Raw genomic sequence first — 57,088 nt, 5'->3', positions numbered from 1 at the left:
CCAGACCGAAGTGACCGATAATGCCTTTGTCGCCCTCGCCTTTGTCCTTATATTTTTCTACAAACTCGGTAGCACCTGAAAAGGCAATCTGGTTAATGTATTTTTTGATCTCGTCGGCTGTCATACCGATACCATTGTCGCTGATTGTGATCGTTTTGGCATCTTTGTCAAGCTTCACAACCACTTTCAGATCGCCCAGCTCGCCATTGTATTCGCCGTAGGAAGCCAGCTTTTTGATCTTTTGTGACGCGTCTACCGCATTGGAAACGAGTTCTCTCAAAAAGATTTCGTGGTCCGAATAAAGGAATTTCTTGATAATCGGAAAGATATTCTCGGTGTGAATGCTCAAATTCCCTTTTTCCTGAATCACTGATTCCATAGTTATGCTATCGTTTGTTTTATATTTTAAGAATGTAATTTCGCTTTGCAATACGCGCCAGAAATATGCGTTCCAATAACAATCAAAATGCATACTGGCTGACACATTGTCATGTACTACCCTAGCCAGCGGTACGAAAGCTCAATCGGCTGGTATGTGAAAGGCTTTTTTACTAATATTGCGACCGGTAAACAACTCAACTAAAATCACCAAACCAGTTCCGCCGAACACCAATTTCTGACATGAATCTGATTAAAAAATTTTTTGCAGGAGTATTCTTTATCAGCGGGTTCTCTGCCTGTACCACCATGAACTCCGTTCCTCTTTCGAATTACACTGTTTTTACCGAAGACCTTCGTCGCGACCTGGAAGCTGCCAATATTTCTCTCACGAAAGTTCAGTTTTTCAACGACAAGTCGATCAACATCCGTCGTGAAGTGACCGACCCGAACGATATTAAGGTTAATCCCGAAGGACAGATTACGATGAGTAATGGAAAAAGTATTCAGACGATCAACGTACTGCCTTTCACCCCGGGCGTTGCTTTGAGCACCGGCGATGGCACGATCAACGTTTCGTGGGACGATACCCAGCAGGATACCAAGGGGATGAAATTTAATCTGAGCGGCCAGAATTACTTCCTCGACGTGCTTCCCAATAACAAATTCGAATATAAAGAGCGCACATTCGACCTGCAAGGCGGCAATGGCGCCCGTCTTTTTGTAAAGAAGGATTTGTTGAAACAGGTGAAAAATCAGAGAGAGACATTGAAGGGACGCAAAGTAAACCAGTAATTCACTGTCATTCATGAAAAAATAAAAGGTCGGGAAATCCCGACCTTTTATTTTTTGAGTGTTCCTTTATCAGTTTAGGTTAAAATATTGGCTTTTATTGCTGTTCGTCCTGGGCTTCTGGATGATCTGCGAGTTGCGAATCAGCACAATCACCACCAGGCCGGTAATAATCGCAAGGGAGATTTGTAAAAAAGAGATTATACCAAAACTCGCTACATTCACTTTCGACGCTTTCACCAGGTCCTTCCCGATCGTCGATTGAATGCCCGCCAGCTCATTCAGATTCAAAATCGTACTTTCAAATGTGGAACTTCCGGGTGCCGAAAAAAGCTGTCGTGCCTCCGGAAACGATCCGGCCGTGCATAATGCCAGCACCTGGCCTTCCAACTTCGCATAATCTACGATCTGACTTTTGAAACCCTGCAAGCTTTTCACTTCTTCATCTACCAGGTATGTGTTTTCAAACAACCGGATCAGCGAATCGATGCTCCGATCGTGCGCGCGCAGCAACGCCTTCACATTGGCGGGCGACTGCTGTGCTTCTGAATAAAGGTAATTTTCAAGCGACAGGCGCTTACGGTAAAGATTTTCTGTGAGATACAAAATCGTGGTCGCCGGAACGAGGCGATCCTTGTAAATGGATGAAAACGACTCGTCGATTCCTTCCACGTTATAGCGGGAAATTAACGTTCCGCCAACGATCAATGCCATGATCCCTCCCAACAAAATCGCAGCTTTAACCTTCTGCTGAATAACAAATGACCACTTCATGGCAACCACTTCATGAATTGATGATTAACTTTCCCAAGGTATCAATGTATTTAGAAAATACAAAAATATCTTTTTATATTAACGAAAAAGTGCGCTGTGTAATATCTGTTTCGCAATGTACACACAAAAAAAGCGCAGAGGCAAAGGCCCCTGCGCTGCGGCAACAGCGTCGCAAAGTTAGTTTTGCTGGCCGCCGCCTCCTACAACATCCGTGTTGTTTACCGACTTCGTTTTCTTCTTGGGTGCATTGAAGCTCATTTTTCCGATCGAATAGCTGAATGTTACCTTGAAGTTGCGGTTATAAAGCTGCGTAGCGCCGGTCTGTACAAATTGGGGCGAAGTCAGATCGGAAGTGAACCGCACTCCTTTGGTGAGGAAGTTCTCCGCTCCAAAACCGATGCTGCCTTTCTTATTAGCAATATCTTTTTTGAACCCCAGCGAATACATGTAGAAGCCTGTACGCGTTCCCTGCAACTGAATCTCCTTGCCCCGGTAAAACCCGAATGCCTGCAATCCCCAGCCGTTTCGCAGTGAAATCTGCGACATCAACCGTCCGCCATAGTTGAAACCAGAGTTACTGATTCCCAACGAAGTACCGTCCAGGCCGGTCGTTTGGCCTTCCAGGTACGAATGCAGAATGTCGATACTACCGTTCAGTGTCCATTTAGGGGTAAGGTACACGTTCGCGAAGATATTTGCACCGTAGGCTCTCTGTTTGCCAATGTTCTCGTAGGTTGTTACAATGGCGCCTTGCAATGTATCAACGGCCATGCGCACCTGTGTGATCGAGTTGTTGGTTTGCCGGGCAAAAACCGATGCATTAATGTAGGTTTTCTTAATATTAGTGCTTAGTCCGAGTTCAAAGTTGTCGGTCAATTCAGGGCTCAATGCCGGGTTTCCGGTGCTGATGCTCTGCGGGTTCGACAGGTTCACGTTCGGGTTCAGCTGCTGGATACCCGGGCGTTGGATGCGGCGGTTATAGGCCGCTTTCAAAGTGGTACTACCTGAGAGCGCCTTGGAAACGTTGATGCTCGGCACAAGGTTTCCGTAAGCCGGAATGTCGATAGGCTTGTTATCCCCCATATCGGCGGTAATGCCGGTGTATTCGTAGCGCGTTCCGAGTTTGAAGATATATTTGTTTTTGGTTGAAAGCGTGTAGGAGAAATACCCTGCTGCCACATTCTGTTTGTAATTCAAAGCACCTGACGGGTTAGTAGCACTCAATACGAAATTCCCTGACTCTCCGGCGGTAAGGTATTTAAAATCGCTATCCACAGCTCTGAAAATCCCTTTCGCACCGAATTCAAGCAACTGGTTTTTGCCCAGTGGCGTCTGGTAATCCGTTTGAAGCGTCAATTCCGAGTTCTGATTTTTATTCTCGTTTTTCAGTTTGCTGCCTACCGCACCTGACTCATTGAGAATATCGGTATTGAAATTGTTGGTCAGGCCCGTACGGCTGTACAACGTAGAAATGCTCCACTCCTGCTGCGGCTTGAAAGTACGGATATAGTCGATATTGAAATCAACGGTTCCGGAAAGATCCTTGCGATCCACCTTACGCAGCGAACTGTTGTCGAGAATGCTGTTTTCGTATTGGTTAATGGTCAAATCCTGTTTCTGGATGAAATTCCGCGTTCCATAGCGCAAACCGGCAGATAATGCCTGATTTTTGCCCAAATCATAATCCCAGCCCAACGAATACTGCCCGAACAAACCGCGGTCCTTTGCGGTCGAACTCTGATTGGTCAGGAATGAATTTCTGCCGGAATATGTCGTCTGATCGAGCACCGAAGTAGCCTTGTTATAGAATGCCCGCCCGAAACCACCGAGCGTGAAACCCATTTTACCTTTGCGGTAGCTTCCGTTCAAGCCCAGGTTTGAACCACGGTTACCCATCCCTGAATCGATATTCAGCGTCAGGCCTTGCAGGTTGTTCTTTTTGGTAATGATATTAATGATGCCACCTGAGCCCTCCGCATCATATTTGGCCGATGGCGATGTAATTACTTCCACTGATTTGATCATATCCGCCGGAATCTGCTTCAAAGCATCCGCCACATTGGCGGCGATAATCGTCGAAGGTTTGTTGTTGATCAACACCTTGATATTTGCACTTCCCCGAAGCGAGACATTACCATCCAGATCGACGGAAAGCATGGGCACCTTACGTAGCAAGTCCGAAGCGTCGCCGCCTTTGGAAGTAATATCCTTCTCCGCATTGAATACCATCCTGTCGACCTTCTCTTCGATCAGCGATTTTTCGCCGGTAATGGTCACTTCCTGCAAATTCTGCACACTCGAAGCAAGCTGGATCGATCCCAGTTCCACGTCCTTGCCTTTTTCCACTTTTACATTTATGGCCTTGTCTTTGTAGCCAATGAAGGAGATCATCAGCTTGTAAGATCCCGGAGCTACTTTCGAAATGGCGAACTTACCGTTCTCGTCGGCAGTGGTACCATCAATCGCCTTGTTGTCAGTGACATTGAATAATGCAATACTGGCAAACTCCACGCCCCTCGCAGCAGCTGAATCGAGTACAATTCCGGAAATTTTGGAGTTACCCTGCGCAGGAGCTTGCGCAAAAGAATGATTGGCTGCAATGGCCGGAAACAGGATCAAAACGACAAATCTGACGGCTGATAGTAAGGGATTCTTCATGGTTCTCATAAGTTTTCAAAGAGGGTGCTTTCGCTGCTATCCTACTTAAATACAATTCTCAATACAAAGGAAAAACATACTTTGTATTTATTATTTGATAATAGATAGCTCCCCCGTTTTCATCTGCGAATCGGCACTTTCGGGATACCAAACTGAAAACGCGGAACAATTCGCGCGACCTGAACAGGCGGGCGCAGTTTGTGGTACAATTTTGGTGGAGGAGGCATTCAATGCGGCAATTATGCAGATTGCTGCCCCATTTGTGCGTACTTTTGAAACTCGAATGCAAACCATACCGAGGTTCGGTATGCGCTAACTTACTCTTCTGTTCATGAATGATGTCGTCATAGATTTTAGCAAAGTCCACCAGATAAAACTATTCGGAATAACCATTATGGAGCCCTCGACCGTACTGTCGAGCCTTGTAATGACTGCTGTCTGTATCTACGCTTTTTTCCATCTCAACAAACTCGGGCGTGCGCACCGCATGTACAAGCAAATCCAGTATTTCTTCCTTTTCATGGCCATTGCCACGGCTATCGGAGGGATCCTGGGCCATGGCTTTTTGTACATGACCGGCAAAGTCGGTAAAATACCAGGTTGGTTCGCGAGCATGATTGCCGTAGCCTTATTCGAACGTGCGGCTATATGGCATATCAAACCACTCCTTCACCGTCGGAATGGGCTCATTCTGGGTTGGCTGAACTATCTCGAACTCGTCATATTTTTCGTATTGACGTTTATTACCCTTGATTTCAGGATTGTGGAAGTGCACGCATTTTACGGACTGTTCCTGATGCTCTTCATGATCGAGATTTATGTATATAAAAAGAAAAAGGACCCGGGCAGCAAGAATATCTTCCTCGCGACGCTCATGGGCGCAATAGCTGCCGGCTTCCACGCATTGAAATTCAGTTTCGGCGATTGGTTCAACTATAATGACATTGCCCACATCCCGATGTCGCTCTCTATTTGGTTCTACTACCAGGGCGCACGGCACATGATCTATTATGGAGAGGAGATGATCGTACCCGAGGAAGTGATCGAGAGCGAAAGCAACAGTTAATAAAAAAGCGGATGTCCCGAAAGAGGCATCCGCTTTTCTATTCAACCGAAAAAACTTACTTATTCGGCTGCGGTGTGTAGCGAAGGTATGGCTTCACGATGTTCAAACCCTTTGTAAACTTCTTCTGCGCGTCTTCGGTGCTTACCGCAGGTACAACAATCACGTCTTCACCATCTTTCCAGTCGGCCGGTGTGGCTACGGAATAGTTGGCAGTCAGTTGGAGTGAATCCACTACACGGAGGATTTCATTAAAGTTACGGCCTGTCGACGCAGGGTAAGTAAGCGTCAATTTGATTTTCTTGTCCGGACCAATCACGAATACCGAGCGCACAGTTGCTTTTTCGCTGGCGTTCGGGTGGATCATGTCGTACAGCTGCGCTACCTGGCGGCCTTCGTCAGCAATGATCGGGAAGTTCACCTCGGTATTATTTACTTCATTAATATCCGGAATCCAGCGGTGATGTGAATCCAGGTCGTCGACGCTCACAGCCAGTACTTTCACATTGCGTTTCTCAAACTCACCTTTCAAAAGCGCCGTTTTACCCAATTCGGTTGTACAAACGGGAGTAAAGTCGGCAGGGTGAGAGAACAACAATCCCCAGCTATCTCCCAGCCATTCGTGGAATTTGATGGGCCCTTGCGTGGTATTTGCTTCAAAGTCCGGTGCGATATCTCCTAATCGAAGTGACATAATGGTGAAGGTTTAAAGAATGAAACATTAATCTACTAACATTGTAGAGTAAAACACAAAATTAAAGAAATAGTTTCATTTAACGCCCCATTTCTTCCATTAATAATCCAGCGGCAACCCGCTTTTACGGAAATAGCATTACCATCTGATAATCTTCATTTTAACCAATTTTAACCGCATTTTAAGGCTTGTTTAATTGCGTTTTAATTGCTGTTTGGCTCCTTTGAGCAACGAAAACCGGGGATGGCTTCTGCCCCGACCGGTCGGCAAAAAGACTTTGTAAAACGCTACCAGTTTCTGCACATGACAGCCCGGAACAACTCTTTCGACGAACACGCGGTACTGCATGAATTGAAGCGATTTTTGCCGGCATTGTCACCAGGCAGGGTACTTACCCACCGGAATCCGTTGGGGGCATTTCAGGGCCTTCACTTTCACGACGCGCTGCGGCACGCGTCCGAAATGCTGGGTTACCAAACCTGGCTTTCCCTGGAAGAATATCGTTCGCTTTACAACTCCAAAAGAGTAAAAGCCGATGTCCTGGAAAAAGTGCTGGTCGAGAAAAAAGGGGATGCAAAGACCTTTGAATGGCAGAACAAGATATTAATGAAGAAATTTCCGGTTGCGAGCGAAACGGTCGACACTACTCCCCGGATAGGCCGGTTGAGGGCCAACTGGCAAAAGCAATATAACGCTGATTTGGATGCCCTTGTCCATCCGAGATTGTTCCGGATTTTGGGCAGCTTTCTCGACCACGGCGTTTCGGACTGGTCATTCCCGGTACACGGACAAGGCTTTCTCGATTCCATGCGCGAAGTGGAGTCGAACAGCTTTATCAGCGCATTCAATACGCCCCGGGCACGTAAGCTGCTTTTGCAGACCCCGTCGATCAGCGACTTGCTCGCTATCATTGTGGGTGAAGAGGCACTTTTCAAACAGTATCTTTTCGATCAGCAATTTGCCCACAAGGGCTGGTCGGGACTGGTAGCAACGTTCGAAAATAGCCATAACAGGCTGCCCAACGGCGGCCATATTACGCTCCGGGAGTTGATCGTATTTGAATTGCTCCTGGAAATAGACGTATTGGACGACCGCCTTGGCAAGCATTGGAAGCCGCTGGCTTCGCACCTGGCGAGCCAGCCGACTGATTTATTTGCGCCGGTTCCCGCCAGCGAAAAGAGCGAAGTGCTCGCGATCTGGCAGGAAGCTGTGGAATGGAGTTATTACGAGGACATACTGACAGGATTATGCAGGAAGTCGCCAAATCAGCACAGCGGGCACGTTTCGGGAACAGGACGCATAAGCGTACCAAACTCCCTTTGCATTATCGGTAGGCTATCGGTAGCACGGGACACCCCGCCCGGCTACCGGGCCTGTCTGGACAGTTACGACTTTTCGCTCGATCGGGACGGGCAGGAACTGGAAAGGATACTCGAAACCGTTGTACCCTCGCTGGGTGCCGACAATCTTGAATACTTTTTCTCGCGTACGGGCGCTACGGGCATGAATGCCGACAATGCGTTGAGTGACCGGATAATAGGCCTATTCGGAATGGCTGATGGTGCCCGCGGAGATTTACGGATTGGTCTGCCTAGTGAACTAATCGAAGGATTGGAACCGATACGCCTGTTGTGCATTGTGGAGCATTTCCATGAAACGGTGGTGAAAGTGATCGACCGGCTGAATGCGGTGCATTCTCCAAAACCTGCCGCGCAATGGATAATGAATGAATGGGTGCACCTGGTAGTGATCGACCCGGTCACCCGTGAGCTCAGGGTCTTAAAAAACGGTCAAATGACGGGCTATAAATCCGATCCATTAAAATATTCGCTATCGGTGGCTGGTGATTGGTGAAGCCGCATTGCTGATTAATACCGGTCGTCGATAGCTTTTTTGAATGAGTGTATGTTTTGGAGTGATTTCCATTTTGACGGTTTGACGCTGGCCTATCTTGCCATCGGATTGGCTATGGTGCTTCTGGCCGTCTGGAATGGCCACGAAACACTGCGTGGACATAGGCACTGGCTCCGTTTTGTATGCACGGTTGTGCTTTTTTGTGCGGGTTACGGGTTCACTATTTTTTCTGGTGGTTTAAAAACGTTGCTGCTCGGCTGGGAGATCATGGGCATCGCTTCATTTCTGCTCATTATCTTCCACCGAGATTTTAAAAACACTGGTGGCCCGACACTCGGTGGCCCGACGCTCGGCATTCCGGCGAAAGCCTTCTTTATATATCGCTTAGGTGATGTGGGCTTGCTCCTTGCCATGTGGGCAAGCCACCACCTCGGGCGGGAAAGCGCGGCGATGGTCTCACTGCTGTTACTGGTGACGGCTTCCATGCAAGCGTCGCAGTTGCCGATTTCCTCTTGGCTGCCGCAAACGATAGAGAATTCCGCAACAGCAAGCGCGATTCTGCTGGCTACACTTACGGTACAAATGGGTACGTTTTTGTTGCTGCGTTCTTACCCGTTTTGGGAGCATCAGCTTTTCATCCGCGTGCTCATTGGATTGCTCGGGCTAAGTGCAGCTGCGATGGCGGCAGGGTTTGCAAGGGTTCAATCGTCGGTGAAACGGCGCATTGCCTACGTTTCGATAGCCAACACGGGACTCATTTTTATCGAAGTAGCTGCGGGATTTAAAAGCCTGGCGCTCATACATATCGCAGGAAATGCATTCCTGAGTGCGTACCGGCTATTGGTTCCGCCTGCACTTGTGGCCGAGGACGGGGAAGAAAGGTTTCATTTGAATAAAAAGACCTGGGAGGACCGGCTGCCTAAAAAGCTGAAATACACCATTTACATGTTCTATACCAAGGAATGGGGCTTGTATGCCCGCCTTTCGAAGTACCTCAGACCATGACACCATTATATGTTAACCCACTCATTAAATCATCAAACTGAATACCGATTTTCATAATTATAGTTAACCTGTTCGTTTAAGTTTTGGAAACCATCTCATGTTTAAAATGAGATGGTTTTTTGTTTAATTTGAACTAAGCCCGCGTGTTTTGCTTTTTTAAATAAAAACCAGCCTTTACCCTTGAAATTACCTGCTTACCTGGATAATAACGCTACCACCCCTGTGGACCCGAGGGTTTTACAGGAGATGCTTCCCTATTTCTCGGACAGGTTCGGAAATGCGGCCAGCCGCACGCATTCCTATGGCTGGGAAGCCGAAGAATCAGTGGACATCGCGCGGGAGCAGATCGCCAACCTCATAGGCGCGCATCCGCAGGAGATTGTTTTTACATCCGGCGCTACAGAGGCTGTGAACCTGGCCATTAAAGGTGTTTTTGAAAATTCCCCACGGCCGGAAAAGCACATGGTCACGGTATGCACCGAACACAAGGCTGTGCTCGATACATGCAAACACATCGAGCGCCTCGGCGGCAATGTTACCTACCTGCCTGTCGATGCAAATGGGCTCATCAGCCTCGCAGAGCTTGAAAATGCCATTACCGACCACACTATTCTCATTGCCGTGATGTATGCTAATAACGAGACAGGCGTAATCCAGCCCGTTCGTGAAATAGCTGCCATCGCGAAAAAGCATCATATTCCATTCCTGTCAGACGCCACGCAGGCTGTCGGTAAGATCCCGGTAAATGTCCAGAACGACGGGATCGACCTGCTGGCATTGAGTGCGCACAAAATCTACGGCCCCAAAGGCGTAGGTGCATTATATGTCCGCAAGAAGAACCCTGCTATTACCTTAACCGCGCAAATCGACGGTGGCGGCCACGAGCGGAATATGCGCAGCGGCACACTGAATGTCCCTGGCATTGTCGGGCTTGGCTGGGCCTGTGAGATAGCCGGTGCGGAAATGGCCCGTGAGAGCAAGCGCGTTGCTGCGCTCAGGAACGCATTTGAAGTGGAATTACTCGTACTGCAAGACATTGAGATCAACGCAGATGAGGCACGAAGGCTTCCGCATTGTACCAACATTTCATTCGGGCAGGTGGATGGTGAAAAGCTGATATTCGAAGCGGGAAGCGACCTGGCGTTTTCGCGCAGCTCGGCGTGTACCTCCGCCACTTTGGAGCCGAGTTATGTACTGAAAGCGATGGGGTTTTCCGACGAGCGCATCCATAACTCGTTCCGTTTCAGTTTCGGGAGATTTTCTACGGAGGAGCATGTAAACCACGCCGTTTCCGTTATTTCAAAGATTGTAAAACAACACCGCCATGAAAGAGATCACGGACATCATCCGGTCGTATGAGCAGGCATTGATTTCGGGGAAGCGCATGGCGCTCGCGACGGTCGTGCATGTGGAGGGCTCCTCGTACAGGCGCCCTGGTGCACGGATGCTCGTGACCGACGACGGCCAACTTACCGGCGCTATCAGCGGCGGATGCCTCGAAGGCGATGCACTGCGGAAGGCATTACTGGCCATTTCACAGCAGAAAAACAAGCTGGTAACCTACGATACCACCGACGAAAACGATACCACGCTGGGCGTCCAGCTCGGCTGTAATGGTATTGTGCATATCCTTTTTGAACCTATTCAGACAGCCGACGCCGAGAATCCGGTAGAGCTACTGAAAAAGGTTTTGGCCAAACGGCAAAATGCGGTCCTGGTAACATTGTTCTCCCTGCACTCCCGCACGGGCGCGCAACCCGGTACCTGCTTCCTGCATTTGCAGACGGACGACCAGGTAACGTGCACCTGCACTGAGGCTGAAATGTACGACCAACTGCTCTCCGAAACACAGGCAGCCTACAAGCGGGGCGATTCATTTTTTAAGGCATTTGAGAATAAATCGCTGACCGGATTCATTGAATATTTCAACATCCCTCCTTCCCTCGTTATCGCCGGCGCGGGCAACGATACGGTACCGCTCACCGAAATGGCGAGTGTTCTGGGCTGGGATGTTACGGTAGTCGATGGCCGGAGCGGGCATGCCACGCGGCAACGGTTTCCCACGGCCGGGAAAGTACTGGTATCGCGTGCTGAGGATGTTTTGAAGCACATTACCGTCGATGAGCGGACGTTTGTCGTGCTCATGACGCACAATTACAATTACGACCTCGCATTACTGAAACAGCTGCTAACCGTGGATGCTTGCCGGTATGTAGGCGCATTAGGCCCGAAGAAAAAGCTGGAACGAATGTATGCAGAGTTGGAAAGTGAAGGAACGGTGATTACCGACGAACAAAAGGCCAAGGTATACGGGCCGGTAGGGCTGGATATTGGTGCGGAAACCTCCGAAGAGATCGCATTGGCCATACTGGCAGAAATCAAGGCCGTGCTGGGCAGGCGGGTTGGGTTTTCGCTTCGTGAAAAGCTGGAACCGATCCACAGCCGCTCCGATCAGCGCGTCGATTACACCCGCGAAGAGAAAGAGGATTTTCTCTGTGCAGTACAAACCGTAACACCCTGACCCGCCATGCCGCACAACCAATATGGCATTGTAGTCCTTGCTGCGGGCAATTCTTCCCGGCTCGGCGAGCCCAAGCAGTTGCTGCAATTTCAAGGCAAAAGTCTGATCCGGCACATTGCAGAAGCGGCACTGGCAACGGTCGGCAGTAACGTGATCGTTGTTACTGGCTCCAATGCGGAGGCAATTGAAACAGAATTGAAAAACTTGCCCTGCAAGCTGGCATTCAACGCCGACTGGCAGGAAGGGATGTCGGCTTCCATTAAAACCGGCATTAATACGCTGCAATTAGGTAATCAATTTGTCAAAGGCGCGATTCTGACGGTAAGCGACCAGCCGTTTGTTTCGACGGAAGTGTTTAATGCATTAATTATCAATTTCGAAGAAACTGCAAAAGGTATCGTAGCCTCCCGATACAGCGATTCGCTCGGCACACCTGCATTTTTTGCAGCCTCCTACTTCCCTGCCCTGCTCCAACTCACCGGCGCCGAGGGCGCAAAAAAGCTCTTCAAACGCTACGCCGACGACGTTTCTGCCTACGCATTTTCACAAGGCAGCATCGATATCGACACCCGGGAAGATTATAATCGACTGATCTCCGGCATTTAAACAGCTTTTTTTTTCAGTATTTATCCAAAAATAAATTTTCGCTCAATGGTTGCGAATGTAGAATCAATATTTACATTTGCAGTGTACTATTTAACTAGAACACTAAAACAATCATGAAATGATCCGACTCAATCAGGTGTCATTCGGGTACAGCAAGCGCAAGATGCTTTTTGAAAATCTTGACCTGCACCTCGAACCCGGCCACATTTACGGGCTGCTGGGCAAGAACGGCGCAGGCAAATCCAGTTTGTTGCGGAATATGGCCGGGCTGCTCTTTCCGCTCGCGGGTAAAATCGATGTAGTAGGTTATGAACCTAAAAAGCGGCTTCCGGCATTTTTGCAGGATATTTTCTTCATTCCAGAGGAAATCTATCTTCCGTCGGTTACGGTTGACAAGTACCTGAGCCTTATGGCGCCTTTTTATCCCAAATTCGACGAAACGCAATTTCGCAACTACATCGCCGAGCTCGATATTCCGGTCGCCAACAAGCTCACAGGCATGTCGTACGGGCAGAAAAAGAAGGTACTGATCGCATTCGCATTATCGACCAATACGCGGGTGCTGATAATGGACGAGCCTACCAATGGCCTCGATATTCCATCCAAAAGCCAGTTCCGCCGATTGGTATCCTCGGCGCTGGACAAAGACCGGCTGATCCTGATTTCCACCCACCAGGTCCGCGACCTCGATAACCTGATCGACGCCATTGTCATACTCGAAGACAGCAAGATCATGATCAAACACAGCCTCGATATCGTCGCCGAACGTCTTTGCTTCCGCGAACTGTCGAGTATCGAGTTGGACGAGCGCGTGTTGTATTCCGAACCTTCTTTGCGTGGTTACCGGGCTGTTTTCGAAAATTCTACTCAGGAAGAAAGCCGCGTGGACCTGGAACATCTGTTCAACGCAGTACTCGAAAATCCAGCCCGTATCCGCAAAATCTTCGCCTGACCATGCGCCTGTTCATCCTATTCCTGCTTGCGGCCATGAGCTTGCTCGCGCGTTACGTGCTCCCGTTCCTGATCCCTGTGCATTCTTCCCCCATTTATTAGCCATGAACCAGATCTTTAACATTCACCGTTTCACATTGGCCTTTCGACTGGAAATCGCTGAAAGAGGCCGGAATTACTTACTTATGGCAGCGCTGATGGCCTTCGCGATGACCGTTCTGATGGTTCCCGTTACGATGTCGCGCGAATTCAGCGGATTCAGGGAGGTGTTACATTTTTTTTCATTATTCCTGATTCTTCTTTTCGGGGGCAGCTTGTTTACGAGCGGCGCGCTGTCTCAATATACAAGCTCCGCCACCGGCATTTCCGGATTAATGATCCCGGCTTCGACTACTGAAAAGTTTTTGAGCTCGCTGCTATTTACCCTACTTTTCCTCGTTCCGCTGTTTTGCTTTTACTGGTGGCTGCACTACTACACATTGGAAATAGCCAACGCAAAGCTTACCAACCAGGCCTTCAAATACCACCCAATACCCGTCGATATTGTGAATTACACCACATTCGGGTATTTCGGTATTCACGCTTGTGTGTTTTTCGGGTCAATTTTTTTCAAAAAGAATGCTTACATCAAAACTGCGGTCGTCGTGATAGGCATCGCCTTCGTGGTCAGCGTCGTCAACACGATGATTGCCATCAATTTCACAGATAATCCCACCAGAGTGACCGCATTGCCGTTGAGCGGCTGGAAATTGTGGTATTATAATGAAGACGGTAATGCAACAAAATGGCGATTTGCCTCAATTTTCTACTACCTCCCGCTGTCCGATAATCTTTTGCTGATGGCGCAACTCGTTACGGGGGCATTTATCATACTGCTCTGGATGTGCGCATTTTATCAGCTGAAAGAGCGGGAGATTTAACATTTGAAAACAATGGAATTTAAAGACAAACAGGCCATTTACCTTCAAATCGCGGATTATATCTGTGAGCAGATCCTGCTGGGCAAATGGCCGCCGGGCGAGCGCATTCCCTCGGTTCGCGACCTCGCTGCAATGATAGAAGTTAATCCAAACACGGTCATGAGAACATACGACTTTCTGCAAGGCAAGGAGATCATTTTCAATAAAAGGGGCATTGGTTACTCTGCCGACGAAAAGGCGGCTGAAAAAATCCTCGATTACAAAAAGGAGCGCTTTCTCGCTACCGAACTGCCGGAGTTCTTCAAAAATATCTACCTACTGGGCATAGATATCAATGAGCTACGCGCGCGGTACGAGAAGTTTGTGGAAGAAATGTACCCTTTAACCAAATAGATCATGAAGACCAGCCATATACTTTTCCTCTCGACCCTCTCACTTTTTATAGCATTCACGCTGGGTATCAATTGGATACTAAAAGGCGAGTTCGAAAAAATCGACAAGACTGATCCTTATGTAGGTTTTTCCAGTCATCCGCTGAAACCATTTAAATATGTCAAACTTCACGGCACCGGTTTCGGGCTGACGGAAATCCGGACGGATAAAGCGCCTGAACTGAAAATGACCATCGAGCCAAAATTCCTCGATTGGAAAGTCTCCAACGACACGCTGACGATCTTCTATAAAGACGATTGGAAACGTAATAACATGGTCATCGGCGCGGATTACGAGTCGCGGCCGTCGATTTATGTGTTCACGCCGGAATTAGCAGGTATCACTTCCGACCAGATTCGATCGAGGGTTATGGGTGCTAAAACTCCTCATTTGGACATTCACCAGAATGGCGACGGCATGCTGATCATGCGTTCCCAAATCCCGGAAATCAAGGCTGACATTAAGCATAACGGTTACCTGCGCCTTCACGCTTCCAACAATCCTATGAATGTGGACATTCAGGTGGCGGACACCAGTTCTTTCCAAAGCGATAGGGACATATTCAAACGCTTCAATGCCTCGATCGACAGCACGGCCCATTTGACTGTGCCGGGAAGTGTTATCAAAAAATTCTAATAAAAAACGCCCCGGAACTGATAACCGTAGAAGTTACGTGCTTCTGCGGACGGTCGTTCCGGGGCCTTTTGTTGGTTTGGCCTTACTTAATCCCCAACATCAAACTCGTGCTACCGCCCGCATTCGTGGTCGGCAGCACGCCATTCCATTTGGCAACCCATTCTTGCTGTATAAGCAATGGCGTCAGTGTTTTTTGTCTCAACTGGTTGGCCTCCGCTTCCGCCTTGGCTTTGATTAGTGTAGCTTTCGCCTGCCCTTCCGCACGGGCAATGAGGACTTTAGCCTCCGCTTCGGCTTGTTTCGCCTGGTTTTCGGCTTTCAGACGCGCCTGGATCGAGGCGTTCTTTTCGTCGATCATTTGCCTCAAAGATGGCGGCGGGGTGATGGCTGATGTCAGCTGGTCATATACGAAGCCGTCTTTGCCCAGTGTTTTAGTCAAAACATTCTGAACCCGGTCTTCGAAAACTTCCCGGTTAGACATGACGCTATCGGAGGTAAATGAGTTCGCTACAATTCGGTAGGCGTCGTAGATGGTGTTTTTCATAAATCCCTGCTGGATTTCCACTAACGGTCGTCTGTATTGGCGGTAGATTTGCGGCACTTTGTCGGGGTTAATGTGGTAGTTCAATTTCGGGTCCACTTTGAATTCCGCGGCGTCTTTGGTCGTGATCACAAAGGATTCATAATCAACACTCTGTGTATACGTCGGAAACTCCACGATCTTGGTCGTCCAGGAGTTATACCAGACGCGGCCCGTCACCAAGGTGATATTGTCGACGCCTTTCTCGCTGCCGTACAGGTTAATGCGGATACCTACATTACCCGCGTCGATATTTTCGAACGAAAACGGCTGTATCGCGAGGGCTATGATGAATACGATGGTTGTCAGAATTCCAATAATAATGTTTCTCTTCATGTTCGCTTATAGTTTAGATTTCAATTGGTTTACGATTTGCCCCAGGACAATATATAGGAAATAAAGTGCGCCGCCGATAATCGCCAAACCGGCAAAAACGAGCCAATCGGACTGGGCATTGACGAGCCGGAGCGCGTAGGTTACCACGATGATAACCGCCGCGATTTTCAGAATGTGTACCATGTGAGTGAGGTTTGTTTTCCGTAAAATTAATACCCTGCCGAACGAAGGGCCGTTAGATTTTATCCAATGGCGCTGCGGATTGTTGAGCGCTTCAAAAACCCCATAAACAGCACGAAGCGCGCCGACGGATCGACGCGCTTCGCAGCAATTGGAATAACAATATAATCTTAAAGCAATGCAGCCGCAGCTTCGTCCACAAACCAGTGCAATTGCCCTTTTACAGGCTGAATGATCTGTGACGGATAGAGATCGATATTTCTATCTCCTTTCAAAACCTGCTTCAAAACTTCCGCCTTGCCAGCGCCAGCCGCCAGGAACGCCACGCAAGCTGCATTGTTGACAACCGGGGCCGTGAGCGTAATGCGGTACATGTCCTGGGCTTGCAGGAAAAATGAAGTCGCTAGCGCATTTTGTTCATGAATCACCTTTGTACCCGGGAACAGTGACAATGTGTGACCGTCATCTCCCATGCCGAGCAATACGAAATCAAAAGTCGTTTCGGAGCCGTCGAAATAGCTTTTTACTATTTGCTCATATTCAGCAGCTGATTCTTCGGGAGTTATATCTGTGCGCATGATATGGATGTTTTCAGCCTTCACAGGCACTTTATCCAGCAGTTCTTCATAGCACATTTTGGCATTATTCCGCGAATCCTCAAACGGCACCGCGCGCTCGTCACCCCAAAAGAAATGCAGTTTCTCCCAGGGAATCGACTCTTTGTAAGGCGATTCGGCCAGTAATGCGTACAATGCTTTTGGCGTACTTCCACCCGACAACACGAACGTGAAACGGTCCTGTTTGGCAAGCACTTGCTGAATGTAATTATTAATCCATTCAGCCAGGCTGGCACTTAATGTTTTGGTATCCTTCTCGATATGCAACTCCATAGCTTACGGGGTTGGAGGCAGGTTGAGCCAGGTATGTCCGTCGCGGGCGATGAGTGCGTCGGCTGCGTCCGGACCCCACGAATCAGGTGCATAGTTCGGGAAATCCTGCGGCGGGCGGTTTTCCCACGCTTCCAGGATCGGCATGATCACTCTCCACGCGGCATCCACCTGGTCATTACGCATGAACAGCGTCGCATCGCCTTCCATTACGTCCAAAAGTAAGGTTTCGTACGCCTCTGGTGCGTGCTCCCCTGCTGCATCGTAATCGAAAGTCATATCCACCGGATCGAGCATCATCGTTTGTCCCGGGCGCTTGGCCTGGAAGCGGATGCTGATATCCATATTTGGCTGAATGCTGATGGTCAGACGGTTGGAACGCCAGGTCTCAGCAGATTCGGGCGGGAATGCATAATGCGGCGCCTGTTTGAAATGCAGTGTAATATGGGTCGCTTTCTGGTTCAGGTATTTACCGGTACGAACGTAGAAAGGAACGCCCTGCCAGCGCCAGTTGTCGATATAGAACTTCACCGCCGCGAATGTATCAATATTCGACTGCGGGTTCACGCCTTCTTCCTGCCGATAACCGACCACTTTCTCACCTTTTTTCCAGCCACCCGAGTATTGTCCACGAACAGCGAAATCGTGTACCTGCTCCTTGGTAATGCGGCGGATCGCATTTAGTACATCCACCTTTTTATTACGGATCTCATTCGCATCGAACGACACCGGCGGTTCCATTGCGATCATACACAGGATTTGCAGAATGTGGTTCTGCACCATGTCGCGCAATGCGCCCGCGTGTTCGAAATAGCCTCCGCGGCCTTCCAAACCCACTGCCTCCGCTGCCGTGATCTGGATATGATCAATATAATTACGGTTCCAAAGCGGCTCGAACAATGCATTCGCAAAACGCAGTGCAAGGATGTTCTGAACCGTTTCTTTGCCCAGGTAATGGTCGATACGGAAGATTTGCTCCTCGGCGAACATGCTCGAAAGCAGCAGGTTCAATTCGTGAGCACTTTCCAGGTCGTGCCCGAATGGTTTCTCCACTACAATGCGGGTCGTGCTTTTATCCCCGCAGAGCTTCAATGCGCCCAGTTTCTGAGCGATCGAAGGGACAAGCTGAGGCGCCACCGCGAGGTAGAAGATCACATTGGGATGCACACCCCATTCTTCTTCCTTCTCTTTAACCAGATCGGTGATCTTGTGGTAAGCTTCCGCATCGTCCCCGTCCATTTGCAGGTAGGAAACGTGCTGCGTGAAATCCGTCCAGTGACCATTTTGCTTACCCTTGCGGCGCGAGAATTTCGTCACGCCGTCCAGCAAATGCTCATGGTATTTTTCATTGGAATAAGCGCTCCGGCCGATACCCGCGATTGCAAACTGATCGGGCATCCAGTTATCCAAAAACAAGTTATAGAGAGCGGGAGTGAGTTTCCGGTAGTTGAGGTCCCCGCTTCCTCCGAAGATAAAGAGCACCGAGGCAGGGGGACGTTTATTGGTTTGCATAAAATTTCTGATTTATTGTTGACCCCATTCTGTATGGAATGTACCTGGGATATCGGTACGTTGGTACGTATGTGCGCCAAAGTAGTCACGTTGCGCCTGGATCAGGTTCGTAGGCATGTACGCTGTTTTGTAGGCATCGAAGTACGCCAGCGACGACATCAAAGCAGCAGCCGGGATGCCCGACTGGGCGGCAAATGCGATCAGCGAACGCGTATTACCTTCCACAGACTTAACCAATGCAGCTACCTCTTGGTTCAACAGAATATTGGACAATTCCGGGGTTTGCTTGTAGGCGTTCGTAAACACGCTAAGGAGCGACGAACGGATAATGCAACCGCCTCTCCACACGCTCACTACGTCTGTCAGCGGGATCTCCATTTGCAGATCTTTCGACGCCTGGAACAGCATTGCGAGACCTTGCGCATAGGCCAGAATGGTGGCAAAGTACAATGCATCATGAACCTGCTGGATAAGCACCTGGGTCTCTTCTGAAATAGCGGTACTTGCTCCGTACAATTCGGCGGCAACCACTCTTTCGTCCTTATAGCCGGACAACGTACGCATCGCCACCGCCGTATCGATCACCGGAACGGCCACAGGCAGCTCCATCGAGTCTTGCGAAGTCCATTTACCGGTTCCTTTCGAACCTGCTTTGTCGGAAATCACGTCGACCAGGTGAGCGTCGGTCTTATCGTCTTTTTGCAGGAAAATATCGGCGGTAATTTCCACCAGGAACGATTGCAAATCACCTTCATTCCAGCTTTTGAATACTTCATGGAGCTGTTGGTTGCTCAAACCTGCTTTTTTCAGGATCGCATACGATTCGCTGATGAGCTGCATGATCGCATATTCGATACCGTTATGCACCATTTTCACATAATGGCCGGCACCTTCTTTGCCCAGGTAAGCCACGCAAGGCTCGCCATTTACTTTCGCTGCAATGGCTTCAAGCATCGGCTGCACGTGCGCATAAGCCTCCTTATCGCCTCCTGGCATAATGCTCGGGCCTGTACGGGCACCTTTTTCACCACCCGAAACACCGATTCCCATGAAATGAATGTCCTTTTCACGGAGGTATTTCACGCGACGGAGCGTGTCTGTATAGTGGGAGTTTCCTCCATCAATAATAACGTCGCCTTTTTCAAGAAGCGGTAACAGGGATGCAATCACATCGTCGACCGGCTGGCCGGCTGGCACGAGCATCATTACCTTGCGGGGGCGTTGCAACAGCTGGATCATTTGGGCAAGTTCCGAAACGCCCTTAACAGTGGTGCCCGGAGTGGCACTGGATTCCAACGCAGAATTTTTGGTTTCATCCTTATCGAAACCGATAACAGAGAAGCCATGATCGGCCATGTTCAGTAACAGGTTTCTTCCCATTACGCCCAGTCCGATCATTCCAAAATCGAATAAGTTCTGTGACATAGATTAAACGTCTTGAATTAAGAAGCTGCAATATCAGGGTTTTTCAAAGACCAGCTTACATCTTTGTTGACATTCTATTTAAAATTTAAAATCTTCTCGATATTTTATTAAATTCACTTCTACTATGGTTATTTTATAGTTATCTAAGTAGTTATTATTTACTATACACATTACTATGTACTACAAATTTATCAAGGTCGCCCTTCTGGCGATCCTCGCTTCGTGCAATGCGTTTTCGCAAGACTCGCTTGTTATCAAAAACCGCTTCCTGGAAAGAAAATTCACCATCGGTGATAATTCTTTCTACACATCCCGTTTCCAGCATCTTCTGACGAACAAAGATTACAGTCGCCCTGGCTCGGAGGAGTTTTATTTTACAATTAATGGTACACACGCGAGCAGCAACGGTGCGCATGGGCTATTCAATTACATTAAACACACCTCCACCAAAACCAGTGACGATATTCAGAAAGTGACCGTACAACTTGCCGGAAAGCGGAGTACCAGCGCAGAAAATGTGACAGTGCAATTAACCTACGAAGTATACGACGAGCTACCGGTGGTGCGAAAGCAAATCAGCATTACTAACAACACTTCAAAACCATCGCCGTCGCGGATCTGGAAGTCGAACGACTGAACCTCGTACCGGTTTCTTCTCAACAAAGCGAACTATACACCAATTACGGTTCGCGCTTCGCCTGGCGCCTCTACCACGGTGACCACCATGATGCTGCCATTTTTGTATACAACAATTATGCAAAAGAGGGATTTATCCTTGTTAATGAAGCGCCCAGCGTACTTAAAAAGACCGAAGTTTACGCCGATCATCATCGCATTTCGATCGGTATGACGAGCCTTGCCGATCACTATCCGTTGCCTCGGGGTATTATGATTATGTTTTAGAGAAAATAAAGCGCCACGTGCGCGAGAACGACCTGGCCTACATTAAACTGGATCTAGCCATCGCCAACTCTGCGTATGTGCTCGATTATGACAAAAAAGGGTGATTACAAATCCGAAGGCAAGGGTTACAAAGACCGCGAAAGTTCCTATTATGCCATCTATGAAAAGGCATTGCAGCTCTTCGACGACCTGCACAAAACATTCCCCGATCTGCTTATCGACTGCACGTATGAAGTGTGGGGAGAATACTATATTAATGACTATGCATTAATCGAACACGCCGATTACGATTGGCTTACCAACTATGATGACGACGCGCCTGTCGGACCGATCAACATCCGCCAAATGGCCTTCGACCGCAGCCGCGCCATCCCGACCGCGACCAACCTGATCGGCAACCAGTTTATGGACTCCCCGTATTCCAAGTACACGTTCTTGTCCCTAGCCTCGGTCAAACCAATCCTCGTCGGCGATTCCCGCAAGCTTCCAGCCGAACTGAAACCGTGGTATTTGAAATGGAATACCTGGTTCAAAATGATGGATCAGAAATACCAGTTTACACGCTTCTCCTATGTTTCGGACATTTTTCAGCGCCCCACCTTGAGCAACTGGGACGGCGTTTACAAATTCAACAAAGAGAAACATGGCGGCGTGCTGTTCTTTTTCAGAAACGGATCGGTTGAAAGCTCCCGCACATTTGCGTTTCCACTTGCCGAGCCTGGCAGCCGGTACCGACTCTTTTCGCCGGAGGATGAGAAGGATTGGGGCATTCGCAGCGGAAAGGATTTAATTGAAAAAGGAATTCAGATAACTATTGACACGCAGTTTGATGCGATGGTATTGGGTATTGAGAAGATAGAGTAGCCAAAAAGCAAAAATGCCGCTCCTGAGATTTCAGAAGCGGCATTTTGTGGAGAATATCGGATTCGAACCGACGACCTCTTGCATGCCATGCAAGCGCTCTAGCCAACTGAGCTAATCCCCCATTTCAATCATCGCCGGCTATCACTTTTCGACACCCGACCCTCATTTGAGGAGTGCAAAGATGAAACGGAGAATTTTCAGAAGCAAGCGCCTACGCACGTTTTTTTATGTATTTCTCACATTCATGATGCTTACGCGTCACCGCGAGCCCCCGCCGAACGCCTTCGCGAGCAGCCAGATTATAATGCCGATGATTCCCACAACGAGAATTACGCCCGTCCAAACGCCCGTCTTGAAAATATCGCCGATTAGCTCGCAGCTCATCAGTGTGAAGGATAAAAGGAGGATTATCAGAAGATTGATGTAAGCTTTCATGAGAAGGAATCATTTAGGTTAGTAATGTCTATCTGACCTTCAAAAACCATTCCATGAAAGATTGGGGCAGGATTTGCTACTGATATAAATCCATGGGGATAAGATTCTGCCTGTCGTTTAGCAGAAGTTTTTCAAAAAGACGGACGGTCGCTTCCGCATCGCCATGGGCGCGGTGCCGGTTTTCGATCATGATTTCCAGGCTCTCGCACAGATTTCCCAGGCTATATGATTTCAAGCCAGGAAAGATTTTCCGGCTTAGCTGCACAGTGCAAAGCAAATCGCGTTGAAAATACTCGTCCAACGCGCCGAATTCCCGTTTGATGAATCCGTAATCAAATTTCGCATTGTGGGCTACGAACCACGCATCGCGGGTCATGGCCCTTACGGCATCCTGGACATCGTAGAATGTGGGCGCATTTTTCACCATTTCATTATCGATCCCGGTAAGGCGGGTGATAAATGGTGGAATATACATTTCCGGGTTAATCAACGAGTGAAAAAAATCAACGATCCGGATACCATCGTGTCTGAAAACGGCAATCTCTGTAATACGTGAAGTCCCTCCCCCGCCTGTGGTCTCAATATCAACTATCGCATACATTAATTACTCACACTGAAATGGTTACTCACTAGTACTGTCATTATCCGGCCTGCGGTGGGAAAATTTGAATAGTACAAAAAAACGAAAAAATCCCCGCCGAAGCGAGGATTTTCTTCAATAACAGGGAGGCATCTACGCAAGAAGGCGATGATCAGTCCAGTTGAAATGCGATCGGCAGTGTAAATCTAACCCTCACCGGAACTCCAGCTTGTTTGCCTGGCATCCAGTCTTTCATCATTTTCACCACTCTTACCGCTTCCTCATCGCAACCAAACCCGATCCCCTTCACTGCGGCCGCATTCTCTATTTTTCCATCAGAACCTACTGTAAATTGTACGAATACCTTTCCTTGAATACCTGCACGTGATGCTTGCGAAGGATATTTCAGGTTTTTTCGCAGAAAAGCCGCCATCGCCTCGTTTCCTCCTGCATATTGGGGCGACTGTTCTACAAACGTAAAAGTCTCTTCTTTCCTCGCTTCAATCCCGGCAGCCTCGGCTTTGGGAGCCACCGCACTTTCAACAGGTGGGACAATCACATCAAGATCCTCTACCCCTTCCACGGTTTCCGTCGAAGGTTGGGCATTACTAAGGTCGTCAACCACCGGCGGTAGCTCTTCAATCTCGACTTTGTCGTCCGGAAGCACCTCAGGCGTCAGCGACTTCACCGTTTTCTGTACGGGCTCCGGTTCTTCCTTGGCGGGAGGCGGCGCAGGCGGCTCTTCCATCGTAACGTTGACCGTCTCCGCCTCCACGAGCCAGGCTACGTCATCAGGCTTTGGATCCGGTATCAATTTTGCATAAAGCTGCGGAAACATTACCAGCAGCAGAAAGAACGCTACACCCATTACAACCGCCCGTTGGACGGTCTGCCCGTAACCTTTTCTCAGATCATACGCACCGTACGACTTGTTACGGTTCTCGAAGACGATGTCATTGAGGGATTTTTCCATGGCTAATAGATTTTGATGATCAACACTCAGATTCAGGAGGGTTTGCGCATCAGCCGTCTTTACCATATCCTGGTAAATCTGCTCGAATGACTTGCCATCCCAAAGACTTTCCTCCGCTTCACAAGCCAGGTGGTCGAGAATCTCCGGAAGCAATCCCGGATCCAGCTTGCTTGCCTGCAAATACTTGCTTATTTGGTCAATGCGATTTTCCTGAAGGCGTTTCATAGATCGATCTGTTTAGAGATTAGCCATGTACCTATTCTTTATTCTGTTGCCAGGTTTTTAGGGGCAAGCAGCAATCTTACTGCCTCTATAAAACGCTCTAAGTCATTGGTTTTAGTACGGGCAGTTTCATTTCCTCGGTGCGTCAGGGAATAATATTTCCGAAGACGTCCGTCCACCTCCACCGACTCGGTCAGCAGCAACCCCTCTTGCTCAAGTTTATGGAGCACAGGATAAAGTGCACCGAACGTCAGGGCGATAGCGCCGCCCGTTCTGTCTTTTACTTCCTGGGTAATCTCATAACCATACATCCGGTCGTGCTCTGCCAGCAAATTCAACACGATGGTTTTCAATGTACCCCGTACATACTCGTTACTCGTTGTGTTATTCTCCATGAGTTAAATTTTTATACAGCAAATATATATAAGTTTTTTATATATACAACACAAATCTACAAATTTCTTTTGATGAGGTCAAGATAAATTTCAAACTAGCTCTCAGCCAGTGGAATAGAACGATTAATGCGCTCTTCTAACGAAATAAAGGTTTCCGTTCGCTGTATCCCGTTTACTTTCTGGATCTTGTCATGGAGGATTTCGCGGAGGTGCCCGGTGTCCCTGCACACTATCTTAAGGAAGATACTATAAATTCCCGTGGTATAATGGATATTCACAACTTCCGGAATGCCTTCAAGTTCGGTAGCCACTTGCTCGTACAACGAACTTTTATCCAGGTAGATTCCCAGGAAAGCGCTGATATCCCAGCCCAGCTTTGTAGGGTCGATCACGAGCTGGGAGCCCTTTACGATGCCCATTTGTTCCAGCTTTTTCATGCGCACATGCACGGTCCCGCCAGACACGAACACACGCTTCCCGATTTCCGTGTACGGTAACGCTGCGTTTTCGATGAGCAGGGAAAGGATGCGCAGGTCGGTATTATCAATATCTGAATATTTTTGCATTTTGTGTTAAAAGTTTGAATTCTTCGCAACAATTAGGCTCAAATTATGAAAGAATTGTAAATTTTAACAATTTTAAATGAAAATATTTTATAATTCAGATCAGAAGTTTTAGTTTTGCAAAACCAAATTAGAAAAAAGGCAGTAGCAATATTGCTTTTACTCTGTTTGAGATCACATTGTAGGGTGATGAAATTGGCAGCCATGCCCTCCTGTCTCGGGGGTGGTGAATAAGGGATAAACGCGGCATAATGCCGACGCAAGTCGACTGGGGTGGACCACCAACAGTATTTGTACCGTAGCTAACCGCACCGTGGGTGGTTCGAATCCCCCTCCTACAGCAAAAAAAACTTGACAAGCGATTTTTTTCGTATTAGTTTTATTTGGTTTTTAGTTTGTTGATGAAGTGTAATTTGACACGCGGGTTCATTTTGAAACCTGCGTGTTTTTTTTACGCCTTTTTTAAACGGGCGTAGCCATACTTTCACAGGTAGCAGCACAAAGCCTGCAAGCCTCTGCACAAACGCGGCAATGAGCCATCCCCATCGCCGCATGTTGCTCACATTCAGCGGCACACGCATTACAAATATCCGCACACACTCTGCAAAGGTGCGCACTAAAATCGCTTTCAAGCGTCATTAATTCCACAGCGGCGTGACATACTGCGGCACACTCCATGTCGAGCTGGATACATTTTCGAAGATGCGCAACATGTTCATCGCGTAGACACGCGGTCGCACAAGTGACACACGCCTGCGCGCATGACACGCACGCATCAATACATTCCTGAAATTGGTTACTGGCCATAACTTTCGTCGTTTGAGAAAAAGATCTAAAAAATCTTTCGCCAACATGAAAATCATACCAAAGCAGAAAGCCTTAAAATGCAAAAAGCCCAGATTCCTCTGAGCTTTTGTGCGGTCTGGACGGGACTCGAACCCGCGACCCCATGCGTGACAGGCATGTATTCTAACCAACTGAACTACCAAACCAAAAAATAAAGAACTTCAACTTAATCGGCGGTCTGGCTGAGCCGGCATTCCGGCGGGACTCGAACCAGTATACTACCTAACTTATTTCTCGGCGGTCTGGACGGGACTCGAACCCGCGACCCCATGCGTGACAGGCATGTATTCTAACCAACTGAACTACCAAACCGATTCGTTTTACAAGCGTTTTTGTAAAACGTGGTGCAAAACTACTACTAATATTTACGATTGCAACACCTTACACAGCAATTTAGTTATTTTATTTGCAAAAACAATAGCCCCTCAACTAAGAATATTCTGAAAATGAAATAGTTGAACCAAGAGAAAATTTATGACTTTCATCAAAGAAATTTTAACCGAGCTCGAAAAGCTGGCTCCGCTGCCTTATCAGGAGGATTACGACAACGCAGGCCTGCTGGTTGGCGCACCGGATACAGAAGTTACCGGCATTCTCTTCACACTGGATATAACGGAGGACATCGTTGACGAGGCCATCCGCAGGCAATGTAACCTCATTGTCGCACACCATCCCGTTATTTTCAAAGGTCTTAAAAAGCTTAATGGTAAGAATTATGTGGAGCGGACAGTCATCAAGGCTATTAAAAATGATATTGCGCTTTACGCCACGCACACCAATCTTGACCATGTGGTAGGAGGCGTAAACTGGCAAATCGCAAAGCGCCTGGGCCTTCAGAATATAAAAGTACTGGCACCTAAAAAACAGGTTCTGACCAAACTGGCTTTCTTCTGCCCCGTTGAAAACACCCGGGAAGTACTAAGCGCATTGTTCGAAGCAGGTGCCGGAGAAATCGGCGAATACAGCAATTGCAGCTTCCGAAGTGAAGGACTAGGCACATTTTTGCCAGGCAACAATGCAAACCCGGTCATCGGCGCACGCGGCGAACTGGAAACGGTGAAGGAACACCGCGTGGAGGTGATACTGCCTTCACATTTACAGGGATCGGTACTGAGCGCACTTAGGCGTACACACCCGTACGAGGAAGTGGCCTATTACATGTCTGCGCTCGAAAACGAAAACCAGGAAGTGGGTGCAGGTGCCATCGGCGAGCTTCCCGAGGCGATGGAATCCCTCGACTTTTTGAGTTATTTAAAGAACGGCATGGAAGCATCGGTCGTGAAACATACGGAACCGACCGGCAAGTCAATCCGCCGGGTGGCGGTATGTGGCGGGGCAGGCAGCTTTCTCCTGCGCAATGCCGTTTCCGCAGGCGCCGACGTGTACGTAACGGCGGACTACAAGTATCACGAATTTTTCGACGCCGAAGGACGTATCATGATCTGTGACATAGGGCATTACGAAAGCGAAGTGTTTACGAAAAATTTATTGCATGACTATATATCAGGAAAATTTAGTAATTTCGCACTCTGTTTGTCAGAAATCAGTACCAATCCGGTGCGGTATTTTTCCTGAAAACCGGTTTTGACAACGAATTCTGCTGATAATCTGTTTAAATTAGGGCTGACTACCTCACATTTCAAGCATTGAAACAAGTCCATAAAAGACATACATGGAAAACACAATCGCACAAAAACTAGATGCTCTCCTGAAACTTCAGGAAATCGATTCAAGCCTTGACGAAATACTAAAAACCCGCGGGGACCTTCCCGAAGAAGTAAGGGACCTGGAAGATGAGATTGCAGGAATCGAAACGCGTTTAGGAAAATTTAAATCTGAAATTGCCAACCTGAACACAGAAATCGACAATTTCAAAAATGCGCAGAAAGAAGGGGAAAAACTGATCAAGAAATACAAAGATCAGCAGATGAACGTCCGCAACAACCGCGAATATGACGCCATCACCAAAGAAATAGAATTACAGGAACTGGATATGCAACTGGCCGACAAGAAAATCAACGAAGCCAGGGCCCGTATCCGCCTCATCGAGGAAGATGCCAACCGCGCGGAGTCCATCCTGAACGAACGGAACGAAGATCTGAAAGTTAAGAAAAACGAACTTTCGGTCATTACCTCGGAAAGCCAGGCCGAAGAACAGGCGCTGATCGCTGAAAGGGAGAAACACATTAAGAAAATCGAAGAACGCTTACTGAAATCTTACCAGAAGATCCGGGACAACTCACTCAACGGCTTGGCTGTTGTACACGTGCAGCGTGGCGCCTGTGGTGGATGCTTCAGCATCGTTCCTCCTCAGCGTCAGGCAGATATCCGTGAGCGTAAGAAACTGATCGTTTGCGAACACTGCGGACGTATCCTCGCCGACGTTGAAAGCGTTCAGCCGGTTCACCAACGCCGCTAGAATTATTAATATTAAATTGAAAGGTTGTCTGATCCGGGCAACCTTTTTTTATGTGCATTACCATGAGCAGCAGTTATTCGGAGGCCAAATATGCGGGATTCAGGTTACTGATGTGCCTGCTGCTTTTGTTACTTTTCCACCGGCCGGCATCAGCTATCGAGGAGCAAAGCGACGTTGCATTTTCTCCCAAACTGCAAAAAGCCTATTTTGAAATACAAAAACTGAGGCTGCCTGCCGCCCGTGAGCTGATCAACGACGAAAGGGCCGGCAATCCCGACAATCCGTTTATATCCTACCTCGACAGCTATGCCGACCTGCATGATCTGCTCATCGCCGAGGACCGCTCACGCTACAAAGTTTTCACCCAACAACAGGACAAGCGACTCGATTTGGTAGGGAGGCTTTCTGAAAAATCACCCTACAGGCGACTTTTTCAGGCTGACATCCGCCTGCACTCCGCATTTGCCAAGCTCAAATTCGGCAATGAGGTCAGCGGCTCGTGGGAAATTATCAAGGCTTACCGGCTCCTGGAAGATAACCGCAAGAAATTCCCTGCATTCACCCCTACCCTTAAATCGCTTGGACTACTGCACGTGCTGATAGGCTCCATTCCTGAAAACTATACGTGGATCGCCAAGATTCTCGGTTTGAAAGGGAACATCGCGCAGGGTATCCGCGAGCTCCGTGAAGTGGTAAAAGAAGAGCCTTTTTTCAAACAGGAAGCCGAGCTGATTGACCTCCTGTTACATGCCTACACCCTGCAACTCAGCCCTGAGCAACAAGCCCGGATTCGCCAGTGGCCGCAAGAACAACCCGACAACCTGCTACTGCACTTTTTCGCTACGACCGTTTTAATGAAAGAAAACCGGAGCGAAGAAGCTTTGCATTTCCTCGCCGATGCACCGACTGGCAGGGAATACATGCCTTTTCCGTTCCTTCATTACCTACACGGGGAAATCGCATTGCAAAGTGGCGTTTACGATGAGGCATTCGCCGCTTATGCCCGGTTTCTGAAACAATATGCCGGATTTAATTATATCAAAGACAGCTATTTCAAAATGTTCATGTGCCGCTGGCTCGCCGGGCGCGACCGGGAGGCCGCGGGTTATATGCAAAAAGTAACCCAAAGTGGCAGTACCATTGTGGAGGCCGATCAGTTTGCCGAAAGGATTGCGAAAGAATATGGTGAAGGAAAAATCAGTCCGAGCCAAAAGGTGCTGTACAAGGCCCGGTATGCCACCGACGGCGGTTATTTTCAGAGAGCCGGGGAACTGATGAAAGCTGTTTCGGAGAAAACTTTTAACACAACTTACGAAAAAGCCGAGTTCAATTATCGAATGGCCCGAATTCTTCAAAAATCAGGACGAACGAATGAGTCTGCACTATTTTACGACCGTTCGATAGCGCTTGGGCAGGCAGACCCGGGCGCCGGGGGATTTGCGGCTTCTTCGGCATTACAGATGGGTTACATTTATCAAAAAAAAGCTGATAATCAGAGAGCTGTAATGTATTTCAAAAAAGCGATGAGCTTTAAAAAGCACGAGTACAAAAACAGCATCGACAATAAAGCCCGTGCCGCGCTGACAGAATTAGGACAATAGGATTGTTACCAAAACGCACTTTCAGCGTATCAAGGATGCAAGCATTAATGCAACATTTGATATGCCCAGAAAAAAGAGCGACAATCCGAAAGTGATCATCAATTGGCACGATGACGACAAACCCCGTGAGAAATTCATGAACAAAGGCCGGGCCGCCTGCTCGGACTCTGAGCTGATGGCCATCCTGATCCGCTCGGGAACGAGGGAAATGACTGCCGTGGACCTTGCCAAAGCCCTCATGACATCGGTAGGCAACAATATTAATGAACTCGCCAAACTAAACGTCCGGGACCTGACAAAAATCAAAGGTATAGGCGAAGCGAAGGCACTTACCATCCTTGCTGCACTGGAACTCGGCCGGCGGCGCAAAGACATTATTTCTGATAAAAAACGTAAGATCATCGGTTCCCAGCCGGTGTATGAAGCCATGCGCCCCTATCTGATGGACAAAACGCATGAGGAATTCTGGATTTTACTGCTCAACCGCGGGAATTACGTGATGCGGGTGATACAGGTGAGCGTGGGCGGCATTTCCGGTACTGCGACCGATATTAAAATGATATTCAAAATCGCGTTGGACCATATGGCCAGTTCGCTGATCCTGGTACATAACCACCCATCGGGGCAGCTCATACCGAGCTTTGCAGACAAGGTGCTGACCGAACAAATAAAAGAAGCAGGCCGATTGCTCGACCTGCCTGTTCAGGACCATATCATCTTTACCGATGACGGTTATTATAGTTTCAAAGATTCCGGTGAAATGTGATCAGAACACCGCTTCTTTCCTGATAATACCTTTCAGCTCCTCATAAGGAATTGTAAGCTCGATTGGCCCACGGGCGTAGGCTGCTATTTCATAAGGATTATAGAAAAATAAGACTCCTTCCGGCCTAAACACATAATTGGCCGGAAGAAAGAATTTATGATTCGCGAGAAAATAACCTGCATCTTCCAGGTCGACCCCGGGCGCGAGCTTTTCCAGCTCACGAAACTTCTTTTCCACCAGACTCAACAAAGCCACCGAGTCGGCTACAAAGTTTTTCATTTCGATTTCCTCACCCGTTTTACCGTCGAAGGCATGATACGAAGTGAAGCTGTTGGGATGTGCGCCACCGGTGAATGCGTAATGATCCAGCTGATAGAACATTACTTTCGGGGTTGTCATGACGGTATCGCCATGCAATTCCACTTCCCAGCAGCCCGGAGAGTCGGGAAACTCCTTCTTGAAATCATTATAGTTTTTTTCAAAATCTTCGAAAGCTGCTTTCGGGCTTTTAATAGCCTCCAAGCGGGCTAACGCACTGGCCGGGTCACCGTAGGAATTCAACCGCTTAATGGCCTTGTCCGTCAGAATTTCCCTGATTTTGGTGGCAACAGCCCCGGAATCAGTCGGCTCCCAGAGGTTAATCAGCACAGATACCCCTTTATTGGAAACGGTATCACACCCTCCAAACTGCTCCTTTTTTACCTCTCCTGCCTGATAGCCGGTTTCAGCGACTGCCTGATCATTTTTGGACTGCTGGTTACATGCCCAGAACGACAAAGCGCCGAGCATCAGAGCAGCCATTTGCTTCAAACCCATGGTCTTTGATTTTTTCGGTTGGAAAGGGACTAAAGGCTCATCAGTTCTTTAAAACGGATAGCCTGGCGGCGCGAGATCTCGATTTTATCCCCGCCCTGTAAGGTTACCAGCAAGCCCCCACTGAACCACGGCTCGATTTTCTCAATCCAATGCAGGTTGATAATATGCTTGCGGTTGGCGCGGAAGTAGGTGTTCGGATCCAGACGTTCTTCGAGGTTGTTCAGCGATTTCAACACCAAAGGCTTCTGGTCGTCGAAATGCAAACGAACATAGTTTCCCATCGATTCGAACAGACGGATCTTACCCAGTTTTACAAACCAGCATTTCTCGCCATCTTTCACAAACACCTGGTCGTTTTCGCCCAGTACTTTTTCCGCCCGCTCATTCGCATGCGTGGGTGCTTCCGGCTGAGCCTGATTCTCCTCAATGCGGTGAATGGTCTCTTTGAGACGTTCGGTATCGATAGGTTTGAGCAGGTAATCCAATGCATTGAATTCAAATGCCTTGATCGCGTACTCGTCGAACGCGGTGGTAAAAATTACCTCCGGGCTTTTGCCTTCGATCGACGAAAGCAGTTCGAACCCGTTCTTGCCGGGCATTTGAATATCCAGGAAAAGCAATTCAGGCTGCTGCTCTTCGATCAGTTTCAGCGCCTCTTCCGCATTCGCGGCTTCTCCTACTATTTCAATTTTAGTGTATGGTTCAAGCAATCTCTTCAACTCGTTGCGCGCTAGTCGCTCATCATCTACAATTAAAGTCCTCATGGCGGATGGATCAGTTAGGAATAATAAACAGATAGTATATTGATTTGGTCATTAGTTCTCTTTTTCGGATCCTTCTCCCACCATCATCACGCCTTCCGAAAGCATCGGGATTTTAATTTCCGAACAAACCACGTTCTCTTTCTCCTGGAAAATCCGGAATGTTGCCGCCTTACCGTACAGAATCGACAGTCGCTCGGCTGTATTTTTTAAACCAACCCCGCCGGATTCGGTGTTGCCCAGGTTGCCTGCATTTACCTCCGTATCTCCCAGGTTCCCCGAGTTATGGATCGTGATAACAAGCAGCTCATTGGCAATTTCCGATTTTAACCCGATAAATCCACCTCCCATTTGCTTGGCAACCCCATGCTTGATACCGTTCTCGACGAGCGTTTGCAACATCATGGGCGGCACTTGCCAGTAAATAGCTTGCGGGTTGGTCGTAATGCTGTAACAAAGGCGGTCCTCGTAACGCACTTTTTCCAGTTCGAGATAATCTTCGACCGTGCGAAGCTCTTCCTGTAAATCGACTGTTTTACGGCGGTCGGCCAGCAATGAGTTCCTTAATATGTTGGATAGCTGTGTAATACTGAGCTGCGCACGCTTGGGATCTTCGTACACCAATGCGCGGATGCTGTTCAGTGCATTGAATGTAAAATGCGGATTGAGCTGCGAGCGTAGCACTTTCGCTTCCGCCTCGCGCATAGACATTCTCAGCATGATCTTCTCATAGCTGGCGAGTCGGTTCTGCTCCACATAGTGATAAACCGTGTAAGACAATATCCACGCCAGCAGGATTTTGCACCAGTTGGTATAATAACCCCAGAAAATCAACGGCTGGTTGAGCATATTGTGTTCCAGAACCTCACGATCCATTGGTTGGTTAATCATCGTCATGATAAGCCCCAGCCACAACACCGACCCGATCACCCGCAACGCAAGCCTGGGCAACGGCAGCGATGACCAATTCCACCGCCTGATCACAAGGCGGTACACATGGGTAAGGCAAATGCCCAACAGGATATTGGCCAGCGCAGAATAGAACTCGGTCAGCTTGAAACCGTATTCCAAGAGATACGGAATGTATTCGAACATGATGATTAATGTCCAACCCAGTATCTGAAGAGTCCAATAAATGCGTTTTTTGGACATGAGCATACGAACGCTGATAATGTATTGAAAAGCCACAAATGTATTAATGACCCCTCAGGGGAGGTACATTAATACACCAATGGAAACGAATCTACACAAACGGCTGCTATATCGTTTGCGGGATTTCGATGGAAAGAAGGTGTGTGATATCGTTGGAGACTTCCAGTTCGAACTGCTGGGTATCGTAGGAGTAATTAATCTTGTAGAGGCAAAGATTGCTGTGCTCGTAGTCGTCCATACGCACCAGCGGCTGTTTGAAAAGCGTCGTTAGTAATACGCGCATCGCACGGCCGTGCATGGCGATGAGAATATTCCTTTCATGCGGGCGGGAGAGAATCGTATCGATCACCGGTATCTGACGTTCGCGCACATCTACGGGGCTTTCGCCGCCTTCTGCGGCAAGATTCACCTCACCTGCTTTCCAGGCGTTTACCAGTTCACGATAATAGTTATTGTCGCCCGTATTCGGTTCGCGGCCCTCACGATCTCCCCATGATATTTCGTTCAGCCCCGAGTAGCTTTCATGCGGTATACCGAGCCTGATGAACCCCCGGACGGTTTGATGTGTTCGCTTTAAGTCAGAGGTATAAATTTTGTCAAACGGAACATGTTGGTAAGCATTAAAAAAAGCTTCGGCCTGAGCTTCTCCCCATTCATTCAGCAAGGAGTCAACACCGCTCCCCTGGACAACTCCCCTGCGGTTCAAATCAGTTTCACCGTGGCGAATGAGGTAAATCGATTTTCTTTTCAAGACAATAGGATAATTTAAATATAAAATTTACAAAAACCTTGTTTATATTCCGCAAAGCCAATACAAATTTATACATTTTTTAGATATGTTCGCTAAAACCGTCACCGTCGATTCATTACAATCTTTTGGACAAAACAGTATCGCCCATCACATCGGGATCGAGTTTACGGAAATCGGAAAGGATTATGTGTCAGCCCGAATGCCGGTCGATAAACGCACCCATCAACCCTTCGGAATTTTGCACGGCGGTGCCTCGGTCGTACTGGCCGAAACGCTGGGAAGCATCGCCTCATTCTTGACAATTCCTGAAAACGAAAACAAACACGCCGTAGGGTTGGAAATCAATGCGAACCACCTGAGGCCGGTGAAGGAGGGTTATGTGTACGGAACCGTGCGACCGATCCATATCGGCCGGACCACGCATATCTGGGACATCAGGATCACCAATGAGGAAAACAAACTGGTTTGCATCAGCAGACTTACAGTTGCTATTGTGAATGCAGACCGCTAACATTATTTTGCAGAAAATTGACCTAACGGGACACGCCCATTCGTTATAAATGCTATCAGTACAGACCGACACAGGGATTTCGATATTTGAGGGATTACAGATTCAGGAGCTTTGGCGTGCATCCAAAATGATGGGCTTTCCGTCCGCAGTATGGCGCCTGCCCCACGCCAACGAAATTAAACTGCTTATTTCCATTCAGGATGGCACACGTAAATGTCTGCCTGAACTCGAAAAAATGAGCCCGGGCTTTGTGATAAGCACATTCTACTGGGAAGACGACCAGGAAGTGCTTTTCCTGGAAGGCGATATTATCCTGACATTCTCGGAAGACAACCGGATCACGCACATCGAGAACCAACTCGGCGAGGAGCATCCCGAAGTAAAAAGACTCGTTCAGCTCGCATTAACCGAAAGCAACCACGAAAATCAGCAACAGGCAACTTCCAACCCGCTGTTACCTTTAAGCGGGCACCTGGATGCCAAATCCCGTTTCGAACGGACGGTAGAGCTCGCGGTGGCAGCAATCCGCCAGAATCAATTCAAAAAAGTAGTGCTCTCGCGTACCAAAGACCTGCGATACACCGATGCATTTCAACCCGCACAGGCATTTCAGCGACTCGTGAAAGCCTACCCTCACGCATTTGTTTCGCTGGTGAACCTGCCGGAAGAAAATGAACTGTGGCTCGGGGCAAGCCCCGAATTGCTGGTAGAGCAAATGTCCGGCGGTACTTTCAAAACCATGTCCCTCGCAGGTACGCAGGGTGCACGTGACGCATCGGGTGAGCTCATACCCAAGTATGACATCCGCTGGGGCGAGAAAGAGATTGAAGAACAGGCGCTTGTAAGCCGCTATATTATTGAATGCTTTAAAAAAATACGCTTGCGCGAATACCTGGAAACAGGGCCCAAAACTGTGCTGGCGGGAAATCTATACCATCTCAGGACCGTTTTCGAAGTCGATACCGTGGCGCTCAATTTCCCTGAGCTGGCTTCGGTAATGCTCAAACTCCTGCACCCGACGTCGGCTATTTGCGGTGTACCGAAGGCGCCCAGCCTTCGATTTATCAATGATGTCGAAGGTTACAACCGCTCCTATTACAGCGGCTTCCTGGGGCCAGTACAAGTGGGTGGTGATACCCATTTGTTCGTTAACCTCCGCACCGTGCGGTTCAAGGACGGCATTGCGACGTTTTTTGCAGGGGCCGGGATCACGGAAGACTCTGTACCTGAGCAGGAATGGTTCGAAACAGAACTGAAATGCGATACTTTGCTTAAAGTGATTGGTAGTTCCTTATAAAAAAATTAGCTGGCATTAAACTTTTATAGCGGCAAAAAGTCTAATCCGTTCGAGATTAATATCTAATTTTGAACAAAGCTCTGAATAGGACGCATTTAGTCCGTCAGACTCCTAAACCAATTTAAGCCAGGTTAACCAACCCTATGAATGTTATCGCCAGATCTGCCCGTGCAGAAGGAATGCCAAACTTAACCAAACCTCTGTCTTCACTTTTCATTGCCGGTTCGCTCTTTATTACGCTTTCGTGCGGAGAAAAAAAGGATACTTTTCAACAAAAAGGCGGTGGAGGCCCCACCATCGTGGATGTGATCGTTGCGAAATCCGAGAAGGTAAGTGACAAGGTAGAAGTGAATGGTACCATCGTGGCCAACGAATTCGCAGAATTGCGGCCGGAAGTAAGCGGATTGCTGACTTTCCTCGATGTACCGGAAGGCAAAACGGTCCAAAAAGGAACGGTGATCGCCCGGATTAACAGCGCCGACCTCCTTGCCCAGCTCAACCGGTCGAAAATACAGCTCGACCTCGCCGAAACGACCGAAAAGCGGCTCAAACAGCTGATCGCCGTGAACGGTATCAACCAGGCGGATTATGACCTGGCCCTCAACAATGTCAATACCCTCAAAGCGGACATGGCCTATACCCAGGCGCTGATCGACAAGACGATCATCAAGGCACCGTTCACAGGTGTGGTAGGCTTGCGCAAGGTGAGTGCGGGCTCGTACGTGACGCCCCAGAGTGTAATCGCCACGATGCAGCAACTCTCCAATCTGCGGATAGATTTCACGGTTCCAGAGAGCTACCAGCAATATGTGAACAAAGGCGGCACGGTGGAAGTAATGCTCGACCAGGCTTCTGGTAAATATGAAACCGCCCGCATTCTGGCTATCGAACCACAAGTGAACCAAACCACCCGTAACCTGACGGTTCGCGCGGTGCTGAGCTCTGGCAATACCAGCCCCGGCTCGTTTGCAAAAGTATATATCACTGCCAGCAACAATAAAAATAGCATACTTATTCCTTCCAACAGCATTATTCCGGAAGCCCGCAGCAAGAAAGTCGTGACCGTGAAAGGGGGTAAGGCCGTATTTGCACAAGTAGAAACCGGCGACCGCAGGGAAGATGTGGTAGAAGTAACCAAAGGCCTGAATGTCGGCGATACGGTGGTTGTTTCGGGTGTACTTTTTGCCCGTCCCGATGCTCCTGTGAAAGTGAGAAGTGTTAGAAACCTGAATGTAGCGAGTAAGTAACAATCGCCGTTGCGGCGCTTGTTGCAGTGACCATTCCTTTGAAACCCCTGCTATGAATATTTCAGAACTATCCCTGAAACGGCCCGTTCTGGCGGTCGTGATGAACCTGCTCATCATCCTTTTTGGTGTCGTAGGATATAACTTCCTTTCACTGAGGGACTACCCGGCCATCGACCCGCCAATCGTGAACGTGCGGACAAGCTACACCGGTGCCAATGCCGACATTATCGAGAGCCAGATCACCGAGCCGCTCGAAAAGAGCATCAACGGTATCCCTGGTATCAAGAGTATCAGCTCTTCGAGCCAGATTGGTTCGAGTAACATTACCGTAGAATTCAACCTGAAATCCGACCTCGAAGGCGCCGCCAACGACGTCCGCGACAAGGTGAGCCAGGCTGTCCGCAACCTCCCGCAGGACATCGACGCCCCCCCGGTGGTAAGTAAGGCTGACGCCAACTCCGATTTTATTCTCCTTTTGGCCGTACAAAGCCCGTCGAAAGGTTTGCTCGAACTGAGTGAATATGCCGAGAACGTCCTCCAACAAAGCCTGCAAACGATCGACGGCGTAAGTGCGATCAATATTTTCGGGCAAAAGCGCTACGCCATGCGCATCTGGCTGAATCCCGACCGGATGAGCTCCTACAACGTCTCCTTCAACGACATTACCACTACTCTTGCTTCGGAAAACGTGGAATTGCCCGCGGGTAAAATCTACGGCGACAATACCGAGTTGACGATCCGAACCATGGGCCGTCTGAAAAGCGAGAAGGAATTCAATGACCTCGTGATCCGCAATGACAGCTCGGGAATCGTGAGGCTCGGTAACGTAGCCAAAGTGGAACTGGGCCCCGAAAACGAGGAACAAAGCTGGAAATACAACGGCATGTATGCGGTAGGTCTGGCGGTAATCCCACAGCCCGGTGCCAACTACGTGCAGATTTCCGACGAATTCAACAAACGCCTCGCGGAAATCCAGAAATCCAATAAATCGGACATTACCTTCAACGTACTGATCGACAATACCCGCCTCGTGCGGCAATCTATCAAAGAGGTAGAAGAAACGCTGATCATCGCATTCTCTCTCGTGGTAATTGTGATCCTCTTCTTCTTCCGGAACCTGCTCGTGGCCGTCCGCCCATTGATCGATATTCCGATATCGCTCGTGGCGACGTTCTTCATTATGTACATGTGCGGGTTTTCGATCAATATTCTCACGCTGCTAGGCATCGTGCTCGCAACAGGTCTGGTGGTCGATGACGGTATTGTCGTCACGGAAAACATTTTCCGCAAACTGGAAAGCGGTTTACCGATCCGGCAGGCGGCATTGGAAGGTAGCCGGGAAATCTTCTTTGCAGTTATTTCAACTTCGCTGACATTGGCTGTGGTATTCCTTCCCGTAATTTTCCTAGAAGGTTTTGTGGGAAGCCTTTTCCGCGAATTCGGGATCGTGGTAGCCTCCGCGGTACTGATATCCGCATTCGTTTCGTTGACGATCACACCGGTACTGAATGTAGTGCTGAACCGCAAAAATGCAGGCCATGGCTGGTTTTATAACAAAACAGAGCCATTCTTCACCGGAATGGAAGACGGCTACAACCGAATGCTCCGCGGATTTATGAAAGCACGCTGGATTTCGTGGGTTCTGGTCGTAGCTTGCGGTGTGCTCATCTGGTTTACCTACACCCATTTGCAAAGTGAGCTCGCGCCGATGGAAGATCGAAACAGTGTCCGTTTCAGCGTTTCGGCGCCGGAGGGTACCAGTTTTGACCAAATGCAGCAGGTATCCGACCAGCTCAGCAATTTTCTCAATGATTCTATTCCTGAAAAAGCATTTACTTTCTCGGCAACACCCGGCTTCGGCGGGGGCGGCGTGAACAGTGCTACGGCTCGTATCGGCCTTGTCCCCTCCGACCAGCGAAGGAGAAGTCAGAATGACATCGCACAGGAAATTAACAAGAAGATGTCGCGGTTCAATGACGCCCGCATATTCGCAACGCAGGAGCAGACGATTTCCGTGGGTATCGGTTCAAGGGGCTCCCTTCCGGTTCAGTTTGTGTTGCAAAACCTCGATTTTGACAAACTAAGTGAAGTTCTTCCGAAATTCCTCGACGAAGCAAGACAGGACCCGACATTCCAGAATGTCGATGTGAACCTCAAATTCAACAAACCGGAGGTACGCCTGACCATCGATCGTCTCAAAGCACGTGACCTGGGCCTTTCTACAACCGATGTAGCCGCCACCATCCAGGCTGCATTCAGCGGTCGCCGGCTGGCCTACTTTATCATGAATGGCCAGCAATACCAGGTAATCGGCCAGGTGGAACGTTCGGAGCGTAACAAACCTGCCGATATCGAGAAATTGTATGTGCGTAACAACCGCGGCGAAAGCATTCCGCTCACGGCCGTTGTGCATATGGAAGAAGAGAGCGGCCCGCCGACCATTTATCACTATAACCGCTATAAAAGCGCTACGATTTCCGCATCGCTCGTGGAAGGCAAAACGATTGGCGACGGTGTGGAAGCCATGCGCAGGATTGGAGCCAAGCTGCTCGACGAATCCTTCCAGACGTCGCTCACAGGTCCATCCCGCGACTTCGAGGAAAGTTCTTCCAATACCAGTTTCGCATTTGGGCTGGCGCTTTTACTCGTGTACCTGGTGCTTGCCGGCCAGTTTGAAAGCTTCACCGACCCGTTCATTATCATGATCACCGTGCCATTAGCATTGGCAGGTGCGTTGCTAAGCCTGTATTTGTTTGGATTAACCATCAATATTTTCTCTCAAATCGGGATGATTATGCTCATCGGGCTTGTGACGAAGAATGGTATCCTCATTGTGGAGTTTGCCAACCAGAAACGCGAACAGGGCATGGGCCGGATGGCTGCGGCTATCGAATCGGCAACGCAGCGTTTGCGCCCTATTTTGATGACGAGCTTGGCAACCGCATTCGGTGCGTTACCAATCGCATTGAGCCTCGGAGCGGCGGCGACGAGCCGCGTACCGCTGGGAGTGGTGATCGTTGGTGGTCTGATGTTCTCGCTGATCCTGACGCTGTTTGTGATCCCGGCGATTTACACGTTCATTTCACCCAAAAAACACAAGGTGACGGAAGAGCAGAAAATGGCAGAGGAGCTTGTGGCTTAAAGGATATTTTTTTAACAAAATCAACTATTGTTTTTTACATGGGCTCGCTCACCTTTTTTAAAAAATACCAGTACACATTCATTCTCCTTTTGCTTTGCTGCAGTACCGGCTGGGCCGGGGCCCGGGGCATCGCACAGCCTGCCGATACATTGGCACTTACACTCGAACAGGCCGTGGCTACTGCGCTCAAAAACAGCTACGAAATTGAGATTGCCAAAAATAATGTCGATGCGAATACCATCCTGAACAACTACGGCGTAGCGGGCGGCTTGCCGACGGTGGCCCTCAACGCTTCCAATACAGAGCAAATCACTCAGGTAAACCAGAAACTGAACACCGGTGTGGAAATCAGCCGTAACGCCGCCGCGGGGAATAACACGCAGGCAAACCTTGCGGTAGGAATGCTCCTGTATAATGGAAAACGGGTAGTAGCTACCAAAAAACGGTTGGCCGAACTGCAATACCAAAGTTCTGAAGTACTCAATTCACAAATCCAGAATACAATTGCGCTGGTTATGACGAGCTATTACGACGTAGTTCGCCAGTTGAGTTACATCAATACGATCCGCACATCCATTATCGCTTCTGAGAAGCGGCTCGAAATCCTGCGGGTACGGAAAGAAGCCGGTATGGCCAACAATGCGGATATTTTTCAGGCCGAAATCGATTTGAATACACTCAATCAGACTCTCCTGAACCAGCAAATGGTGGCGCAAGTCGCCAAAACGGAACTGCTTCGTACACTTACGCTTGATCCCAAGTCGGCGGTCACCATCAAGGACACCATTACAGTGGACAACAATATGCAACTGGCCACCATATTGGACCGGTTAGCTGCGAATGCCGACGTTAAAGCGGCCGACCATCAGATCAAAATCAATGAACTGATTGTCAAAGAAACATCGGCGCTGCGTTACCCTACGGTCCGTTTCAATGCAGCTTATAACTTTTCCCGCAACCAGACAGCCGCTGGTCTTACACTGCTCAACCGGGTGGTAGGTCCGCAAGCAGGGCTCACACTCGCGGTCCCGATCTACAACGGCACGGCATTCAAACGCCAGAAGCAGGCCGCTGAGATCGACACAAAAACGGCCGAATTGCAAAAAAACACGCTGCTGCGTGATTACAGCGCTAGCGCGGTTAAGATGTACCAGACCTACCAGAGCTCCATCGAACAGCTGGAAAACCAGAAGAAAAGCTACGCGCTCAGCAAACAACTCCTCGACCTGACCCTCCAGCGCTTTGAGCTGATCCAGGCAACGATCATAGACGTGCGCGAAGCCCAACGCAGTTTTGAAGAAGCAGGTTACAGGCTGATCAACCTGAACTATGCCGCCAAAGCTGCTGAGATTGAACTAAAAAGACTTAGTAATACGCTTCAATAAGGCCATTGACCGTCCCCGGTATCAAAATTTTTCCGGGGACGTGCATTGATTTCCATAACAGTCCTGTCCAGAGTGTAAAGGCCCGCACGAGCCGCTTTGCAAGACTGAAATCAGAAATCAATGAAGGTACTGGCTATCCACAATATCCTCTGGTCGCATTACAAGGCCCGGATTTTCACCCAACTTCACCAAAGGTTGCATGAGGAAGGAAACGACTTCTTTGTACTGCAACTAGCCTTCAGCGAACTCAGCCGGCTAGGACTTAAAACGGACCTGAGCGTTCATACCTACCCTTATCAGGTCCTGTTTCCCGGCAAAGCCATCGAACAGATCGGGCATATTCAAAAAACACAAAAGCTACTCGCTGCACTCCGCCACCACCAGCCCGGAATTGTTTATCTCAATGGCTATTATGACCCATCCTACTGGTTTGTATTGGGCTATTGTAAAATCAACCAAATAAAAGTTGTGCTGGATTTCGAAAGCAGCGAAATCAGCAGGCGTAGGGTTTGGTGGAAAGAAGGCTTGAAAAAGGCCTTTCTCGGACAATGCAACGCACTGGTTTGCCTCGGACAGAAAGCCGCCGAATATGCGCTGAAACTGGATGTGAACCGCGAACGCATTCTCAGCACTAAAAATGTGGGTGTTGATAACGATGCTCTGCTCGAAATCTTCACACGTGAGCAAGCGTTGCGCGACCGCAGGAAAACAGAAGCCGGCCTGCCGCGCTTTAATTTCCTGTATGCGGGCAGATTCGTGGAACGCAAGAACCTCGACATGTTAATCAGGGCTTTTCATGAAGCCAAAAATCGCTCGAAAAACGGTAACGAATGGGGATTGATCCTGAGCGGTGAGGGAAGCCAGAAACCGCGGCTACAAGAACTGATTCGCTCGCTGGGCTGCGAACAAGTGCATTGGATGGAGCCCTGCGAATGGTATGAGGTACCGATTCGTTACACACTGGCCGACGTGGCCGTGCTCCCGAGTACATTTGAGCCATTCGGCTTCCTGACCAATGAGGCGATGGTATACTCTATGCCCGTACTCGTGTCCGAACGGTGCGGAAGCGCCACCGACCTCGTCATCGACGGGCTCAATGGCTTCCGGTTCGACCCTTGCAATCAAGAGGAATTTGCCGGCAAACTACAATGGTTTATGAGCCATCCCGAAAAGTTCAGGCAAATGGGCGCTAACGGCAAGGCGATCATCGATCAATGGTCACCAGACATCATCACCGAAGAACTTATTCAATCTTTTCATAAAGTTTCTGCATATGATTAATCAACAAGCCAAAACGGTGCTGGTAACAGGCGGCGCAGGTTACATTGGCTCCGAACTGGTCCGAATCCTGTTGGAGGACCAGTTTCGGGTGGTCGTACTTGATAACCTCTCATTCGGTGGCGAATCGTTGTTGAGCTTCTGGGGAAACCCGGCATTCCGTTTTATCAAAGGCGACCTCCGGAACGACAACGATATCCGGGCAGCATTAAATGGGGTACATTATGTGTGCCATCTCGCCGCAATCGTTGGTGAGCCGCCTTGCAAGAAATATCCGGAACTGGCGCTGAAAGTGAACTGGCATGCATCCGTACGCCTGTACGAACTTTGCGAAGAGGCCGGAATCGACCGGTTCGTATTTGCCTCCACTTGCAGTAATTATGGCAAAATGGCTATCGCCGACGCTCTACTCGACGAAACTGCTGAACTGAACCCGATTTCATTGTATTCGGAGACGAAGGTCAATTTTGAAAAATACTTGTTTGACCAGAAAAACAGCACTATTACGCGCACTATCCTTCGTTTTTCTACGGTTTATGGCATATCGCCACGCCCCCGGTTTGATCTCACGGTTAATGAATTCACGCGCGACGCGGCACTGGGAAAGCCGTTGCTGATCTACGGCGAAAACTTCTGGCGTCCCTATTGCCACGTGAGCGACCTGGCCCGGTCTGTGAAAATGACGCTCACAGCCGATCAGGAAAAAGTGGACGGGGAGGCATTCAACGTAGGAGATACTTCGCAGAACTATACCAAGAAAATGCTGGCGGCCGAGATCGGCAAAGCGATCCCTTCGCTCCAAGTGAACTACCATCCCGTAGTCACCGACCCACGCGATTACAAAGTGAATTGTGATAAAATCAAAAACATACTCGGCTTTACCATCACCAAAACAGTCCCGAACGGTATCACGGAAATAGCCTCGCTATTCCGCGAACAGGTAATCAGCGAACCGATGAATGCACGCTATGGAAACGTATAGCCCTCCTGTGATCCCCCTCTGTGAGCCCAACTTGAATGGGCGCGAAAAACAGTACATGGCCGAAGCCGTCGATTCCAACTGGCTGTCGGGCGGCAGTTTCCTGCGCCGCTTCGAGCACCAATTGGCCGACTACACGGGCGCAAAGCACGTAATAGGCATATCCAACGGCACGAGCGCATTGCAGGTTGCGCTCACGCTCGCGGGAGTGGAAAGAGGAGACCTCGTACTCGTCCCGGACCTCACTTTTGTAGCCACCGCGAATGCGGTAAAGTATCTCGGAGCAACTCCTATAATGGTTGATATCGACCCGCATACATGGCTGATGAACCTGGATTTGGTGCAGGATTTTCTTGAAAACCATACCTATCAGAATAGCGGCGGGTGCTTCCACCGCAAAAACCACCGGCGCATTAAAGCAGTGATACCGGTACACCTGCTGGGAAACATCTGTGAAATGGATCGGCTCAACGGTATTGCAGAACAATTTGCATTGGCGGTAGTGGAAGATGCGGCATGCTCGCTGGGGGCATTTCAAAACAGTCGGCATTCGGGCACGTCCGGCCTGCTGGGGACCATGAGTTTTAACAGCAATAAAATCATTACCACAGCTGGCGGCGGAGCTATCCTGACGCATAACGATACATTGGCCAAACGCGCGCGACACCTCATTACCCAGGCTAAAAGCCATCTTACCGAATATATTCACGACGAACTCGGCTACAATTTCCGCCTTGTAAACCCGCTTGCAGCTATGGGCTGTGCGCAAATGGAGCAACTGCCTGATTTTCTGCAAAGGAAAAGGGAGGTTGCTGCGCATTATCATGAGGCGTTCGCGGAATATGAGGTTGCATTTCAGCAATTAACGCCCGGCACCGATTCCAACTATTGGCATTCCGCCATGCTGGTCGACAAAAGCCGAAGCCTGATTGCAGGATTGGCAGCCGAAAATATTGAAACGCGACCGCTGTGGACGCCGATTCATGAGCTTCCGGTATTCCGGGAGGATGTGTATCTCACGCATGAGAATGTTTCATCCCAGGTATCCGGGCGTGGAATCATGCTACCCTGCTCAACTTCCATCACGGACGAGCAGCTGCAAAGAGTCAGCCAAGCTGTCGGGAGCCTTTTGAATAGCATCAAAAATTAAGCAATATGCTCCGGACCGCTGAAATGGGCCAATGGCCTGTGAATATCATCATTATGGCAGGTGGCAAAGGCACCCGTCTGAAACCGCTGACCGATAGCACCCACAAATCGCTCATTCCGGTAGGCGAAAAGCCCATTATCCGGCATCTGATTGATCATTTGACCATGTCAGGCTTTCGGGAAATGCACATTTCAGTGGGGCATCTGGCCGAGCAACTGACAGGCTACCTGCACGATGGCAGCAAGCTGGGCATTTCGATCCGGTATATTCAGGAACACAGTCCAATGGGCAGCGTCGGCGCTTTGACGCTGAAACATCGCTGGCCGCACGAGCATTTCCTGGTGATTAATGGAGATGTATATTCCAATTTCAATGTCGGAAACCTGTGCACCGAATACTTTTCCCGGAACGCCGATGCGGCCGTTTTGACCGTACCCAATGTTGTCAAAGTACCCTACGGAGTATTTGATATGGACGCGAATGGCCGCATCGGAAGCTTTGTCGAAAAGCCGGATTACGAGTTTATGGTCAATGCGGGAATTTATCTATTCAATCAAAAAGTCCTCAATCTCTTGCCCAAGGGCATTCCTTATGAAGGATGGCAACTCATTCAATCGGCGCTGCATGCGGGGTTGCATGTTGTCGGCGTGCCGCAGACAACGGGATATTGGATCGATATTGGGAGTATGGAGATGCTTCAAAAAGCCCAGCAAATGAATCAGATAGACGTTTCCCAAGAGTAGTGGCGCTGGCATGCAATTCTTTTGAATAATCATTATACTATTACCGCCACGTTGTCAGTCCGCAAATCACAAAATGACAACAAATCGCGACTCGAATACCGGATTTTGACATGAACAACGCGCTCACGGTTACGCGTAGCGAGAACGAGACGGAGCTCAATTCGTAAAGGCACCGCAGCATTACCTGGAATGCCGGCTATTATTCTACTTGGTATTCCAATGGCGGCCACGGCAATTTCTGGTCACTTTATCTTATCGCCTGAACCGCTCGAAGGATAAACAGAATATGGATAAGCAAGGTGAAATGAACGATGAAGAGTAAATCGACGCGAAAGCGCTACCTTTGTATCCGAACCTCGTTATTTAAATAATGCTATTTATAGGAAAATACAATTACCTGACCATCGAGCGGGTTACCAGCGTAGGGATGTTCCTGAGCGATGTAGAAGGTGAAGAAGTGCTGCTTCCCAATCAATATATCACGGACGAGATGCAAGTCGGCGACCAGATCAAAGTGTTCGTGTATCTCGATTCGGAAGACCGGCCCGTAGCGACCACGCAGACGCCCAAAATCATCCGTAACGAGTTTGCATTCCTGGAAGTGAAAGATGTTTCCGAATATGGAGCATTCCTCGATTGGGGGCTCATTAAGGATCTTTTCGTACCCTTCCGTGAGCAGCCGAAGCCGATGGAGATTGGCGAATGGCACGTCGTGTTCCTCTACCTCGATCAGAAATCGCAACGCCTGCTGGCCTCCGCCAAAATCGACAAATTCCTTGAAAACGACCGGCTCACCGTAGCGGAAGGTGAAGAAGTGGATTTGCTGGTATGGCAGAAAACCGATCTGGGCTATAATGTGGTCGTGAACCAATACCACAAGGGCCTCGTTTACGCCAACGAGGTATTTCAGCCATTGCAAATCGGTGATACGCTGAAAGGTTATGTCAAAAAAATCCGTGAGGAAAATAAGCTGGATATCAGCCTCCAAAAGACGGGCTACGACGTCGTAGAGCCGGTAGCGAAGCAAATTCTGGAAGAAGTCAAAAAAGGCAAGGGCTTTCTGAACCTTTCCGACAGCTCATCACCCGAGGCTATTTACAATAGACTTAAAATCAGCAAAAAAGTATTCAAAAAGGCGATCGGCGGGCTGTATAAACAGGGTATTATCCGCATTACTGATGATGGGATTTACCTGGTGGGAGAAAGTTGATTGTATTTTTGTAAATTGATTTTTGAAACAAACTGGTCGGACCATGAAAACCATTGAAATAGAAATCACGGACGATAAAGCGTTAAAACTTCTATTGGATATGGAGGAAATGCACTTGATCAAGGTTCTCCGGAACCGGCGACCGCTTTCAGAATTGAGAAAACAAATCAAGTCGCCAATGACAAATCAAGAAATTGATTCACAGTTAAACACACTAAGGAATGAATGGAAGAGAGATATCTGATAGACACCAGCGCGGTTATTAAGTATCTGAATGCCACATTACCCCTGTCCGGGCTACATTTTATAGACGGGATCATTGATAATGAATCAATTATTTCACTGATAACGGAGATTGAATTGCGTGTTTGGGAGCCTAGTGACATGATGGACAAAGTGGTTTACGAGATGTTCATAAGCGGCTCTACCGTCCTGGATTTGAACCGTGCCATTGTTGATCAAACCATAGCAGTCAGGAAGAAATACAGATTGAAACTTCCAGATGCGTTTATCGCCGCAACGGCAATTGTCAACAATTTGACATTGATAGCGGACAATGACAGAGATTTCGGCAAGGTTGATATTTTGAAATACATAAATCCAAATCACTAAAAACAAAAGCCATCCGCTATACAAACGGATGGCTTTTCAATTCCTGACCTATTGACTTTTTGACTGGCTACTTCTTTCCATACTTGTCCTTATATTTCTCATAAAGTCGCTTCTGCTTGTCGTCGAGGTTGACCTTTCCACCGCGGATATATGCCGCTTGAATCATATTGCCACGCATATCGAGGATATCGCCATCAGAAATGAGCAGAGAAGCTTGCTTGCCTTTTTCGAGCGTTCCTACCTGCTTCCCGGCACCGATAATATCGGCTGCATTACGTGTAACAAATTGCAATGCTTCCTCCGAGGTTACCCCGCTGAAGCCGGATGCGGTACCGGCCAGAAAACCGAGATTGCGTGTACGCCACCATTCATCTGCGTAGGTAATAGCTACTTTTACACCCGCCTTGTGGAGTATTCCCGGCAGCTCGTAGGGAAGGTAAACGTTTTCGTCGACACCTTCCGGCAGCCGGTGTGTGGTGTTGATAATTACGGGAACCTGGTTTTCCTTCAAAAAGGCGGTCACTTTGTAGGACTCGTTACCACCTGCAATGACGATCTTTTTCACACCTGCTTCCTGCGCAAAACGGATCGACTCGATAATATCCTTCGCGTAGTCGGCGCGGATGTAAAGGTTGGCCGTACCTGCAAAAAGCGGCTTCATCGCTTCCAGGCGAAGGTTTACAGGGTTTGGATTGGCGATTTCAGCGTAAGCTTTTGCCTCGGCAAATGTCTTTTTGAAGAGATCTATTACCTCCTGACGCTTGTCGTTTCGCTTGATGGAATACGTGAAAGTCTCGTTATCGAAATTCCCTGCCAGAAAAGCAGGCCAGCTTAGCCAGATACCATCATCCTTTTTCAATACCGCATCCTCCCAATTCCATCCGTCACTGTAAAAAACGGATGACGAGCCAGAGATCGCACCGCCTTGCGGCACGGCCTGCGATACCAGGATCCCATTACCCCGCAAGGTTGGTATCACTTCCGAATCGGTGTTGTAAGCCACGAGCGCACGCACGTGCGGATTGATCTCCCCTACCTCACGGTAATCGAGCGTAGCCCTTACCGACGCAATTTCCTGCAACCCGACGGTCGTATTCAGGGAGATCAGGCCTGGGAAAATATGTTTTCCCTTCACATCGACAGTTTCGGCGCCGACCGGGCTTGTTACCGAAGCCGTCGGCCCTACCTGCGTGATGATTCCTTTGTCGAACGCGATAGCGCCGTTCTGGATCACCTCCCCGTTTCCCAGGTGTATCGTAGCACCGGTGAGCACTACCGGTTTGGTTTGCGGTTTCGCCGGGGCCGGATTTTGCGCTTGCGCTCCGGCTGTCAGTCCCAGCAGAAGACCGGCGATCAGTTTATATCTTTTCATAAAAATCAATTTGAATGTCCTGAAACAGTTATTTACCGGCATGGATATCAACATGCTCTGCGTGAATTCCCACTACGTCTTCGCAATGCCACATATGTGGTTTAATCGCTTCCGGTTTTTGCGTAGGTTTACCTTCTGCTTTTTCACCCAGCATTTTCTGGATCAGCCTTTCACGCTCCACGGCAATGGATTTCTGTTTCTCTTCATCCTTTTTGCGGTCAAAATAAATCGCGCCTTCGACCATCGTGAAGTCGGGCCTAGCATATACCGAAAGCGGGTTTGCATTCCACAGTACCAGGTCGGCATCCTTACCAGCCTTCACACTTCCCATGCGGTCGTCGACATGCAACAGTTTGGCAGGATTCAAAGTGACCATTTTCCAGGCCTCTTCTTCCGGAACGCCGCCATACTCCACCGTCTTGGCAGCTTCCTGGTTCAGGCGACGGGCCATTTCGGCATCGTCGGAGTTGATCGCCACCGTCACACCTTCGTGATACATCAATGCCGCATTGTATGGAATCGCCTCTTTTACCTCCATTTTATAGGCCCACCAATCGGCAAACGTCGAGCCGCCGATACCCCGTTTCTGCATACCGTCGGCGAGTTTGTAACCTTCCAGGATGTGAGTAAATGTATTGATCCGGAATTTGAGTGAGTCCGCTACGTGCATGAGCATATTGATTTCGGATTGCACATAGGAATGGCAGGTAATGAAGCGCTCGTTATTGAGTATCTCCGCCAGTGCATCAAGCTCGATATCGCGGCGGGGTGGCGCGATATTCGCCTTTTTAGCGTTTGCATTGTAACTCTTCCAACTGGCAGCATACTCTTTCGCACGCAGAAAATGGTCGAAATAGATTTGTTCCACGCCCATACGCGTTTGCGGGAAACGCACACGCTGCACATCGCCCCAGTTCGACTGCTTCACGTTTTCACCCAATGCGAATTTGATCGTTTTCACCTCCGGGATGAGCATTTCCGATTGGCTTGCTCCCCATTTCAGCTTGATCATCGCACTTTGCCCGCCGATCGAGTTCGCTGAGCCGTGCAGCAAATGCGAGGCGGTAACGCCGCCCGCCAGTTGTCGGTAAATGTTGATATCGTCAGGATTGATCACATCGCTCATGCGCACCTCTGCCGAGCTGGATTGCCCGCCTTCGTTGATGCTGAAAAGCGCAATATGCGAGTGTTCATCAATAATCCCGCTGGTAAGGTGCTTACCTGTTCCATCGATCGTTCTTGCTCCTAACGGTGCTGCGAGGCCCTTCCCTACTTTGGCAATTTTGCCGTTCTGCACAATCACGTCGGCATTTTGCAAAATACCGTCTTTTTCGTTCGTCCAGATCGTCGCATTTTTGATCAATACCGTTTCTTTCGCAGGTAATGTTTCGTTTCCGTAGCCTACGAATGGATACACAATCGGCCCAGTTTCTTTGCTTTTCGGCTTAGTGGTATCAGCGGCAGCCACTGTTGTATTCTTTTCCGTAAACGCGGCGCTCCACGGAATAACTGTTCCATCAGGCAACACTCCTTCCCCGCTGAACCCGTTTCCGCTCAACCAACCGGTGAGACGGGTCGTACCACCCACTTTTTTGTCTTGCTGATAGCTCAATGTAAGCAATGCATTCGCCAGGATAGCTTTGGGGGTGATGTTGATCGAGTCGTGTACCGTGATCTTGTATTCGGGCTTTTCCGGAGATCCGGTGATCTGTAACTTTCCGGCAGGCTGGTTGTTCAGCGACAGCGAGTAAGTACCCCTGATGTCTGGCGCGTCCAATGCCGTTAGCACGAATTTCTTGCCCTGGATCCAGTTTTCGTAGATTATGTTGTCTTTCGAAAACAAATCTCCCGAAGTAATGATAAAGTTGGCCAGCATTCCTGATTTCAGGCTTCCGATCTTGTTATCGGCTTTGACCAGCGAGGCTGGAAGGGTGGTGAGCGCGGCCAGTGCTCTTTCTTTAGGCAAGCCATATTCAACGGCTGTCCGCAGGTTTTTCCAGAAATCGGCTTTATTCCGCAATCCCGCGGTAGTCAATGCAAAAGGAATCTCCGCTTTCGCAACCTCCGATGCATTACGTGGCGCCAGTTCCCAGTGTTTCAGCTGACTCATAGTTACCACTTCCGCATCCCACGGGTCGGTCACATCATAGGCATCCGGGAATACCAGCGGTAACACCAGCGTTGCCTTGCTGGCCTTTATCTCCTGAATCCGCTGATATTCGTCTCCTCCTCCGCGAATAATATATTGTATTCCAAATTCATCTCCGATCTTGTCAGCCCGGAGGATACTGTATTTGTCACCTGCTTCAAAAAATGAAGGCAGCGCTTTAATCTGATTGAATGCTTCGAGCGATAGGTTGGTTTCCTTTTTGCTCCCGCCTTTCGCATACCAGTCGGCATCGTAGTAATTTTGTCTCAAAAGCGCCACCACGCCCATTCCCGACGACGGATAGGTTTGTGATGAACTCCCTTTGCCAAAAGAAAAATGGGCCGATGCTTTGCCGTTAAGCATGGCTTTGTTTGCTGGTTCGTCGGTAAGAGTCACGAGCGCGCCGCTTCCGCGGACAATACCGTCGTGTGAATGTACCAGTACGGTACCGAAACCGATCTTCCTCAAATCGCCTGCTTTTTTAGAATCGGGTGTAAAAAGAGCACTGGCATCCGTTTCGGGCTGAATGGCCTGATTCCAACCGAATGCACCTTTCTTATTCGATTCCAATTGAGGGGTTTGCCGGCCGCCACCGCCTTGCGCCCTTCTCACTTCGGGCATGCCGTAGTCAGAATCCAGTTCGATGAGTGATGCGTAAATGAATTTACCTTTCAGATCGACTGTAACCGTACCGGCGGGGATTTTCACCTGCTTACCAGTTTCCCGGATCACACCATCTTCGATCAGCATCGTGGCATTCTCGATGGTAGTTTTCGGATCCACGACGATCGTCGCGTTCGTAAAAGCGTAGCGCCCTGTTCTTTCATCATAGGCGCCGTTTCTCGGGAAAGTCTCCTGTGCGTGGCAATACACCGCCAGCGTCATGCAGCCTAATATCGTTGATAATTGTTTAAACATATATTGTTGTCTTAATTACAATTGTGCCTTACAATATACAAGTAAAATCGGTAAATCAGGGCTCTGAGGCGTATCTTGCAACTGTTTTCACCGTTGTTCACCATCTTTCGACCGATTATGACATTCGAACAATTCCAGGAATCAATTTCCCAACCCGCTCCTCCCAAAGGCCTTCCCGTCCTTCTGGAAGCACTTTGGCACGACGCCAATGGCGATTGGGAAGCAGCTCATAATATCGCCCAAAGCCGGGAGGGAACTCAGGCCTACGATCGTTTACACGCCTATTTGCACCGCGTCGAAGGCGATGCTTTCAATGCAGGATATTGGTACCGGCGTGCTGGTGCAGAGGTGTATAAAGGAAGTCTGAAAGAAGAATGGGCTCATCTGGCGAATCTGTTTCTAAAAGCATAAGGCTTTTCCCTTATATAGGATAGATATAAGGTTTTTAACTTATATATTTAAAATATAAGGCTTTTAACTTATATTTGACCATTATAAGCAAAAAACCTTATACCCATGAAAGCATTCCGGGCGGTTATAACCGCTGATATGGTAAACTCCACGCAGTTTTCGCACGAGGAATCGACCACATGGCTGGAAGAATTACTGGCTATTTTGCATCAAAATCAGGCTTTTAACTGGGCGCTGAAACCGGAAATATACCGCGGCGACAGCTTTCAGGCCGTTTTGAAAAATCCCGACGAAGCCATGCGCATGGCCATACTCGCACGGGCCTGCATGCGTAAGCACGCCCTCAATGCGGACATGCGCGTAGCCATTGGTATTGGCCATACCGAGCAACTCACCGACCGCCCGGGCACATCCGATGGCGAGGCCTTCAGGCTTTCGGGACGCCTGGCAGATACGATCCGCCAGCAGAAAGCCAGGATCGGTATCGCGCTCCCCAGACCATCGGAGCCTTTATCGGCGACACTGGATTTGCTCGAAACAGTCATCGAAAACTGGACGATAGCTCAAAGCCAGGTAATTGAAGCGCTCTTGTTAGGCAAAAATGTGACCCAGATAGCCGAGATACTATCCATCAGCCAGCCCGCAGCAAGCCAGCGGGTTGCTGCGTCAAAATGGTGGGCTATTGATAGTTTTCTTACTACCTTTCCAAAGCAATTATCACTATACACCAAACGCTAAACGGCTATGACAGAATTTCTGCTGCTTCTTTTGGCACACGTTCTCGTAGATTTTTACTGGCAGCCTACCAGGTGGGTAACCGACAAAAAGGAGAAAAAATACAAATCCCGGTATTTGTATTTCCACATACTGCTCGTCATAATCGTCTCCTATATTGCCCTGCACCAATGGCAAAACCCGCTCCCGGCCATTGCACTCGGCATAGCGCACGGAGTGATCGATCTTGTCAAAATATCATTTGACAAGAAGGGCTCTCTCACCTGGTTTATCGCCGATCAGGCAGCACACCTGGCTACCATTGCATTTACCGCGCTCATTCTGACCGGCAACATATCTATTGGCTTTGAAGCCCTCATCACATGGTTTAATACGCCTAAAACCCTGGCAGCCTTATCCGGGGCGCTGCTTTCATTGTCGCCCATTTCGTTTTTGGTAGGCATTCTGACCAAACCCTGGCGGGAGGAACTCAGTAAACTTGCGCCGGAAGCGGACGATAACCTTGCCAGCGCAGGCCGTTGGATAGGTATGTCTGAGCGGCTGCTCATTTTTGTTTTTGTATTAGTCAATCAATATTCGGCCATCGGCTTCCTCATCGCCGCCAAATCACTGTTGAGGTACAACGATAAGTCAACAGAACCGGGCATTCCTCCGGCATATATCAGCAAGAAATCAGAATACGTGCTGGTAGGCACGCTGATGAGTTATACCTGTGCCATTGCCGTCGCGCTCGCTGTCCAGATACTCAGTCGAAAATTTAAATAGCGCATTAAACTTGCCGCACCTTTTTATATCTAACCCGGGTATCTAAACTTTTTTGACCATGAGGAAATCACTGTTAGCCATTTTACTGGCATTTGTAAGCTTCACAACTTTCGCGCAACGCGGGGGCAATGCAACGCCCGAGCAGCGCGCCGAGAACCAGACCAAGACTTTGACCGAAAACCTCAAACTTTCGGATGATCAGCAGAAAAAAGTATACGACCTTAGCCTCGCCCGCGCCAAGAAAATGCAGGAATTAAGGGATTCTCAAAACATGGACCGCGAGCAAATGCGGGCCTCGATGGAGACTTTCAATACCGAACTCGGCAAAATCCTCACCGTAGAACAACAGGAAAAATACAAAACCATGCTCGAAGACCGCCGGAATAACCGCGGCGGCGGAGGAGGACCGCGAAACTAATGCTGATCAAAAATAAAACAGGCTGCCATATTTGAAATGTGGCAGCCTGTTTCAGTATAGGTTACTTTGTTATTCTAAATTACGCCCTCCTGCTTCAAAAGATCATTCAGGCAAAATTGGTATTGATCAAAAACGGGGATCATTTCCTCCCATTCATAGACAGTCCATTCGCGTGACTGGCCTATTACCATGATCTTACGACTTTCTGTCAAAATCCAGATCACCCGTTCGGTACCAAATTCGATCATTTTTTCGCTTTTTGCGAGAAATATACTCCTCGGGACTAGGGAACTGATCTGCCTCGATTTTCACATCTACCTCGATCGCGATTTTCGGAGGTACGTCGGGGTACTTTTTTGAGAAGACATCCTTGATTGTCGCCTTTTCAAAAACGGCAATATCGTTAGTCAGGTTGTTTCCACGCGAAACGTGCAGTCCGGATTCATTGCAAAGCACCCAGTACTGTTTACCTTTCAACATTTCCTTAAGATAAGGAAAAACAATACTGACGACCAGCGCCTGTAAAAAACTGCAGCCCATAACTTCTTCCGGAGACAATTTATTTTCCAGTACCTTCTTGTAACCCTTGCGGTACAAGGGGCGTCCGTCGAGTTCTTCGAAGATCAAGCTAGCAGGAATCGTCTCGGTGAGTATCATGGTTCTTTCAATTAGCTTCTAAGCAAATATAACGAATTTCAACCTCACTCAAAATCAGCGTCAAAGTGCCATTTCGGTCTTAAACTCCGACGTGAAATGGAAATGAATCGCCGGGTTGTTTTCGCGGTTCATGCGGATCATCCACTCGGATTCGGCAAGGAAAACCGGATTACGGTCCTTGTCGTAGGCGATTTGGTTGCCTTTGAGGCGTATAAACTGATCCATGGCCGGTTTATCGTCGGCGGTGAGCCAGCAGGCGCGGGAGATATTCATCGGCACCCAGCGACATTTGGCTCCATATTCGTGTTCGAGGCGGTACTGGATTACGTCAAATTGAAGTTCTCCAACGGTACCTACCACTTTTCTATTGCCAAGGTCCAGGGTGAAGAGCTGCGCCACACCTTCGTCGGTGAGCTGCTGGATACCTTTTTCCAATTGTTTGGATTTCATCGGATCCATATTGATCAGTTCCTTAAAAATCTCCGGCGAGAAACTCGGGATACCGGAAAATTGCAGGTTTTCCCCCTCAGTCAATGTATCACCGATTTTAAAGTTACCCGTATCATAGAGCCCCACCACATCGCCCGGGAAACCTTCTTCCATCACACTCTTATCCGAAGCCATGAAGGTGAACGGGCTCGAAAAACGCACATCCTTGCCCAGACGCACGTGTTTATAAAATTTACCCCGCTCAAATTTACCTGAGCAAATGCGCAAAAACGCAATGCGGTCCCGGTGACGGGGATCGAGGTTAGCGTGGATTTTAAATACAAACCCGGTGAATTTCGGTTCCGTAGGCTCTACCTCGCGTACGTCTGTAGGGCGTGGTTGTGGAATGGGCGAGATATCGCAGAATGTATCAAGCAATTCCTTGATCCCGAAGTTATTGATCGCACTTCCGAAGAATACCGGCGCAAGCTGGCCTTTCTGATAAGCCTCTTCCGAGAACGCATCGTAAACGCCTTCTACGAGTTCAACGTCCTCTGTCAGTTGGTTTGCATCTCTTTCCCCAAGCAACTCGACCAACTTCTCATCTTCGAGGTTCACCTTCGCTACGTCGTTCTCGATCTTAGTTTTATTGATTTTGAAGAAATACAGCATTTGCTCGTACAAGCTGTAAACACCCTTGAAATTGGCGCCCATATTGATCGGCCAGGTAAGCGGGCGAACGCGGATATTCAGCTTGCTTTCGAGCTCATCAAGTAACTCGAATGGATTCTGGCCTTCGCGGTCGAGCTTGTTGATGAACACGATCACAGGGGTGTTACGCATGCGACAAACCTCCATCAAACGCTCAGTTTGCTCTTCGACACCCTTCACGCAGTCAACGACGAGGATTACGCTATCCACGGCGGTCAATGTGCGGTAAGTATCTTCGGCAAAGTCCTTGTGACCCGGCGTATCGAGGATATTGATCAGCAGGTCCTTGTATTCGAAGGTCATTACCGACGTTGCCACCGAGATACCACGCTGCTTCTCGATCTCCATAAAGTCGGAAGTTGCAGTCTTCTTGATTTTATTGGACTTTACCGCACCGGCTGTCTGGATCGCGCCACCGAAAAGGAGCAACTTTTCGGTCAAAGTGGTTTTCCCGGCATCGGGGTGGCTGATGATCGCAAACGTGCGGCGCTTCTTAATTTCTTGTAAATTACTCATATATGCCTGGCAGCGAGTGCCAATGGTTGGTCAAAATTTGCGCAAAGATACGAATTAAAAAAAGCCGCCCCTAGCAGGAGCGGCTCTAAATTCCGTCAGCTGACGTCACATGCTGCGTCGGCTCAATAATAAGAATGTTTGTAATCTTCTACCGAAGTAAGGATCACTTCATGCGCCTCGTCTTTGCCGTAAACATTAGTGA

57 protein-coding genes and 3 tRNA genes (2 of these 60 only partly in view) are annotated in these 57,088 nt (G+C 48.8%); 33 read left to right on the top strand and 27 right to left on the bottom strand.

Going from position 1 to position 57,088, the window contains the following annotated elements; translation table 11 throughout:
• Positions 1–379, bottom strand: partial view of a molecular chaperone HtpG gene (htpG, locus tag ACQ4MZ_RS28650; protein WP_430851076.1) — the 5' portion only. 1,454 nt of this gene lie to the left of the window's left edge; the window shows 379 of its 1,833 coding nt (coding positions 1–379); its start codon is at positions 377–379; its stop codon lies off the left edge, out of view.
• Between the two features lie 242 nt (positions 380–621).
• Between htpG and ACQ4MZ_RS28645 the strand changes: the two genes are divergently transcribed.
• The gene (locus ACQ4MZ_RS28645) at positions 622–1,173 is read left to right on the top strand and encodes a hypothetical protein (RefSeq protein WP_430851074.1); all 552 of its coding nucleotides are present in this window, start codon (positions 622–624) and stop codon (positions 1,171–1,173) included.
• A gap of 69 nt (positions 1,174–1,242) precedes the next feature.
• Here the strand turns inward: ACQ4MZ_RS28645 and ACQ4MZ_RS28640 are convergent, their stop codons facing one another.
• Together ACQ4MZ_RS28640 and ACQ4MZ_RS28635 are read right to left on the bottom strand one after the other, a co-directional pair.
• On the bottom strand, positions 1,243–1,944 hold the full coding sequence (locus tag ACQ4MZ_RS28640) for an MCP four helix bundle domain-containing protein (protein ID WP_430851072.1): 702 nt from the start codon (positions 1,942–1,944) through the stop codon (positions 1,243–1,245).
• Between the two features lie 177 nt (positions 1,945–2,121).
• Positions 2,122–4,602, bottom strand: a complete 2,481-nt coding sequence (locus tag ACQ4MZ_RS28635) for a TonB-dependent receptor domain-containing protein (protein ID WP_430851070.1) — start codon at positions 4,600–4,602, stop codon at positions 2,122–2,124.
• Between the two features lie 394 nt (positions 4,603–4,996).
• Here ACQ4MZ_RS28635 and ACQ4MZ_RS28630 point away from each other — a divergent pair, with 394 nt between their 5' ends.
• Positions 4,997–5,668, top strand: coding sequence for a DUF6962 family protein (locus ACQ4MZ_RS28630; RefSeq protein ID WP_430851068.1), 672 nt, complete (start codon positions 4,997–4,999; stop codon positions 5,666–5,668).
• A 55-nt stretch (positions 5,669–5,723) separates the two neighbouring features.
• Here ACQ4MZ_RS28630 and ACQ4MZ_RS28625 read toward each other — a convergent pair whose 3' ends face one another.
• Complete coding sequence (locus tag ACQ4MZ_RS28625) at positions 5,724–6,359, bottom strand: peroxiredoxin (protein WP_430851066.1); 636 nt, start codon at positions 6,357–6,359, stop codon at positions 5,724–5,726.
• 243 nt (positions 6,360–6,602) lie between these two features.
• On the opposite strand from ACQ4MZ_RS28625, the gene ACQ4MZ_RS28620 reads away from it, so the two are divergent.
• The 9 genes from ACQ4MZ_RS28620 (at position 6,603) to ACQ4MZ_RS28580 (ending at position 15,284) form a co-directional block, all read left to right on the top strand.
• Positions 6,603–8,213: a putative inorganic carbon transporter subunit DabA gene (locus ACQ4MZ_RS28620; protein WP_430851064.1), complete on the top strand. Its 1,611-nt coding sequence runs from the start codon at positions 6,603–6,605 to the stop codon at positions 8,211–8,213.
• 51 nt (positions 8,214–8,264) lie between these two features.
• Positions 8,265–9,218 carry a proton-conducting transporter membrane subunit gene (locus ACQ4MZ_RS28615; protein ID WP_430851062.1) on the top strand — a complete coding sequence of 318 codons (954 nt, stop codon included), beginning with the start codon at positions 8,265–8,267 and terminating at the stop codon, positions 9,216–9,218.
• Positions 9,219–9,398: 180 nt separating this feature from the next.
• Positions 9,399–10,577 carry a cysteine desulfurase family protein gene (locus ACQ4MZ_RS28610; protein WP_430851060.1) on the top strand — a complete coding sequence of 393 codons (1,179 nt, stop codon included), beginning with the start codon at positions 9,399–9,401 and terminating at the stop codon, positions 10,575–10,577.
• On the top strand, positions 10,543–11,739 hold the full coding sequence (locus ACQ4MZ_RS28605; RefSeq protein ID WP_430851058.1) for an XdhC family protein: 1,197 nt from the start codon (positions 10,543–10,545) through the stop codon (positions 11,737–11,739). The genes ACQ4MZ_RS28610 and ACQ4MZ_RS28605 overlap by 35 nt, the downstream gene beginning before the upstream one ends.
• A gap of 6 nt (positions 11,740–11,745) precedes the next feature.
• On the top strand, positions 11,746–12,345 hold the full coding sequence (locus ACQ4MZ_RS28600) for a nucleotidyltransferase family protein (protein ID WP_430851055.1): 600 nt from the start codon (positions 11,746–11,748) through the stop codon (positions 12,343–12,345).
• Positions 12,346–12,463: 118 nt separating this feature from the next.
• The gene (locus ACQ4MZ_RS28595) at positions 12,464–13,297 is read left to right on the top strand and encodes an ATP-binding cassette domain-containing protein (RefSeq protein ID WP_430851053.1); all 834 of its coding nucleotides are present in this window, start codon (positions 12,464–12,466) and stop codon (positions 13,295–13,297) included.
• Between the two features lie 103 nt (positions 13,298–13,400).
• Positions 13,401–14,216, top strand: coding sequence for a hypothetical protein (locus tag ACQ4MZ_RS28590; protein ID WP_430851051.1), 816 nt, complete (start codon positions 13,401–13,403; stop codon positions 14,214–14,216).
• 12 nt (positions 14,217–14,228) lie between these two features.
• On the top strand, positions 14,229–14,609 hold the full coding sequence (locus ACQ4MZ_RS28585) for a GntR family transcriptional regulator (protein ID WP_430851049.1): 381 nt from the start codon (positions 14,229–14,231) through the stop codon (positions 14,607–14,609).
• 3 nt (positions 14,610–14,612) lie between these two features.
• Positions 14,613–15,284 (top strand): hypothetical protein, encoded by a 672-nt coding sequence (locus ACQ4MZ_RS28580; protein ID WP_430851047.1) that lies wholly within the window; start codon positions 14,613–14,615, stop codon positions 15,282–15,284.
• A gap of 82 nt (positions 15,285–15,366) precedes the next feature.
• On the opposite strand, the gene ACQ4MZ_RS28575 is transcribed toward ACQ4MZ_RS28580, so the two are convergent.
• The 5 genes from ACQ4MZ_RS28575 to gndA form a co-directional block, all read right to left on the bottom strand.
• Entirely contained in the window at positions 15,367–16,200 is an 834-nt protein-coding gene (locus tag ACQ4MZ_RS28575) for an SPFH domain-containing protein (protein WP_430851045.1), read from the bottom strand.
• A 6-nt stretch (positions 16,201–16,206) separates the two neighbouring features.
• Positions 16,207–16,383 (bottom strand): hypothetical protein, encoded by a 177-nt coding sequence (locus ACQ4MZ_RS28570; protein ID WP_430851043.1) that lies wholly within the window; start codon positions 16,381–16,383, stop codon positions 16,207–16,209.
• Positions 16,384–16,550: 167 nt separating this feature from the next.
• Complete coding sequence (pgl, locus tag ACQ4MZ_RS28565) at positions 16,551–17,270, bottom strand: 6-phosphogluconolactonase (RefSeq protein WP_430851041.1); 720 nt, start codon at positions 17,268–17,270, stop codon at positions 16,551–16,553.
• A gap of 3 nt (positions 17,271–17,273) precedes the next feature.
• A complete protein-coding gene (gene zwf, locus ACQ4MZ_RS28560) occupies positions 17,274–18,779 on the bottom strand; it encodes a glucose-6-phosphate dehydrogenase (RefSeq protein ID WP_430851039.1) in 1,506 nt (501 codons plus the stop codon).
• Between the two features lie 12 nt (positions 18,780–18,791).
• Positions 18,792–20,204, bottom strand: a complete 1,413-nt coding sequence (gene gndA, locus ACQ4MZ_RS28555; RefSeq protein WP_430851037.1) for an NADP-dependent phosphogluconate dehydrogenase — start codon at positions 20,202–20,204, stop codon at positions 18,792–18,794.
• Between the two features lie 175 nt (positions 20,205–20,379).
• On the opposite strand from gndA, the gene ACQ4MZ_RS28550 reads away from it, so the two are divergent.
• Positions 20,380–20,841: a hypothetical protein gene (locus ACQ4MZ_RS28550; RefSeq protein ID WP_430851035.1), complete on the top strand. Its 462-nt coding sequence runs from the start codon at positions 20,380–20,382 to the stop codon at positions 20,839–20,841.
• A gap of 353 nt (positions 20,842–21,194) precedes the next feature.
• Positions 21,195–21,971: a hypothetical protein gene (locus ACQ4MZ_RS28545; RefSeq protein WP_430851033.1), complete on the top strand. Its 777-nt coding sequence runs from the start codon at positions 21,195–21,197 to the stop codon at positions 21,969–21,971.
• A 47-nt stretch (positions 21,972–22,018) separates the two neighbouring features.
• Here ACQ4MZ_RS28545 and ACQ4MZ_RS28540 read toward each other — a convergent pair.
• The 9 genes from ACQ4MZ_RS28540 to ACQ4MZ_RS28500 form a co-directional block, all read right to left on the bottom strand.
• A tRNA-Ala gene (locus ACQ4MZ_RS28540) sits at positions 22,019–22,092 on the bottom strand.
• A gap of 137 nt (positions 22,093–22,229) precedes the next feature.
• On the bottom strand, positions 22,230–22,406 hold the full coding sequence (locus tag ACQ4MZ_RS28535) for a hypothetical protein (protein ID WP_430851031.1): 177 nt from the start codon (positions 22,404–22,406) through the stop codon (positions 22,230–22,232).
• Between the two features lie 76 nt (positions 22,407–22,482).
• The gene (locus ACQ4MZ_RS28530; protein WP_430851029.1) at positions 22,483–23,007 is read right to left on the bottom strand and encodes a 3'-5' exonuclease; all 525 of its coding nucleotides are present in this window, start codon (positions 23,005–23,007) and stop codon (positions 22,483–22,485) included.
• Positions 23,008–23,158: 151 nt separating this feature from the next.
• Positions 23,159–24,184: a TonB family protein gene (locus ACQ4MZ_RS28525; protein ID WP_430851027.1), complete on the bottom strand. Its 1,026-nt coding sequence runs from the start codon at positions 24,182–24,184 to the stop codon at positions 23,159–23,161.
• 38 nt (positions 24,185–24,222) lie between these two features.
• Entirely contained in the window at positions 24,223–24,576 is a 354-nt protein-coding gene (locus tag ACQ4MZ_RS28520) for a PadR family transcriptional regulator (protein WP_015814590.1), read from the bottom strand.
• Between the two features lie 95 nt (positions 24,577–24,671).
• Positions 24,672–25,142, bottom strand: a complete 471-nt coding sequence (locus tag ACQ4MZ_RS28515; protein WP_015814589.1) for an Lrp/AsnC ligand binding domain-containing protein — start codon at positions 25,140–25,142, stop codon at positions 24,672–24,674.
• 332 nt (positions 25,143–25,474) lie between these two features.
• A complete protein-coding gene (locus ACQ4MZ_RS28510; protein ID WP_430851024.1) occupies positions 25,475–25,771 on the bottom strand; it encodes a hypothetical protein in 297 nt (98 codons plus the stop codon).
• Between the two features lie 286 nt (positions 25,772–26,057).
• Positions 26,058–26,131, bottom strand: a tRNA-Asp gene (locus tag ACQ4MZ_RS28505).
• 92 nt (positions 26,132–26,223) lie between these two features.
• A tRNA-Asp gene (locus tag ACQ4MZ_RS28500) sits at positions 26,224–26,297 on the bottom strand.
• A 162-nt stretch (positions 26,298–26,459) separates the two neighbouring features.
• Here ACQ4MZ_RS28500 and ACQ4MZ_RS28495 point away from each other — a divergent pair.
• From ACQ4MZ_RS28495 to radC, 4 genes are all read left to right on the top strand, one after another.
• Positions 26,460–27,560, top strand: coding sequence for a Nif3-like dinuclear metal center hexameric protein (locus ACQ4MZ_RS28495; RefSeq protein ID WP_430851022.1), 1,101 nt, complete (start codon positions 26,460–26,462; stop codon positions 27,558–27,560).
• A 97-nt stretch (positions 27,561–27,657) separates the two neighbouring features.
• A complete protein-coding gene (locus ACQ4MZ_RS28490) occupies positions 27,658–28,404 on the top strand; it encodes a zinc ribbon domain-containing protein (RefSeq protein ID WP_430851020.1) in 747 nt (248 codons plus the stop codon).
• Positions 28,405–28,466: 62 nt separating this feature from the next.
• Positions 28,467–30,005: a hypothetical protein gene (locus tag ACQ4MZ_RS28485; RefSeq protein WP_430851018.1), complete on the top strand. Its 1,539-nt coding sequence runs from the start codon at positions 28,467–28,469 to the stop codon at positions 30,003–30,005.
• Positions 30,006–30,066: 61 nt separating this feature from the next.
• Positions 30,067–30,771, top strand: a complete 705-nt coding sequence (gene radC / locus ACQ4MZ_RS28480) for a RadC family protein (protein WP_430851016.1) — start codon at positions 30,067–30,069, stop codon at positions 30,769–30,771.
• Here the strand turns inward: radC and ACQ4MZ_RS28475 are convergent, their stop codons facing one another.
• The 4 genes from ACQ4MZ_RS28475 to ACQ4MZ_RS28460 all read right to left on the bottom strand — a co-directional run bounded on the left by ACQ4MZ_RS28475 (position 30,772) and on the right by ACQ4MZ_RS28460 (position 34,251).
• Entirely contained in the window at positions 30,772–31,587 is an 816-nt protein-coding gene (locus ACQ4MZ_RS28475; protein WP_430851014.1) for a DUF3298 domain-containing protein, read from the bottom strand. It abuts the gene before it with no gap.
• Positions 31,588–31,616: 29 nt separating this feature from the next.
• Positions 31,617–32,351, bottom strand: coding sequence for a LytR/AlgR family response regulator transcription factor (locus tag ACQ4MZ_RS28470; protein WP_106595896.1), 735 nt, complete (start codon positions 32,349–32,351; stop codon positions 31,617–31,619).
• Positions 32,352–32,402: 51 nt separating this feature from the next.
• Positions 32,403–33,500, bottom strand: coding sequence for a sensor histidine kinase (locus tag ACQ4MZ_RS28465; RefSeq protein ID WP_430851147.1), 1,098 nt, complete (start codon positions 33,498–33,500; stop codon positions 32,403–32,405).
• 106 nt (positions 33,501–33,606) lie between these two features.
• Positions 33,607–34,251, bottom strand: a complete 645-nt coding sequence (locus tag ACQ4MZ_RS28460) for a histidine phosphatase family protein (RefSeq protein WP_430851011.1) — start codon at positions 34,249–34,251, stop codon at positions 33,607–33,609.
• Positions 34,252–34,336: 85 nt separating this feature from the next.
• Between ACQ4MZ_RS28460 and ACQ4MZ_RS28455 the strand changes: the two genes are divergently transcribed.
• The 12 genes from ACQ4MZ_RS28455 (at position 34,337) to ACQ4MZ_RS28400 (ending at position 47,805) form a co-directional block, all read left to right on the top strand.
• A complete protein-coding gene (locus ACQ4MZ_RS28455; RefSeq protein WP_430851009.1) occupies positions 34,337–34,762 on the top strand; it encodes a hotdog fold thioesterase in 426 nt (141 codons plus the stop codon).
• Positions 34,763–34,811: 49 nt separating this feature from the next.
• Positions 34,812–36,059: a chorismate-binding protein gene (locus ACQ4MZ_RS28450; protein WP_430851007.1), complete on the top strand. Its 1,248-nt coding sequence runs from the start codon at positions 34,812–34,814 to the stop codon at positions 36,057–36,059.
• 143 nt (positions 36,060–36,202) lie between these two features.
• On the top strand, positions 36,203–37,306 hold the full coding sequence (locus ACQ4MZ_RS28445) for an efflux RND transporter periplasmic adaptor subunit (protein ID WP_430851005.1): 1,104 nt from the start codon (positions 36,203–36,205) through the stop codon (positions 37,304–37,306).
• Between the two features lie 52 nt (positions 37,307–37,358).
• Entirely contained in the window at positions 37,359–40,448 is a 3,090-nt protein-coding gene (locus tag ACQ4MZ_RS28440; protein ID WP_430851003.1) for an efflux RND transporter permease subunit, read from the top strand.
• A gap of 38 nt (positions 40,449–40,486) precedes the next feature.
• Positions 40,487–41,833: a TolC family protein gene (locus ACQ4MZ_RS28435; protein WP_430851001.1), complete on the top strand. Its 1,347-nt coding sequence runs from the start codon at positions 40,487–40,489 to the stop codon at positions 41,831–41,833.
• A 120-nt stretch (positions 41,834–41,953) separates the two neighbouring features.
• Positions 41,954–43,114: a glycosyltransferase family 4 protein gene (locus ACQ4MZ_RS28430; protein ID WP_430850999.1), complete on the top strand. Its 1,161-nt coding sequence runs from the start codon at positions 41,954–41,956 to the stop codon at positions 43,112–43,114.
• Positions 43,107–44,093, top strand: coding sequence for an NAD-dependent epimerase/dehydratase family protein (locus tag ACQ4MZ_RS28425; RefSeq protein ID WP_430850997.1), 987 nt, complete (start codon positions 43,107–43,109; stop codon positions 44,091–44,093). Before ACQ4MZ_RS28430 ends, ACQ4MZ_RS28425 begins: the two co-directional genes overlap by 8 nt.
• Positions 44,080–45,240 carry a LegC family aminotransferase gene (locus ACQ4MZ_RS28420; protein ID WP_430850995.1) on the top strand — a complete coding sequence of 387 codons (1,161 nt, stop codon included), beginning with the start codon at positions 44,080–44,082 and terminating at the stop codon, positions 45,238–45,240. Before ACQ4MZ_RS28425 ends, ACQ4MZ_RS28420 begins: the two co-directional genes overlap by 14 nt.
• Before the next feature lie 5 nt (positions 45,241–45,245).
• Positions 45,246–45,983: a sugar phosphate nucleotidyltransferase gene (locus ACQ4MZ_RS28415; protein WP_430850993.1), complete on the top strand. Its 738-nt coding sequence runs from the start codon at positions 45,246–45,248 to the stop codon at positions 45,981–45,983.
• 370 nt (positions 45,984–46,353) lie between these two features.
• Positions 46,354–47,193: a CvfB family protein gene (locus ACQ4MZ_RS28410; RefSeq protein ID WP_430850991.1), complete on the top strand. Its 840-nt coding sequence runs from the start codon at positions 46,354–46,356 to the stop codon at positions 47,191–47,193.
• A gap of 43 nt (positions 47,194–47,236) precedes the next feature.
• The gene (locus ACQ4MZ_RS28405; RefSeq protein ID WP_430850989.1) at positions 47,237–47,437 is read left to right on the top strand and encodes a hypothetical protein; all 201 of its coding nucleotides are present in this window, start codon (positions 47,237–47,239) and stop codon (positions 47,435–47,437) included.
• Positions 47,419–47,805: a type II toxin-antitoxin system VapC family toxin gene (locus ACQ4MZ_RS28400; RefSeq protein ID WP_430850987.1), complete on the top strand. Its 387-nt coding sequence runs from the start codon at positions 47,419–47,421 to the stop codon at positions 47,803–47,805. Before ACQ4MZ_RS28405 ends, ACQ4MZ_RS28400 begins: the two co-directional genes overlap by 19 nt.
• 67 nt (positions 47,806–47,872) lie before the next feature.
• Here the strand turns inward: ACQ4MZ_RS28400 and ACQ4MZ_RS28395 are convergent, their stop codons facing one another.
• Positions 47,873–49,177, bottom strand: coding sequence for an amidohydrolase family protein (locus tag ACQ4MZ_RS28395; RefSeq protein WP_430850985.1), 1,305 nt, complete (start codon positions 49,175–49,177; stop codon positions 47,873–47,875).
• Between the two features lie 28 nt (positions 49,178–49,205).
• Complete coding sequence (locus ACQ4MZ_RS28390) at positions 49,206–52,244, bottom strand: amidohydrolase family protein (RefSeq protein ID WP_430850983.1); 3,039 nt, start codon at positions 52,242–52,244, stop codon at positions 49,206–49,208.
• A gap of 117 nt (positions 52,245–52,361) precedes the next feature.
• Between ACQ4MZ_RS28390 and ACQ4MZ_RS28385 the strand changes: the two genes are divergently transcribed.
• From ACQ4MZ_RS28385 to ACQ4MZ_RS28370, 4 genes are all read left to right on the top strand, one after another.
• Complete coding sequence (locus ACQ4MZ_RS28385) at positions 52,362–52,655, top strand: hypothetical protein (protein ID WP_430850981.1); 294 nt, start codon at positions 52,362–52,364, stop codon at positions 52,653–52,655.
• A 105-nt stretch (positions 52,656–52,760) separates the two neighbouring features.
• Positions 52,761–53,393 (top strand): hypothetical protein, encoded by a 633-nt coding sequence (locus ACQ4MZ_RS28380; protein ID WP_430850979.1) that lies wholly within the window; start codon positions 52,761–52,763, stop codon positions 53,391–53,393.
• 6 nt (positions 53,394–53,399) lie between these two features.
• On the top strand, positions 53,400–54,155 hold the full coding sequence (locus tag ACQ4MZ_RS28375; protein WP_430850977.1) for a DUF3307 domain-containing protein: 756 nt from the start codon (positions 53,400–53,402) through the stop codon (positions 54,153–54,155).
• A 58-nt stretch (positions 54,156–54,213) separates the two neighbouring features.
• Positions 54,214–54,573 carry a hypothetical protein gene (locus tag ACQ4MZ_RS28370; RefSeq protein WP_430850975.1) on the top strand — a complete coding sequence of 120 codons (360 nt, stop codon included), beginning with the start codon at positions 54,214–54,216 and terminating at the stop codon, positions 54,571–54,573.
• Between the two features lie 195 nt (positions 54,574–54,768).
• On the opposite strand, the gene ACQ4MZ_RS28365 is transcribed toward ACQ4MZ_RS28370, so the two are convergent.
• The 3 genes from ACQ4MZ_RS28365 to ACQ4MZ_RS28355 form a co-directional block, all read right to left on the bottom strand.
• A complete protein-coding gene (locus tag ACQ4MZ_RS28365) occupies positions 54,769–55,230 on the bottom strand; it encodes a hypothetical protein (RefSeq protein WP_430850973.1) in 462 nt (153 codons plus the stop codon).
• A 60-nt stretch (positions 55,231–55,290) separates the two neighbouring features.
• Complete coding sequence (locus ACQ4MZ_RS28360) at positions 55,291–56,886, bottom strand: peptide chain release factor 3 (protein ID WP_430850971.1); 1,596 nt, start codon at positions 56,884–56,886, stop codon at positions 55,291–55,293.
• A 122-nt stretch (positions 56,887–57,008) separates the two neighbouring features.
• A protein-coding gene (locus ACQ4MZ_RS28355; RefSeq protein WP_430850969.1) for an inorganic pyrophosphatase crosses the window boundary here: on the bottom strand, positions 57,009–57,088 show its end. It continues 532 nt past the right edge of the window; the window shows 80 of its 612 coding nt (coding positions 533–612); its start codon lies beyond the right edge, outside the window; it ends in the stop codon at positions 57,009–57,011.

Source organism: Dyadobacter sp. BHUBP1 (genome assembly GCF_050587785.1).
GTDB lineage: Bacteria > Bacteroidota > Bacteroidia > Cytophagales > Spirosomataceae > Dyadobacter.
The sequence above is the reverse complement of the archived record's forward strand: the minus strand, read 5'-3'. Positions and strand labels throughout refer to the sequence as shown.

Excerpts from the sequence above, each read along its gene's own strand:
- ACQ4MZ_RS28455 (WP_430851009.1), top strand. The coding sequence starts at position 34,337 with ATGTTCGCTAAAACCGTCACCGTCGATTCATTACAATCTTTTGGACAA.
- ACQ4MZ_RS28615 (WP_430851062.1), top strand. The coding sequence starts at position 8,265 with ATGTTTTGGAGTGATTTCCATTTTGACGGTTTGACGCTGGCCTATCTT.
- gndA (WP_430851037.1), bottom strand. The coding sequence starts at position 20,204 with ATGTCACAGAACTTATTCGATTTTGGAATGATCGGACTGGGCGTAATG.
- ACQ4MZ_RS28470 (WP_106595896.1), bottom strand. The coding sequence starts at position 32,351 with ATGAGGACTTTAATTGTAGATGATGAGCGACTAGCGCGCAACGAGTTG.
- ACQ4MZ_RS28390 (WP_430850983.1), bottom strand. The coding sequence starts at position 52,244 with ATGTTTAAACAATTATCAACGATATTAGGCTGCATGACGCTGGCGGTG.
- ACQ4MZ_RS28645 (WP_430851074.1), top strand. The coding sequence starts at position 622 with ATGAATCTGATTAAAAAATTTTTTGCAGGAGTATTCTTTATCAGCGGG.
- ACQ4MZ_RS28450 (WP_430851007.1), top strand. The coding sequence starts at position 34,812 with ATGCTATCAGTACAGACCGACACAGGGATTTCGATATTTGAGGGATTA.
- ACQ4MZ_RS28365 (WP_430850973.1), bottom strand. The coding sequence starts at position 55,230 with ATGATACTCACCGAGACGATTCCTGCTAGCTTGATCTTCGAAGAACTC.
- pgl (WP_430851041.1), bottom strand. The coding sequence starts at position 17,270 with ATGGAGTTGCATATCGAGAAGGATACCAAAACATTAAGTGCCAGCCTG.
- ACQ4MZ_RS28625 (WP_430851066.1), bottom strand. The coding sequence starts at position 6,359 with ATGTCACTTCGATTAGGAGATATCGCACCGGACTTTGAAGCAAATACC.
- ACQ4MZ_RS28585 (WP_430851049.1), top strand. The coding sequence starts at position 14,229 with ATGGAATTTAAAGACAAACAGGCCATTTACCTTCAAATCGCGGATTAT.
- ACQ4MZ_RS28550 (WP_430851035.1), top strand. The coding sequence starts at position 20,380 with ATGTACTACAAATTTATCAAGGTCGCCCTTCTGGCGATCCTCGCTTCG.
- ACQ4MZ_RS28485 (WP_430851018.1), top strand. The coding sequence starts at position 28,467 with ATGAGCAGCAGTTATTCGGAGGCCAAATATGCGGGATTCAGGTTACTG.
- ACQ4MZ_RS28430 (WP_430850999.1), top strand. The coding sequence starts at position 41,954 with ATGAAGGTACTGGCTATCCACAATATCCTCTGGTCGCATTACAAGGCC.
- ACQ4MZ_RS28420 (WP_430850995.1), top strand. The coding sequence starts at position 44,080 with ATGGAAACGTATAGCCCTCCTGTGATCCCCCTCTGTGAGCCCAACTTG.
- ACQ4MZ_RS28475 (WP_430851014.1), bottom strand. The coding sequence starts at position 31,587 with ATGGGTTTGAAGCAAATGGCTGCTCTGATGCTCGGCGCTTTGTCGTTC.
- ACQ4MZ_RS28385 (WP_430850981.1), top strand. The coding sequence starts at position 52,362 with ATGACATTCGAACAATTCCAGGAATCAATTTCCCAACCCGCTCCTCCC.
- ACQ4MZ_RS28425 (WP_430850997.1), top strand. The coding sequence starts at position 43,107 with ATGATTAATCAACAAGCCAAAACGGTGCTGGTAACAGGCGGCGCAGGT.
- ACQ4MZ_RS28440 (WP_430851003.1), top strand. The coding sequence starts at position 37,359 with ATGAATATTTCAGAACTATCCCTGAAACGGCCCGTTCTGGCGGTCGTG.
- ACQ4MZ_RS28630 (WP_430851068.1), top strand. The coding sequence starts at position 4,997 with ATGGAGCCCTCGACCGTACTGTCGAGCCTTGTAATGACTGCTGTCTGT.
- ACQ4MZ_RS28375 (WP_430850977.1), top strand. The coding sequence starts at position 53,400 with ATGACAGAATTTCTGCTGCTTCTTTTGGCACACGTTCTCGTAGATTTT.
- ACQ4MZ_RS28395 (WP_430850985.1), bottom strand. The coding sequence starts at position 49,177 with ATGAAAAGATATAAACTGATCGCCGGTCTTCTGCTGGGACTGACAGCC.
- ACQ4MZ_RS28465 (WP_430851147.1), bottom strand. The coding sequence starts at position 33,500 with ATGTCCAAAAAACGCATTTATTGGACTCTTCAGATACTGGGTTGGACA.
- zwf (WP_430851039.1), bottom strand. The coding sequence starts at position 18,779 with ATGCAAACCAATAAACGTCCCCCTGCCTCGGTGCTCTTTATCTTCGGA.
- ACQ4MZ_RS28415 (WP_430850993.1), top strand. The coding sequence starts at position 45,246 with ATGCTCCGGACCGCTGAAATGGGCCAATGGCCTGTGAATATCATCATT.
- ACQ4MZ_RS28525 (WP_430851027.1), bottom strand. The coding sequence starts at position 24,184 with ATGAAACGCCTTCAGGAAAATCGCATTGACCAAATAAGCAAGTATTTG.
- ACQ4MZ_RS28545 (WP_430851033.1), top strand. The coding sequence starts at position 21,195 with ATGACAAAAAAGGGTGATTACAAATCCGAAGGCAAGGGTTACAAAGAC.
- ACQ4MZ_RS28405 (WP_430850989.1), top strand. The coding sequence starts at position 47,237 with ATGAAAACCATTGAAATAGAAATCACGGACGATAAAGCGTTAAAACTT.
- ACQ4MZ_RS28520 (WP_015814590.1), bottom strand. The coding sequence starts at position 24,576 with ATGGAGAATAACACAACGAGTAACGAGTATGTACGGGGTACATTGAAA.
- ACQ4MZ_RS28575 (WP_430851045.1), bottom strand. The coding sequence starts at position 16,200 with ATGAAGAGAAACATTATTATTGGAATTCTGACAACCATCGTATTCATC.
- ACQ4MZ_RS28600 (WP_430851055.1), top strand. The coding sequence starts at position 11,746 with ATGCCGCACAACCAATATGGCATTGTAGTCCTTGCTGCGGGCAATTCT.
- ACQ4MZ_RS28370 (WP_430850975.1), top strand. The coding sequence starts at position 54,214 with ATGAGGAAATCACTGTTAGCCATTTTACTGGCATTTGTAAGCTTCACA.
- ACQ4MZ_RS28490 (WP_430851020.1), top strand. The coding sequence starts at position 27,658 with ATGGAAAACACAATCGCACAAAAACTAGATGCTCTCCTGAAACTTCAG.
- ACQ4MZ_RS28580 (WP_430851047.1), top strand. The coding sequence starts at position 14,613 with ATGAAGACCAGCCATATACTTTTCCTCTCGACCCTCTCACTTTTTATA.
- ACQ4MZ_RS28535 (WP_430851031.1), bottom strand. The coding sequence starts at position 22,406 with ATGAAAGCTTACATCAATCTTCTGATAATCCTCCTTTTATCCTTCACA.
- ACQ4MZ_RS28410 (WP_430850991.1), top strand. The coding sequence starts at position 46,354 with ATGCTATTTATAGGAAAATACAATTACCTGACCATCGAGCGGGTTACC.
- ACQ4MZ_RS28530 (WP_430851029.1), bottom strand. The coding sequence starts at position 23,007 with ATGTATGCGATAGTTGATATTGAGACCACAGGCGGGGGAGGGACTTCA.
- ACQ4MZ_RS28515 (WP_015814589.1), bottom strand. The coding sequence starts at position 25,142 with ATGCAAAAATATTCAGATATTGATAATACCGACCTGCGCATCCTTTCC.
- ACQ4MZ_RS28590 (WP_430851051.1), top strand. The coding sequence starts at position 13,401 with ATGAACCAGATCTTTAACATTCACCGTTTCACATTGGCCTTTCGACTG.
- ACQ4MZ_RS28495 (WP_430851022.1), top strand. The coding sequence starts at position 26,460 with ATGACTTTCATCAAAGAAATTTTAACCGAGCTCGAAAAGCTGGCTCCG.
- ACQ4MZ_RS28445 (WP_430851005.1), top strand. The coding sequence starts at position 36,203 with ATGAATGTTATCGCCAGATCTGCCCGTGCAGAAGGAATGCCAAACTTA.
- ACQ4MZ_RS28620 (WP_430851064.1), top strand. The coding sequence starts at position 6,603 with ATGGCTTCTGCCCCGACCGGTCGGCAAAAAGACTTTGTAAAACGCTAC.
- ACQ4MZ_RS28605 (WP_430851058.1), top strand. The coding sequence starts at position 10,543 with ATGAAAGAGATCACGGACATCATCCGGTCGTATGAGCAGGCATTGATT.
- ACQ4MZ_RS28635 (WP_430851070.1), bottom strand. The coding sequence starts at position 4,602 with ATGAAGAATCCCTTACTATCAGCCGTCAGATTTGTCGTTTTGATCCTG.
- ACQ4MZ_RS28360 (WP_430850971.1), bottom strand. The coding sequence starts at position 56,886 with ATGAGTAATTTACAAGAAATTAAGAAGCGCCGCACGTTTGCGATCATC.
- radC (WP_430851016.1), top strand. The coding sequence starts at position 30,067 with ATGCCCAGAAAAAAGAGCGACAATCCGAAAGTGATCATCAATTGGCAC.
- ACQ4MZ_RS28435 (WP_430851001.1), top strand. The coding sequence starts at position 40,487 with ATGGGCTCGCTCACCTTTTTTAAAAAATACCAGTACACATTCATTCTC.
- ACQ4MZ_RS28400 (WP_430850987.1), top strand. The coding sequence starts at position 47,419 with ATGGAAGAGAGATATCTGATAGACACCAGCGCGGTTATTAAGTATCTG.
- ACQ4MZ_RS28570 (WP_430851043.1), bottom strand. The coding sequence starts at position 16,383 with ATGGTACACATTCTGAAAATCGCGGCGGTTATCATCGTGGTAACCTAC.
- ACQ4MZ_RS28595 (WP_430851053.1), top strand. The coding sequence starts at position 12,464 with ATGATCCGACTCAATCAGGTGTCATTCGGGTACAGCAAGCGCAAGATG.
- ACQ4MZ_RS28380 (WP_430850979.1), top strand. The coding sequence starts at position 52,761 with ATGAAAGCATTCCGGGCGGTTATAACCGCTGATATGGTAAACTCCACG.
- ACQ4MZ_RS28640 (WP_430851072.1), bottom strand. The coding sequence starts at position 1,944 with ATGAAGTGGTCATTTGTTATTCAGCAGAAGGTTAAAGCTGCGATTTTG.